Below are 45861 nucleotides of genomic sequence, written 5' to 3'. Positions count from 1 at the left end.
CAGCGGCTCGATCCGGTCCCACATCGCATCAGTGATCACTAACCGGACGGACACATCCGATCAACTGACCAACCGATCAAAGAGACACGCTCTAGCCGAGCAGCTGGTTCTGCAGCGTCACCGTCTGCTGGAACGGCACCGCGAGCGCCCCGCCCTTCCGCGTCTGCGTGACCAACGCGAGCGTGTCACCCGCCTGCACGTAGGCCCAGCGGACCTGCTCGGGGCCGTAGGGCTTCCTCTCCCAGAAGGCGTCGGCCTTCGTGTCCCGCACCTTGATGCCCTCGGTGAAGGAATCCATGACGAAGCCGTCGACCCCATCGGGCAGCGTCTTGAGGCCCACGGTGCCGTAGCCCCCGCGCAGGGTCTCGTCGTGGTACTGCTGCGCGTACGCCACCGAGGCGAACCGGAGCAGATGGACGCTGGTCCGCGTGCCGTCCGGGGTCGTCCAGGCCCGGGCCGCGATGTGCCGCAGGGTGGAGTCCGCCAGCGCCTGCTTCATCTCGGCGCGGTACTCCTTCCCGTAGAGGGAGAGGTACGCGTCCGTGGACACGAACCCGCCGTTCGTTTTCGGGTCGACGGTCGCCCCGACCGGCGCGGGCAGCAGCAGCTGCCGCACGTCGGCATGGTGGATCTCTCCCTCGTTGTCGTCGCCGAAGGGGCGCGGCCGGTCCACCGGAAGCGCCGGCAGCCGGAGCCGCGGGTACTCCCAGCGGCCGTCGCTCTCGGTCGCGAGGCCCGGCACGTCCTCCCGGTCGAGCGCCGTGATCCCCATGGCCGTGCCCGCGCCGACACCGCCGCACACGACGACCGCGGCCGTCCAGCGGGCGACGGCCCACAGGACACGGCGGGACCGCCGGGGAGCGGCGGGGGAGAGAGCGGGTTCTGCCACCGGCTCCGGGGCGGGCACCACGTCGGCGACCGTCATGGTCTGCTGCTCGGTCATACGTACTCCCCCGGGGAATCGATGTGCCCGAGCTGCTTCGCGAGCAGATCGGAGACGGCCTTCCCGTCCAGCGGCGCGGCGCCGTACGCCGCGAGGCTGACCAGGAACTCGCCGGTGTAGGCCGTGCACGTCATGCCCCGCAGCCGGGCCTCCTTCTCCTCCTTGTCGCCCCTGGTGGGCTCGGGGAGGAGGTGACAGGCGGCGTTGCGCTCGTGGTCCTCGACCTTCGGTCCCTTGCGGAGCTTCAGGTAGTCGGCCAGCTCCGTCCGCATGCCGTAGAAGTTCCGGACCGCCTTCTTGTCCTTCATGCGCATGACGAGCACCTCCACCTGGAGGTCGGCGGAGATCCCGGCGTACGAGCGCATGGCCATGCCCTGGAGCCCGAGTGCGTCGATCCGCTTCTCGTACTCGCGGCGCTTCTTGCCGTAGACGCCCTTGCCCGTCGCTTTGAGCAGCTCCGCGGCCTGTCGGGCCCCGAGCTCTCCGTCGTTGCCGTACCCCTCGATGTCCGATCCCAGCCGGTAGCCGACCGGCATGGGCAGGAGGAGCTTGCTCAGCGGAGTGGAGGCACGCCCCCTGGCGACACCCTCGGCCGGGTCGTCGGACTCCACCTTCGGGGTGGGCCCCCCCCCCCCCACGGTCGGCGCCGTCCGGTCGGCCCCGTCGGTGGTGACGGCGGTGTAGGCGACCCCGCCGCCGATGGCCCCCAGGACGAGGACGGAGACCAGTACGTTCTTCAGGATCCGGCGCCGGCGGCTCCCGGGCTTCTCGCTCACAGGCGCTCCAACTGCTTCTCGGCGAGCGAACGGATGTCCTTCTCGGCGATCTTCCGGGTGTCGAACATGAAAATCTCGATCGCGACGTCCCCACGCTGGGCGAACGCGCGGGCCTCGTAGACGTCGAGGAATCCCGCCTCGCGATGCACCGGGTAGACGAAGTAGCGGCCGTTCCCGGAGCCCTTCAGCTCCTCACCGGCCGTGTCGGAGTCGTCTCGCGCGTAGGAGAACTGGTCCTCCACGAACTCCAGGGCGCCGATCTGCTCGCCGGGCCGGTACTGAAGGAGGTTGACCGTGACCGTCCGGTACTCGCCCGATCGCCACGAGCGGCTCGCGATGCGCCGGATGTTCTGGCGGAGCTGGAACTTCAGCGCCTCGTTCGGCCAGGTGTAGTCGGAGACATAGGTCGAGAGCGAAACCCAGCCGTCCTCACCGTCGGCCTTCGCCCCCGCCGGGCGCGGTACCAGCAGCTTCCGCAGGTCGCCCTGCGCCTTCGACTGCAGGTCCTCCTTCGCCGACAGCGGCTCCGGCTCCTCGCCCTCGGGCAGCGGCTCGGCCGGGTAGGCGAGGCCGACCTGGTTGAGGGCGGGCAGCGGGGTGGGGTCGCGGTCGGCCTGGATGCGGTAGCCGACGGCGGTGCCGCCGACGAGACCGAGGACGGCGGCGACGGCGATCAGTCCGACCGTGCGGAGGGCCCGGCGGCGCGGGCGGGCGACGGGAGCCTCCGGGGTCCCGGCGTCCGGGCCGGCCTCCCCGGTGTCCCCTGCGGCGCCCGCGGCACCTTCGTCCTCAGGATTCACGACCGGAGCTGCTGCTTCCGGTTCGGTGTTCCGCTCTGGAGGTGGCGCTGTTCCCTGGTTTGGGATGGTTTCCTCGTTGCTCAAGAGTCCCCCCACGAGACCTGAAGGGCGGATTCCGTCATCCGCGCACCCAGCTGACACGCGAGGGGCGCATGGGGTTGCGTTGCCGCGCATTACAGTTCGGCACATGGCGAAGAAGCTCGTGATCAAGGTGACCGCAGGGGCCGACGCCCCCGAACGCTGCTCGCAGGCCTTCACGGTGGCCGCCGTCGCCGTCGCGAGCGGCGTCGAGGTCTCGCTGTGGCTGACCGGGGAGTCCTCGTGGTTCGCGCTGCCGGGCCGGGCGGCGGAGTTCGAGCTTCCGCACGCGGCGCCGCTGCCGGACCTCATCGAGTCGATCCTGGCGGCCGGCCGCGTCACGCTCTGCACCCAGTGCGCCGCCCGCCGCGAGATCACCGAGGCGGACGTCCTCGACGGCGTCCGCATCGCGGGCGCGCAGGTCTTCGTCCAGGAAGCGATGTCCGACGAGACCCAGGCCCTCGTCTACTGATCCCGGCGGGCTACTGGTCCCGGCGTCTGCTGATCCCGGCGGCTACTGGTCCCGGCGCTTCTTGCCGTCCAGCTCGTCCCACCACTCGTCGGACGTCGGGTCGCCCGAGGGGTCGTCCCACCAGCGGTCCTCGGGGCCGCGGCGGTTGGCGACCATGGCGGCGACGGGCGGGATGACCATGGCGACGACGCACATGCCGATGGCGACGGGCATGGAGAAGAGGCGCACGACGGCCCAGGCGCCCACGAAGAGGACCAGGCAGGCACCCATCATCCAGAAATAGACGTGCCGACGCCGTGCGTACACACCTTCAGGGTACGGCGGGGCGGGCTTCCCGGCGCGGGTGTCCCGGCGCGGAAAAGGGAAGACCGGAGGGCCGTGCCTCTCAGTCCTGGTGATGGCGTCCAACCCCCCAGGAGGCACGGCCCTCCGGCCGTTCGGTGCGCGGATCAGACCGCGATGGCGACCTCCGCGAGGCCACCCTTCTGCGCGACGACCTGGCGGTCGGCGGTGCCGCCGGGGACCAGGGCGCGGACGGTCCAGGTGCCCTCGGCCGCGTAGAAGCGGAACTGTCCGGTGGCGGAGGTCGGGACCTCGGCCGTGAACTCGCCGGTCGAGTCCAGGAGGCGGACGTAACCGGTGACGGGCTCGCCGTCCTTGGTCACGAAGCCCTGGATGGTGGTCTCACCGGGCTTGATCGTCGAGGCGTCGGGGCCGCCGGGCTGCGCTCCACACATGATGTTCTGTCCTTACGGTCGAGGGGTCCGGAGGGGAGGAGTCCGGGGACTTACTTGTTGGCGCCGAGCTCGATCGGCACGCCGACGAGGGAGCCGTACTCGGTCCACGAGCCGTCGTAGTTCTTGACGTTCGTGACCTCGAGCAGCTCGTGCAGGACGAACCAGGTCAGCGCGGAGCGCTCGCCGATGCGGCAGTAGGCGATGGTGTCCTTCGCCAGATCGACCTGCTCGGCCTCGTAGAGGGCCTTGAGCTCGTCGTCCGACTTGAAGGTGCCGTCGTCGTTGGCGTTCTTCGACCACGGGATGTTGCGGGCGCTCGGCACGTGGCCGGGGCGCTGCGACTGCTCCTGCGGGAGGTGCGCCGGGGCGAGCAGCTTGCCGGAGAACTCGTCGGGCGAGCGGACGTCGACCAGGTTCTGGGCGCCGATCGCGGCCACGACGTCGTCGCGGAAGGCGCGGATCGAGTTGTCCAGGGCCTTGGCCTTGTACTCGGTGGCCGGGCGGGCCGGGATGTCGGAGCCGTCGACCAGGTCGCGGGAGTCGAGCTCCCACTTCTTGCGGCCGCCGTCGAGGAGCTTCACGTCCTGGTGGCCGTACAGCTTGAAGTACCAGTAGGCGTAGGAGGCGAACCAGTTGTTGTTGCCGCCGTAGAGGACGACCGTGGTGTCGTTCGCGATGCCCTTGGCCGAGAGGAGCTTCTCGAAGCCCTCCTGGTCGATGAAGTCGCGGCGGACCGGGTCCTGGAGGTCCTGGGTCCAGTCGATCCGGATGGCGTTGCGGATGTGGTTCTTCTCGTAGGCCGAGGTGTCCTCGTCGACCTCGACGAGAGCGACCTGCGGGTTGTCGAGGTTGGCCTCGACCCAGTCCGCGTCGACCAGTACGTCGCTGCGAGCCATGCTGTTCTCCTCCGGGGCAGTGTGCGGCGGTGTGGTGCGGGTGGTGCGTGTGTGTGGTGCGGTACGCGTCGTCGCGTGGCGTACGGACGGCGGACGTGCGTACGGCGGTGCACAGGGCGGCCCTGACCACGGTGGGAGGGCCTGAGGAATACGGGAGTGGCGAGTCCCGCTCAGACGGAACGACAGAGCATGGCGGCGACGCGGCACAGGTCTACTGCCCGCCGCTTCGTGAGATCCGCCTGTCGCTTCATGCCCTCGATCGTAGGGACGGACAGGCGGCCGTGTCACCGGCGTGTCGTATTTTGAGACGCGATCGTCCGAGATGCGAGACGCGGTCACCGTGCGGAGGGGCTCCGGACGCCTCCGTACCCAGGCGTCCGGTTCACCATCTGCGGATCGGACACCAGTGTCTCACCATGTGACCAGCAGGGGTCATGGCGGTGCCCTGGAGGCGGCCCGAGGGGGCCCGGAGGATTTTCGGCGCCCGGGCGTCAGCCCGCCAGGACGACGTCCTTGCCGGTCACCATCACGGCGAGGCCGTCCGGACGGGGCTCGACCTTCTCGACCTTCATGCCGGCGATCATCCCGATCGGGCGCTCGAAGTCGGTGCGGGCGCGGACGAGTTCCTCGATGCCGGGGATGCCCTCGCCGGGCACCTCGTCGGCGCGGACCCGGATCGTGCCGCCGTCGACGACGGTCACCGTCGAGGTGACCGTACGCGTCAGGGTGCGGCCCATGATCTTCACGCCGCCGGTCACCTTGACCTTGCCGTTGCCGCCGTAGGCGACGGTGGCGTCCTGGTCGGCCGCGGCGGCGGTGAGGTCGGCGTACGAGATGAGGGCGGTGCCGGACGCCGAGCCGGCCTTCGCGCCCGCCCAGTCGCCGGTGACGGTCACGTCCCGCAGGACGGCGGTCAGTTCGCCGACCCGGATGCGCTTGCTGCCCGCCGTCGCCTGCACACCGGTCGCCTTCACGTCGACCTGGTCGAACCGCTTGTCCGCGACCTGGGTGAGGAAGGGGAAGCCCTTGATGTCGACGTCGATCGACTCGCTGGTGGCGGCCGAGAGCTTCACCCGGCTCGACGCCTCCGACTCGGCGTAGGCCACGGCCAGCCGGTCGATCCCGACGAGGATCCCGCCCAGCACGACAGCCAGGATCAGCAGAATCCGCAGTGCTCGCATGGGATGAGCGTCCCCCCGGTAGAAAGCTTCGGTGTGGAGAAGTCTTCGGCCCCCCGACACGAAGATCGACGTGTCGGGGGGCCGGTTGGTTCCCGGGGCCCGGGCGAGCCGGACGGGCGGGGCTCAGGCCAGGGCGCGGCCGAGCAGGTAGACGGCGGGTGCGGCGGCCGTCAGCGGCAGCGCCACGCCCGCGGTCATGTGGACGAAGCGGGACGGGTAGTCGTAGCTCGCCGCCCGCAGGCCGATCAGCGCGCAGACTCCGGCACCGAGGCCGAGGAGCGCCCCGGAGGTGCCCAGGTCCGTGAAGCCGCCCGCCGCGACCCCGGCGCCCGCCGCCGCGAGCAGCGAGGCGACCAGGGAGACCGGGCCGGGCAGCGGCAGCGCCCGGGCGAGGACGGCGGCGGCGACGGCGACCCCGCCGACGACCACCGCGTCGGGTGCGGCGCCGAGGTGGCCGGTGGCGACGACGGTCAGCGCGGCGGAGGCGATGGTCGCCATCAGGCCGTACATCCGCTCGTCCGGATCGGCGTGGCTGCGCAGCTGGAGGACGAGGCAGAGCAGCACCCAGACGCCGAGCGTGCCCAGGATCGCGGGGGCCGCGTGCTCGCGGCCGGTGGCGAGCAGCGCGGCGTCGGCGACGAGCCCGCCGGCGAAGGCGAGGGCGATGCCCTGCCGGGCCGGCCACATGCCGTTGAGCCGGAACCAGCCCGCGGCCGTCAGGGCCTGGAGCAGGACCAGCGGGACGAGGAGCCCGTACGAGCCGATGGCCGCGCCGCCGGCGAGCAGCAGGCCGAGGACGGCGGTCAGCGCGGCCGGCTGCATGCCGGGCTCGATGATCGGCGACCGGCCCTCCGCCCGGGCCCGCTGGGCGTCGGTGATCCGGGTGTTCCCGGACGTCGTCGGCGAGGAGTACGCGGGCGCCGCCTCGGCCTCGGACGCCTGGGCGGGCGAGGCGACCGGGGCCGGCGTCGCGGCCGGAGCCACGGCCGGAGCCACGGCCGGGGCCGGGGCCGGAGTCGCGCCCGCCGTCTGCCGCGGTTCGCCGTAGTACTCCGCCGAAGCCCCGTGCGACGACGGGTACTGCTCGTACGGCTGGGCGTGGGGCTGCTCGTACGGCTGCCCGTACGGCTGGGCGTAGGGCTGCTGCTCGTACGGCTGGGCCTGCGGCTGCTCGTACGCCTCCTGCGTCCCGTGGGCCGCGGGCGCCTGGGCCTGCGCGGCCCGGACCTGGTCGTACGAGACGGCGGGCTGGTACTGGGTGTCCCAGGTCTGGCCCTCCCACGTCTGCGTGACGTCGGCGGAGGCCTGCTGCCCGTTCTGCTGCCCGTCCGCGTACGGGTCGTACTGCTGCCCGCCGTAGTAGTGGTCGTTGCTCATGCTGTGGGGTTCACCCTCCTGCGAACGGGGGGAGCACCTCGACCGTGCCGCCCTCGGCAAGCCGTACCGTCTCATGGCTCCGGGTGCCGACGGGGTCGCCGTCGACCAGGAACGAGCACCTCAGGAGGACCTGCGACAGCTCGCCCGGGTGCTTCGCGCGGACCGCGTCGAGGGCCTCCGCCAGGTTCCCGGCGGTGTACGGCTCCTCCGCGACTCCGGCGGCGGCCTTGGCCGCGGCCCAGTAGCGGATGGTTCCCGCTGCCATAGCGGCGCTCCCTTCGTTCGTGTGCGCGCCGCCCCCCATGATGGGCTATGAGCGCGTGAGCCAGTCCCCGAGCCGGGCGAGCAGCTCGTCGTCCGCCGCGTTCTCCGCGTGCCCCATGCCGCGCTCCAGCCACAGTTCCGCGTCACCGGCGCCGGCCAGCATCCGCGGGTGGTCGAGCGGGAAGTACGCGTCCCGGTCGCCGTGCACGACGAGGAGCGGGGTCGGCGCGATCAGCGGCACCGCCTCCACCGGCGAGAGGGGCACCGGGTCCCAGGAGCGCCGGTCGATCCGGGTGCGGAGCCCGTAGCGGCCGACGAGGCGGCCCGCGGGCCGGGTGACCACCCAGTGGACGCGGCGCATCGGGGCCGTCCCCCGGTAGTACCAGCGGGCGGGCGAGGAGACGGAGGCGACGGCGTCCGCGCTCGCAGCCGTCCCCCGCTCCAGCGCCGCATGGCGCAGGACGACGGACCCGCCCATGGAGAAGCCGACCGTCGCCACGCGCGCGTGGCCGAGCTCACGCGCCCAGCGGACGGCGGCGGACAGGTCGAGGACCTCCCGGTCGCCGACCGTGGACAGGCCGCCGGAGCCGCCGTGGCCGCGGAAGGAGAAGGTCACGACGGACGCGCCGCGCTCCGCGAGGACGCGGGCGGCGCGGCGGACGGCGGGCCGGTCGGCCGAGCCGGTGAAGCCGTGGGCGACGACGACCGCCGTACCGGTGACCGCCGAATCGGTGACACTTGCCCCGGAGGGTTCGTAAACCGCCTCGATCCGGACACCGTCATCGGTACGCAGCATCGCGCGCCGTGACGTCCGGGGATGGACGGAAGTGAGCGAGGAAACATCCAGGATGTGAAATCGGCCCTCTGCCTCGGAACTCATGTGGGCTATTCTGCTTGCCAGAGGATCCGGGCAACGCAGCCCCCGGGTCCTTTTGTGTTTTCCGACCGTTGTTACGGACGGATGAACAAAAGCTCTCAGGGCGCGAGAGCCACACGTGAGCACACATAGACGTCCTCGCAGGGACCGAGGAGGAACCGACGTCATGGAAGAGCGAACGACGCACTACCGACCGACGACCCGGGTAGGTGGGGAGCGATGAGCTCACTGCTGCTCCTGACCAACGCCCTCCAGCCGTCGACCGAGGTGCTGCCCGCACTCGGCCTGCTGCTGCACAACGTCCGGGTCGCCCCGGCCGAGGGCCCGGCCCTCGTGGACACCCCCGGCGCGGACGTGATCCTCGTCGACGGCCGGCGCGACCTCCCGCAGGTGCGCTCGCTCTGCCAGCTGCTGCGCTCCACCGGGCCCGGCTGTCCGCTGATCCTCGTCGTCACGGAGGGCGGCCTCGCGGCCGTCACCGCCGACTGGGGCATCGACGACGTCCTCCTCGACACCGCGGGTCCCGCCGAGGTCGAGGCGCGGCTCCGGCTCGCGATGGGCCGCCAGCAGATCGTCTCCGACGACTCCCCGATGGAGATCCGCAACGGCGACCTGTCGGTCGACGAGGCGACGTACAGCGCGAAGCTCAAGGGCCGGGTCCTCGACCTGACCTTCAAGGAGTTCGAGCTCCTCAAGTACCTGGCGCAGCACCCGGGCCGGGTGTTCACGCGCGCCCAGCTCCTCCAGGAGGTGTGGGGGTACGACTACTTCGGCGGCACCCGAACGGTCGACGTCCACGTCCGGCGCCTGCGGGCCAAGCTCGGGCCGGAGCACGAGTCGCTGATCGGCACCGTCCGCAACGTCGGCTACCGCTTCGTCACCCCGGAGAAGGTGGAGCGGGCCGCCGACGAGGCCCGCGCCAAGGAGGGGGCCCGGGTGGGCTCCCTCGTCAAGGAGGCCACGGGGGATGCCACCCCCTTGGAGGACACGAACGTGGCGGATGCCACAGTGCGACCTGCCGGTAGGTAGGTCCCCCCGCGTAGACTTCCGCGCGTGGCCAAGGTGACGCGGGATGACGTAGCTCGACTGGCAGGTACTTCTACCGCGGTCGTGAGCTACGTCATCAACAACGGACCCCGGCCGGTCGCCCCGGCCACGCGCGAGCGTGTCCTCGCCGCCATCAAGGAGCTGGGCTACCGCCCGGACCGGGTGGCCCAGGCGATGGCGTCCCGGCGTACGGATCTCATAGGCATGATCGTCCCCGACGCGCGGCAGCCGTTCTTCGGCGAGATGGCGCACGCCGTCGAGCAGGCCGCCGCCGAGCGCGGGAAGATGGTCCTCGTCGGCAACTCCGACTACCGGACCGAGCGCGAGGTCCACTACCTGCGCGCCTTCCTCGGGATGCGGGTCTCCGGACTGATCCTGGTCAGCCAGGGCATGAGCGAGCAGGCCGCGAGCGAGATCGAGGCCTGGGACGCGCGCGTGGTGCTGCTGCACGAGCGGCCCGAGGCGATCGACGACGTCGCCGTCGTCACCGACGACATCGGCGGCGCCCAGCTCGCCACCCGGCACCTCCTGGAGCACGGTCACCCGTACGTGGCGTGCCTCGGCGGCGTTCCGAACACCCCGGCCGTCGGCGACCCGGTCGCCGACCACGTCGAGGGCTGGCGGCGCGCCATGCTGGAGGCCGGCCGCTCCACCGAGGGCCGCCTGTTCGAGGCCCCGTACAACCGCTACGACGCCTACCAGGTCGCCCTCAAGCTGCTCGCGGGCCCGGACCGGCCGCCGGCCATCTTCTGCTCCACCGACGACCAGGCCTTCGGCGTCCTGCGCGCCGCCCGCGAGCTCCGCATCGAGGTCCCCACCGAACTCGCCGTCGCCGGCTTCGACGACGTCAAGGAAGCCGCCCTCACCGACCCCCCGCTGACCACCATCTCCTCGGACCGCCCCGCCATGGCCCGTGCCGCCGTCGACCTCGTCCTCGACGACTCCCTCCGCGTCGCGGGCTCCCGCCGGGAGCGCGTGAAGCTCTTCCCGTCGGCCCTGGTGGTGCGCCGCTCCTGCGGCTGCCACGAGTAGCCGCTCCCGGTCCGCCCGCGGGTCTTTATATAGGGCATACAGGGTTCTGTCGGGCTTCTCAGCCGGTCCTCAGGCGGCTCTCATGAACAGCATCGAGAGTGATGGCCATGACGGACTTCCAGGAGCAGCAGCCGCAGCAGCCCTACTACCCACCGAGGCCGCCGTACGAGCCGACGCAGCCGATCACGACGGAACCGGGGACGACGATCTGGCCGTCCGGCGGGCACGTGCCGCCGCCGCCCGTGGAGCCGCCGGTGGCGGTCGCCGCGGCGGCGCCGGGGGCACGGCGGCGCGCCAAGCGCGGGGTCGGACTCATGGCGGCGGTGGCCATCGCGGCGGCCGCGATCGGCGGCGGCGCGGCGACGCTGGTCCAGCAGCTCACGTCCGACGCGCCCGCCACGGCGTCCTCGGCGGTGAACGGCACGAACGTGTCCGCGAGCAGCAAGGGCACGGTCGCCGGGGTCGCCGCGGCCGTCTCCCCCGCCATCGTGGAGATCTCGGCGTCGTCGAACGCGGGCAAGTCCACCGGCTCGGGCGTGATCATCACCTCCGACGGCGAGATCGTCACCAACAACCACGTGATCTCCGGCGCCTCCGCCGTCAGCGTGCAGCTCAGCGACGGGAAGACGTACGAGGCCACCGTCGTCGGCACGGACCCCGACAAGGACCTGGCGCTGATCAAGCTGAACGGCGCGTCGGGCCTGAAGACGGCGACGCTCGGCGACTCGTCCAAGATCAAGGTCGGCGAGGAGGTCGTGGCGATCGGCTCCCCCGAGGGCCTGACCGGGACCGTCACCAGCGGCATCGTCTCCGCCCTCGACCGGGACGTGACGGTCGCCAAGGACGACGGCGGCCAGGACCAGCAGCAGGGCGGGCAGCAGTACGACCCGCGGCAGGGCTGGCCGTTCGAGTTCGGCGGGCAGCAGTTCAACGGCGACACCGGTTCGTCGAAGACGACGTACAAGGCGATCCAGACCGACGCCTCGCTGAACCCGGGGAATTCCGGCGGCGCGCTGATCAATATGAACGGCGAGATCATCGGAATCAATTCGGCCATGTATTCGCCCAGTTCTTCGAGCGGTTCCACCGCCGGAAGCGTCGGCCTCGGATTCGCCATCCCGATCGACACCGTGAAGGCCGATCTCGACAGCCTGCGCGCGGGCGGCGACAACTGACCGGGGAACGGACGGCGTGCGACGCTGATCGCATGACGGGACAGCCCCTGACGGGCCAGCAGAACGAAGCCGAGCGCATCCTCATCGTCGACGACGAGCCCGCGGTGCGGGAGGCCCTGCGCCGCAGCCTCGCCTTCGAGGGGTACGGCACCCAGGTCGCCGTCGACGGCCTCGACGCGCTGGGCCTGATGGAGCCGTACGCCCCCGACCTCGTCGTCCTCGACGTCCAGATGCCCCGCATGGACGGGCTGACCGCGGCCCGCCGCATCAGGGCCGCCGGCTCGACCGTGCCGATCCTCATGCTCACCGCCCGCGACACCGTCGGCGACCGGGTCACCGGCCTCGACGCGGGCGCGGACGACTACCTGGTGAAGCCGTTCGAGCTGGACGAGCTGTTCGCCCGGATCCGGGCGCTGCTCCGGCGCAGCTCGTACGCCTCCGCCGCGTCGCCCGGCCCGTCCGACGCCGACGTGCTGGCCTTCGAGGACCTGCGGATGGACCTGTCGACGCGCGAGGTGACGCGGGGCGGGCGGACCGTGGAGCTGACCCGTACCGAGTTCACGCTCCTGGAGATGTTCCTGGCGCACCCGCGGCAGGTGCTGACCCGCGAGCAGATCCTCAAGGCCGTCTGGGGCTTCGACTTCGAACCCAGTTCCAACTCCCTGGACGTGTACGTGATGTACCTGCGGCGCAAGACCGAGGCCGGCGGCGAGCCGCGCCTCGTCCACACGGTGCGGGGCGTGGGCTACGCGCTGCGCGGAGGAGGCGGGGAGTGACGGATCACCCGACCCGGCGTCCGCGCGCGCTCCACCCCCTGGCGTGGTTCCGCTCGCGGCCCCTGCGGTCGCGCCTCGCGCTGCTGACCGCGCTCGCGGTGGCGCTCGCGGTGGCCGCGGTGTCGCTGGCCTGCTGGTTCGTGACGCGGGCGCAGCTGGAGGCGGAGATGGACTCGTCGCTGCGCAGCACCCGCCTGGACCCGAACGGGGTGCAGAGCCTGCTCGTGCTGTGCCGGCAGGGCACGACGCCGCCGCCGGTGGCGGGCTCGTACACGGTCCAGGTCATCCTCGCCAACGGCAGCGTCTGCACCTCGGGGAAGGCCGCGATCCCGGCCGGTCCCGGCGACCTCGGCGTGGCGCGGGGGCAGCTGGAGTACGCCCTGCACACGGTGCAGGACGACGCCGGGCGGGAGATGCGGGTCTACACCTACCCGCAGGAGGGCCCGATCGGGCTCGCGGTCTCGGTCGCCCGGCCGCTCGCCGAGATCGACAACTCGATGTCCACGCTGCGCTGGGTCCTGCTCCTGGTCTCCGGGATCGGGGTCGTCGGCGCGGGCGCGGCCGGCCTGTGGGTGGCGCGGACCGGTCTGGAGCCGGTGAACCGGCTGACCGAGGCGGTCGAGCACGTGGCCGCGACCGAGGACCTCACGGTCCGCATCCCGGTGGAGGGCGAGGACGAGATCGCCCGCCTGTCGCGCTCCTTCAACGCGATGACGGCGGCGCTCGCGACCTCCCGGGACCGGCAGGCGCAGCTGATCGCCGACGCGGGTCACGAGCTGCGGACGCCGCTGACCTCGCTCCGGACGAACGTCGAGCTCCTGGCGCGCAGCGAGGAGACCGGCCGGGCGATCCCGCCGGACGACCGGCGGGCCCTGATGGCCTCGGTGAAGGCGCAGATGACGGAGCTGGCCGCGCTGATCGGCGACCTCCAGGAGCTGTCCCGCCCCGACACGGTGCGGCCGGGCCCGCTGGAGGTCGTACCGCTGCACGGCATCCTGCGCTCGGCCCTGGACCGGGCGCGGCTGCGCGGTCCTGAGCTGTCGTTCGTCACGGACCTGGCGCCCTGGTACGTGCGGGCGGAGCCGGCGGCGCTCGAAAGGGCCCTGGTCAACGTCCTGGACAACGCGGTGAAGTTCTCGCCGCCGCGGGGCCGGGTCGAGGTGTCCCTGATGCGGGGCGAGCTCACGGTCCGCGACCACGGCCCCGGCATCTCCCCCGACGAGCTCCCGCACGTCTTCGACCGCTTCTGGCGTTCCCCGTCGGCCCGCAGCCTGCCGGGCTCGGGCCTGGGCCTGTCGATCGTGGCGCGGACGGTGCAGCAGGCCGGCGGCACGGTGTCGCTGTCCCCCGCGGAGGGCGGCGGCACCGTGGCGCGGCTGCGGCTCCCGGGGGCGCCGACGCCGCCGCCCGAGCTGTCAGTTGTGCCGGAGGAGGGCCTCGACGAGGCCTGAGCGGGTGTTCGGGAAGTCCATCGGGACGATCCCGAGCCCGGTCCGGCCGGCCATCTCGGCGCTGTCGAGGAAGCCGTGCACCCAGGGGTTGAGCCGGTCGGAGTTCCAGCGGGGCGGGAGGTAGGCGGAGGTGCTGACGAAGTTCACGTAGAGCGGGCCCGGCTGCGCGACGGCGGTGCGGAAGTGGGCCTGGATCTTCGGGTACTTGGCGTCGGGCAGCGCGTTCCAGTCGTCCTGCACGGCGAAGGCCGGGCCGCCCCACCTCAGCCCGGGCAGCCCGCCGTTGTCGGCGAGCAGCACGACCCGGCCGCGGGCCTCGCCGAGGAGGGGGAGCGCGTCCCCGATGCGGAAGAGGGAGCGCCAGCCTCGCCGGTCGAGGTAGTCGTCGAAGACGGCGCGGAAGGTGGCGTCGGACTCCTCCGAGTACTCCTGCTTGACCCGCATGAGGACGGTCTCGGAGGGGTACGCGGCGAGGAAGTCCCGGCAGGCGATGAGCACGTCGCCGAACATCATGTTCTGGTAGGACGCCCCGTGGTGGATCGCGAACGACCCGCCGGTCACCCGGCACCGCACGTCCAGGAAGCGGATGCCGCTGTCCAGTTGCTGGGCGATGGTGGTGTTCTGGCACTCGCTCCAGGCGCCGCCGAACCGGGCCCCCGAGTCGTGCGTCCCGGGGATGCTGAGCCGCCGCAGATCGGTTCCGTCCCCGTGCCCGCCCATCCACGCGCGCGTGTCCGCGGCCGCCGCGGGCGCCGCGCCGACCAGCAGTGCGGCGCCGGCTCCGGCCGCCCCCACGAGAAATCGTCGTCGGTCCATGGCACCGCACTATGACAGGTACGCATCAAAAAGCACAGGCCGGATCACGCCGGAGTACGGCAAGGGGGCGGCGGCCCGCCGAAACGGTCCGCCGCCCCCTCAGGGCCGATCAGGTGCTACGTCACTTCACTTCACTTCACGACCGTGATGCGGTCCGCGGCCGGAACCGGCAGCGGCGCGGCGGCCGAGGAGTTCTTCGCCAGGTAGGCGTTGAAGACGTCGAGGTCCGAGGCGCCGACCAGCTTGTTCGTGCCGGTGGCCAGGGCCGCGAAGCCGTCGCCGCCGCCCGCGAGGAACTCGTTCATCGCGACGCGGTACGTCTTCGACGGGTCGATCGCCTCGCCGTTCAGCTTGATCGTGCCGTCGACGACGCGGTCCGCGCCCGCCTTCGTCATGTCGAGCGTGTACGTGAGGCCCTTCGAGACCTGGAGGATCTTGATGCTGTTCAGGTTCGAGCCGCTGACCTGCTGCTTCAGCGCGGTGATCAGGTTCGCGCCGGACAGGTCGACCACGTTCATCATGTTGGTGAAGGGCTGCACGGTGAACGACTCGCCGTAGGTCACCACGCCGTCGCCCTCGGCGCCGGACGCCTTGAAGACCAGGTCCGAGCGGATGCCGCCCGGGTTCATCAGGGCCAGCTGCGCGCCGCCCTTGTCCGCCGGGGCCAGGCCCTCCAGCTGCGCGTCCGCGATCACGTCGCCGAGCGGCTTCTCGTACGCCGTGGAGCCGCGGCCGTTGATGTCGGCGGCGATGAAGCCCTGCGGGCGGTTCGCGACCGGCGCGGCGATCGTGCGCCAGTCCTCGATCAGCTCCGTGAGGTCCGCGGCCTTCGGCACGTCACGCGAGACGACGTGGTTGGCCGAGGCCACCGCCGTCCGCACGATGTCCTTGGTGGCGCGGTCGTACGTCAGCGTCGTGTCCGTGTACAGCTTGCCGAACGACGACGCCGAGGTCACCAGGCGCGGCTTGCCCGCCGGGTCCGGGATGGAGCACACGTACGCCTGGTGGGTGTGGCCGGTGACCAGCGCGTCGACCTGCGGCGAGACGTTCTTGGCGATGTCGACGATCGCGCCCGAGACGCCCTCGCCGTCACCGTCGCCGTCACCGTCGCAGTTGTAGTTGTACGAGGCCGAGGCCGGCATGCCGCCCTCGTGGACCAGGGCGACGATGGACTTGACGCCCTTGCGCTCCAGGACCTTCGTGTACTTGTTGATCGTCTCGACCTCGTCGCCGAACTTCAGGCCCTTGACGCCCTCCGCGGTGACGACGTTCGGGGTGCCCTCCAGGGTCACGCCGATGAAGCCGATCTTGACGCCGTCCTTCTCCCAGATGAAGTACGGGTCGAGCAGCGGCCGACCCGTCTTCTCCTTCGTCACGTTCGCCGCGAGGTAGGGGAAGTCGGCCCCCTCGAACTCCTCGCCCTCGACGAAGCAGCCGGCGGTCGGGTGACAGCCGCCGTTCTGCATGCGGGTCAGCTCGGCCGCGCCCTCGTCGAACTCGTGGTTGCCCACCGAGGTGACGTCCAGGCCCAGCTCGTTCAGCGCACCGATCGTCGGCTCGTCGTGGAAGAGCCCCGACAGCAGCGGCGACGCGCCGATCATGTCACCGGCCGCCGCCGTGATGGAGTAACGGTTCCCCTCACGGGCCTGGCGCAGGTGCGTCGCCAGGTACTCCACACCGCCCGCGTCGATCTTCTCGGTCGTCCCGTCCGCCTTCGTCCGGGTCACCTGACCCGACGAACCGGCCGGCGGCTCCAGGTTGCCGTGCAGGTCGTTGAAGGACAGCAGCTGGACGTCGACCATCCGGCCCCATCCCTTGCCGTTCGTCCCCTGACCGGTGGCGTACGCGTCCCCCGCCGCCCCGGCCGACGGCATCGCGGCGACGAGCGCCCCGACCGTCGCAAGACCCGCCCCTGCGACCAGAATGCGCCGCGCGGTCCTGTTCTTCCTCGGTGTCGCTGCCATCTCTCCCCTTGTCCCCTTGCCCCGATTCGCGGCCTTGATCTACACCCCGTTGCGCGTGCAGCCTAGAGTCAACGCGCGTAGCGCAACAGGGGGTGGCTGGTTACAAGACAGTTGCCTCTTGCCGACGAGCTGTCGCCGTAGGCTCGGGTCCATGACTTCCGACACGGCGCCGGCCCTCGAACCCGGACGGCAGATCCACACGTATGACGAGCTCACGCCGGAGCAGGTCCAGGACGTTCTGGACCTGCTGGAGGCGGCCGACCACGCCGACGGGCTGCACGCCGTGTCCGAGCAGGGGCGGCTCTATCTGCGCCACGGCAGGCGCGAGGGCGTGACGCACTTCCTGCTCACCGTCGGCTCGCAGCTGTACGGATACGCCCAACTGGAGGAGACCGACCCGATCGAGGCGCCGGCCGCCGAGCTGGTCGTCCACCCGGCGAACCGTGGCCGCGGCCACGGCAGGGCGCTGGGCACGGCGCTGCTCGGCGCCTCCGGCAAGCGGCTGCGCGTCTGGGCGCACGGCGGCAAGTCGGCGGCCCGGCACCTGGCGCAGGTCCTCGGGCTGACGCTCTTCCGGGAGCTGCGCCAGCTGCGGCGGCCGCTGGTGCCGCTCGACATCCCGGAGCCGGTGCTGCCCGAGGGCGTCACCGTCCGCACCTTCACGCCCGGCCGGGACGACGCCGCCTGGCTCGCCGTCAACGCCGCCGCGTTCGCGCACCACCCCGAGCAGGGTTCGCTCACCCAGCGGGACCTGGACGACCGGACGGCCGAGCCGTGGTTCGACCCGAAGGGCTTCTTCCTCGCGGAGAAGGACGGGCAGCTGATCGGCTTCCACTGGACGAAGACCCACGCCGAGGAGCAGCTCGGCGAGGTGTACGTGGTCGGCATCCTGCCGGAGGCGCAGGGCGGTGGCCTCGGCAAGGCGCTCACCGCGATCGGCCTGCGGCATCTGGCGGCCCAGGGGCTGCCCACGGCGATGCTGTACGTGGACGCGGACAACACGGCGGCGGTGCGGGTCTACGAGGGGATCGGCTTCGCCACGCACGAGGTGGACCTGATGTACCGCACGGAGTCGTGAGCGGCCCGTACCGCACGGAGTCGTAAGTCCCTCCGGGAAGGGGGCGGTTGACACCGCCCCCTTCTTTCCACCACCCTTTCACTACTTGATTAGTGAAAGGGTGGTGGAAAGGAACGTGGTCGAGTACCGCATCGACCGGCGCAGTGGCGTCGCCACCTACCTCCAGATCGTCCAGCAGACGAAACAGGCCCTCCGGATGGGCCTCCTGGAACCGGGCGACCGACTGCCCACCGCACGCGAGGTCGTCGAAGCGACGGCCATCAACCCCAACACGGTCCTCAAGGCCTACCGCGAACTCGAACGCGAAGGCCTCGTCGAGGCCCGCCGCGGCCTCGGCACCTTCGTCCGCGCCACCCTCGGCACCGGCCCCGCCGACTCGCCCCTGCGCGGCGAACTCGCCGACTGGGCCCGCCGGGCACGCGCGGCGGGACTGGAACGGGACGACGTGGCCGCGCTCTTCACATCCGTACTGAAGGAACATTTCGAGGGGGACGACGAACGATGACGAAGGACACCGCCCTGGAGGCCGACCTCCTGGGCAAGCGGTACGGGGGGAGAGCGCGCGGCTGGGCCCTGCGGGAGTGCGACTTCGCCCTCCCCGCCGGCCGGATCTGCGCCCTCGTCGGCCCCAACGGCGCCGGCAAGTCCACCCTCCTCGCCCTCGCCGCCGGGCTCCTCCGCCCCACCGAGGGCACGATCAAGGCCCCCGCCCGCGAGGACGTGGCGTACGTCGCCCAGGACAAGCCGCTCCACCCCCGGCTCACCGTCGCCGACACCCTGCGCATGGGCCGCGAGCTCAACCCCGGCCGCTGGGACGAGGCCGCCGCCGGACGGGTGATCGCCGGCGAACTCGACCCGCACGCCCCCGTGCGCGACCTCTCCGGCGGCCAGCGCACCCGCGTCGCCCTCGCCCTCGCCCTCGGCAAGCGCGCCGAACTGCTGCTCCTGGACGAGCCGATGGCCGACCTCGACCCGCTCGCCCGCCACCAGCTGATGGGCCTGCTCATGGCCGACGCCGCCGAACACGGCACCACCGTCGTCATGTCGTCGCACATCCTCACCGAGCTCGAAGGCTCCTGCGACCACCTGATCCTCCTCCACGGCGGCAAGGTCCGCCTCGAAGGAGCCGTCGACGACCTCCTCGCCGCCCACACCCTGCTCACCGGCCCGGTCGCCGACCTCGCCCCGCACACGGTCGTCGAGTCCCGCACCACGGGCCGTCAGCTCACCGCCCTGATCCGCCGCCAAGGCCCCGTCGAAGGCCCCTGGGACACCAGCGAACCCTCCCTCGAAGACCTCCTCCTCGCCCACCTCCGCGCCCCCGAAGGAGCCTCCGCATGAGCACCCTCTCCCTCAAGGGCCCCTACTGGGTGACGGTCCGCCAGTACCGCCGCACCCTGTGGCTCGCCGCCGCCGCGGTCGTCGTGTCGCTGGCGGTGATCGGCGGCCTGCGGCTGTGGGACGCGCAGACCCCCGACCGCTGGGTGCAGGACGGCTACTGGGTGCCCGCCGACGAGAACCGCGGCTACGAGACGCTCCGCCTGGCCGTCGAGCACGCCGGCACGTACCTGCTCCTCCTGCCGCTGCTCGCCGGAGCCTTCGTCGCCGGCCCGCTCGTCGCCCGCGAATTCGAGTCGGGGACGTACAAGCTCTCCCTCACCCAGTCGATCAGCCCGGCGGCCTGGCTCCGCGCCAAGCTCGTCACCGCGACCACCGTCGCCTTCCTCACCCTGCTCGCCCTCCTGGGCGTCTTCCACATCGGCTGGAACCGCGTCTCCGGCAGCTACGGCCTCACCTGGTCCGACCGCGGCCAGTACGAGGCCTCCGGCATCGTCCTCTTCGCGTACGTCCTCGCGGCCGTCGCCGTCGGCGCCCTCATCGGCCAGCTCGTCCGCCGCACCCTCGTCGCCATGGCGGCCACCGGCCTGGTCATGGGCGTCGTCCTCGCCGTCCTGAGCTCGTTGCGCTGGTCCTTCCTCTCCGTGACGACGGTCACCGGCCCGGCCGGCCCCGCCCTCCTGGTCCCGGCGGACGCCTACGTGACGGGATCGGGGCTGCTCACCGCCTCCGGCGCCCGCTTCAACGAGCTGATCTGCTGGGAGGAGGTGGCGGCCACGCCCGGCGCGGACTCCGCCGCCGGCATGTGGGGCAAGCTGGAAGCCCAGTGCCAGGCCCGGCACGGCGTCACCAGCCAGTTCGTCGAGTTCCACCCCTCGTCCCACTTCTGGCCCACCCAGCTCATCGAGGCCGGCATCCTCCTCGCCCTCGCCGCCCTCACCCTCTACGCCGCCTTCCGCGTCCTGCGCGCCCGGCACGCGTAGCGGACACGCGTAGACATCCCGGGGGCGGGGCCCGCACAAGGCCCCGCCCCCGATTCCCGTACGACATGTCGTCGTTACCGGCCATTCAGACGCGCTTGCGACGCTCACGCAATGAAGCGCTCCGTGTCCAGCCTCCCCAAAGGGAGGCTTCCCGGCCCCACGGCCCGCTCCGACGCGCCCGACCACCCCTTTGCGCGGAAGAATGGGCCCATGAGCCAGCAGCCCGCCGAGGTCCCGGTCCAGCCCTCCGCCAAGCAGTCCGCCCCGCCGTCGCTCGGTCCCATAGCCGCGCACCGCCCGCTCGTGGTCAACGCGAGCGCCGTGGAAGAGCTGGACCACGGCCTGGACGCCGATCCCGACACGTACGAGGACGACGGCAGCCTGGGGGACGCGCTCCCCCAGGGACGCTTCCTCGACCGGGAGCGCAGCTGGCTCGCGTTCAACGAGCGGGTGCTCGAACTCGCCGAGGACCCGACGACGCCCCTCCTCGAACGGGCGAACTTCCTGGCGATCTTCGCGTCGAACCTCGACGAGTTCTTCATGGTCCGCGTCGCCGGCCTGAAGCGCCGCATCGCCACCGGCGTCGCCACCCGTTCGGCCTCCGGCCTCCAGCCCCGCGAAGTCCTCGACCTGATCTGGACGCGCTCGCGCGAACTCATGGCCCGGCACGCGGCCTGCTACCAGCAGGACGTGGCCCCGGCCCTGGCCGACGAGGGCATCCACCTGATCCGCTGGCCCGAACTCACCGAGAAGGAGCAGGCACGGCTCTTCACCCTGTTCCGGCAGCAGATCTTCCCCGTGCTCACCCCGCTGGCCGTGGACCCGGCGCACCCCTTCCCGTACATCTCGGGCCTGAGCCTCAACCTCGCCGTGGTCGTCCGCAACCCGGTCAGCGGCCACCGCCACTTCGCGCGCGTGAAGGTGCCGCCGCTGCTGTCCCGCTTCCTGGAGGCCTCGCCGCAGCGGTACGTGCCCCTGGAGGACGTCATCGCGGCGCACCTGGAGGAGCTGTTCCCCGGCATGGAGGTGCTCGCGCACCACATGTTCCGGGTGACGCGGAACGAGGACCTGGAGGTCGAGGAGGACGACGCCGAGAACCTGCTCCAGGCGCTGGAGAAGGAGCTCATGCGGCGCCGCTTCGGGCCGCCGGTGCGCCTGGAGGTCGAGGAGTCCATCGACCCGTACGTCCTCGACCTGCTCGTCCGCGAGCTGAAGATCTCCGACGCCGAGGTCTACCCGCTGCCCGGCCCGCTCGACCTCACCGGACTCTTCGGGATCGCCGGCCAGGACCGGCCCGAGCTCAAGTACCCGAAGTTCGTCGCCGGCACCCACCGGGACCTCGCCGAGGTCGAATCCGCCTCCGCGCCCGACATCTTCGCGGCGCTGCGCGAGCGGGACGTGCTCCTGCACCACCCGTACGACAGCTTCTCCACCTCCGTCCAGGCCTTCCTGGAGCAGGCGGCCGCCGACCCGGACGTCCTCGCGATCAAGCAGACGCTGTACCGCACCTCCGGCGACTCCCCGATAGTCGACGCCCTGATCGACGCCGCCGAGTCCGGCAAGCAGGTCCTCGTCCTCGTCGAGATCAAGGCCCGCTTCGACGAGCAGGCCAACATCAAGTGGGCGCGCAAGCTGGAGGAGGCCGGCTGCCACGTCGTGTACGGCCTCGTCGGCCTGAAGACCCACTGCAAGCTGTCGCTCGTCGTACGCCAGGAAGGCGAACTCCTCCGCCGGTACTCGCACGTCGGCACCGGCAACTACCACCCCAAGACCGCCCGCCTGTACGAGGACCTCGGCCTGCTCACCGCCGACCCGCAGGTCGGCGCGGACCTGTCCGACCTGTTCAACCGGCTCTCCGGCTACTCCCGCCGCGAGACCTACCGGCGCCTCCTCACCGCCCCCAAGTCGCTGCGGGACGGCCTGGTCTCCCGCATCACCAAGGAGATCGCCCACCACCGCGCCGGCCGGCCCGCGTACGTGCGGATCAAGGTCAACTCGATGGTCGACGAGGCCGTCATCGACGCCTGCTACCAGGCCTCCCGGGCCGGCGTCCCCGTCGACATCTGGGTCCGCGGCATCTGCGCCGTACGGCCCGGCGTCACGGGCCTCTCGGAGAACATCCGGGTCCGCTCGATCCTCGGCCGCTTCCTGGAGCACTCCCGGGTCTTCGCCTTCGGCAACGGCGGCGAACCCGAGGTCTGGTTCGGCAGCGCCGACATGATGCACCGCAACCTGGACCGCCGCATCGAGGCGCTCGTCCGGGTCACCGACCCGGCCCACCGGGCCGCACTCACCCGGCTCCTGGAGACCGGGATGTCCGACACCACCTCCTCCTGGCACCTCGGCCCCGACGGGAACTGGACGCGCCACGCGACCGACCCCGAGGGCCGCCCCCTGCGGCACGTCCAGGAGATGCTCATCGACGCGCGGAGGCGCCGGCGTGCACAACCCTGACCACTCGGCGGACATCACGGCGGGCGAGGTCCTCGCTCCCTACCTGCACGCGCGGGCCGCGGACTTCCTCCGCGGCCTGCGCCTGCACCACGAGAGCGGCTCCGACACCGCCGGAGCAGAGGAGGCGGCCCGCACCCTCCGCGGTGCCGCCCGCCGCATCAGCGGCACCCTCCACACCTTCCGTCCCCTCCTCGACCCCACCTGGGCCGATCAGCTCCGCACCGAACTCGCCTGGCTCTCCGGCACCCTCGCCCTCGAACACGCCTGCACCTCCCGCCTCGTCCGCCTCGTCGACGCCCTCTCCCGCCTGTCGAACGGAACGGGCGGCGGGGGGCACGGAACGGCCCCGACGACCAGGACGGGCCCGGGCGGTACGGCTTCGGGCGCGGCCGGCACGGGGAACTCCGCCGGTACGGCCACGGGCGACGCGCCCGGCACCCGAGTCGGCGCATCCGGCACCGAGAGCGGCACGCCCGGCACCCAGCCCGACGCGTCCGGCTCCCAGGTCGGCGCGCCCGGCAGCCAGAACGGCGCGTCCGGCTCCCCGGGTGGCCGGTCGGCCGTGCCCGCCGCCCGCGGGAGCGAGGCGCACGGGCTCTCCGTGGGTGCCGCCCGCGCCGGCGCCCTGCTGGACCGGCAGCTGACCCTGGCCCGTACGCGCGCCCACTCGGCCGCCCTGCAGGCGCTGGGCTCCGCACGGTTCCACGCCGTCGCCGACGCCCTCGCGCTGCTCGCCTCCGAGGTGCCCCTCGGACCGTTGGGCGCGGCACCCGCCGTCGAGATCCTGGACGGCCCCGCCGAGGTCGCGGAACGGCGCCTCTTCGACGCGGTGGCGGCGCTGCCCCTGACCCGGGCGGCCCACCCGTACAACGCCGAGGCGCTCGGTCTCGGCGCCGGGGAGACGCAGGACGCGCCCTGGCACCAGACCCGGCTCCTGCTGCGCCTGCACCGGTACGCCACCGAGGCCCTGCACACCGGCGGCGAACCCGACTCCGCCCTGTACGAGGCCGCCCGCGCCCTCGACCGGCACCGCGACGCCGCCGAAGCGGCCACCGCCGCCGCCACGGCGGCCCGCACCCCCCGGATCGCTCCGGCCACCGCGTACGCCCTCGGCGTCCTCCACGCCGACCAGCGCCACGAGGTCGAAGCCGCCCGCTTCGCCTTCCAGCACGCCTGGCGCCGCACCACCGCACCCGTCCCATGACCACCGCCCCCGACCCCCCGCCCGTCCTCGCCGCGGGCTGCGTCCTCTGGCGCCCGGCCCCATCCGGCCACGGCATCGAGATCGCCCTCGTCCACCGGCCCAAGTACGACGACTGGTCCCACCCGAAGGGCAAGCGCAAGCGCGGCGAATCGGCGCGGGCCTGCGCCCTCCGCGAGGTCCTCGAGGAGACCGGCCGGCACTGCGAGCTCGGCCCCCGCCTCCCCACGGCCCACTACACGGTCGCCGGCCGCCCCAAGCACGTCATCTACTGGTCCGCCCGCGCCCTCTCCGGCACCTTCACCCCCAACCCCGAGGTCGACGTCCTCCTCTGGCTCCCCCCGCCCGCCGCCCGCCTCCGCCTCACCCAACCCCGCGACCGCGCCCTCCTGGACGCCGCCCTCACCACCCCCCACCCCTGACGGGCCGCGCGAGCCCGTGGCGCCGCCGCCCGGTCGAGGGCCCCGCACCCGGGCTTACGGCACGGTTCACTTCCCGTTCACTCTCCCCCGTCGACCGCTTCACCTGTTCTGCCTAATTTCGGGCTTACACGGTGCACGAAGCAGTACGCCGCACCGATCAACCGACACACGCCGCCGTAGAACGTTCGGGACACACGGTCCGCGACAGGGCGGCTTCTGGAAGGAACACCCGAAAGTGAAGCTTTCGCGCAAGAACGGGCTTCGCGCCTCCGCGATCGGTGCCCTCGTCGTCTCCGGTGCGCTCGTCCTCTCGGCGTGTGGTTCGGACAACAACTCGGACGCGCCCACGAAGGACGGCTCCTCCAAGACCACCGCGGCCGCGTCGAACATCGCCTGTGACGGCGCCAAGGGCCAGCTCCTGGCCGCCGGATCCAGCGCGCAGAAGAACGCCATGGACCTGTGGGTCAAGAACTTCCAGGCCGCGTGCTCGGGCGTCGAGGTCAACTACCAGGCGATCGGTTCCGGCGGCGGCATCACCAAGTTCAACCAGGGCCAGGTCACCTTCGCGGGTTCCGACTCCGCCCTGAAGGACGAAGAGGTCGCCGAGTCGCAGAAGATCTGCAAGGGCGGCAAGGGCATCAACCTTCCGATGGTCGGCGGCCCCATCGCCATCGGCTACAAGCTGGAAGGCGTGGACAACCTCGTCCTGGACGCCCCCACCCTCGCCAAGATCTTCGACACGAAGATCACCAAGTGGAACGACCCGGCGATCGCCAAGCTGAACCCGGGCGCGAAGCTTCCCGACACCACCATCCAGGCCTTCCACCGCTCGGACGAGTCGGGCACCACCCAGAACCTGGGCAAGTACCTGTCGGCCACCGCGAAGGCGGACTGGAAGTACGACCCGAAGACCAAGTCGTGGCCCGCCCCGGGTGGCCAGGCCGCCAACGGCTCCTCCGGTGTCGCCACCGCGGTCAAGGACGCCGAGGGCTCCATCGGCTACTTCGAGCTCTCGTACGCCACGGCGAACAAGATCTCCACGGTCAGCATCAACACGGGTGCCGCCGCTCCGGTCGCCGCGACCACGGAGAACGCCTCGAAGGCCATCGCCGCCGCCAAGGTCAAGGGCACCGGCAGCGACCTGGCCCTCTCCCTCGACTACACGACCAAGGCCGACGGCGCGTACCCGCTCACCCTGGTCACGTACGAGATCGCCTGCGACAAGGGCAACAAGCCGGAGACCCTGGCGACCCTGAAGGCGTTCCTCACCTACACGTCCGGCGAGGAGGGCCAGAAGGTCCTCTCCGAGGCCGGCTACGCCCCGCTCCCGGCCGAGATCGCGGCCAAGGTCCGCGCGATCGTCCCCACCCTGTCCTGACCCCCGGCCGGGTCCGGCCCCCCTCGTCCCGAAGGCTCACGCCCGAAGGACCGGAGCGGGGGGCCGGCCCGGCATCCGGTGCACCGCCGCCAGGAGCCCGCACAAGCCGTACGGGCGCCGCAGACCGGAGAAGCAGATGGCTACCAGCACACCAGACATACAGAGGAGCCGACGCGCCAAGAACGCGTCCCGCCCCGGGGACCGCATCTTCAGCGGCCTGTCCCGAGGTTCCGGCATCACCCTCCTCGTGATCATGGCCGCGATCGCGGTCTTCCTCACCTACCGCGCCGTCCTCGCCATCTCGAAGGACAGCACGAACTTCTTCACCACCTTCGAGTGGAACCCGGCCGCGAACCCGCCGGTCTTCGGCATCGCCGTCCTCGCGTTCGGCACGGTCGTCTCGTCGGTCATCGCGATGCTCATCGCCGTGCCCGTCGCGATCGGGATCGCCCTCTTCATCTCGCACTACGCCCCGCGCAAGCTGGCCAAGCCGCTCGCGTACGTCGTCGACCTGCTCGCCGCCGTGCCCAGCATCATCTACGGCCTGTGGGGCGCGATCTTCCTGGTCCCGTACCTGGACGGCCTGAACCAGTGGCTCGACCAGTACATGGGCTGGACGTACATCTTCGACAAGTCCAGTGACGGCGTCGCCCGCAACCTCTTCACCGTGGGCATCCTGCTGGCGATCATGATCCTTCCGATCATCACCAACGTCACCCGCGAGGTCTTCCTCCAGGTCCCCCGGATGCACGAGGAAGCCGCCCTCGCCCTCGGCGCCACGCGCTGGGAGGTCATCCGCATGTCGGTGCTGCCCTTCGGCCGCTCCGGCATCATCTCCGCCTCCATGCTGGGCCTCGGCCGCGCGCTCGGCGAGACCATGGCCGTCGCCGTGGTCCTCTCCCCCAGCTTCCTCATCTCGGGCCACCTGCTCGACCCGGGCGGCGGCACGTTCGCGCAGAACATCGCCGCCAAGTTCAACGAGGCCAACGAGTTCGGCCGGGACGCCCTCATCGCGTCCGGTCTCGTCCTCTTCGCCATCACCCTGCTGGTCAACGGCGCCGCCCGCTGGATCATCGGCCGCCGCAAGGAGTACTCGGGGGCCGCGGCATGAGCCACGCCATACAGGAACGTCCGGTCCAGGCGGCCCCGCGCCGGCCTCTCTCCCACGCCCGGCTCCCCCGCTGGACCCCGGCCGCCATCGCCGTCGGCTCGATCGCCGGAGGCATCGGCATCGGCCTCGGCGCCGGCTGGCACAGCAAGGTCCAGTGGGGCCTGATCGCCGCGCTGCTCTTCGTCCTCCTCACCTTCGGCGTGACCACCAAGGTCGAGGGCAGCCGCCAGGCCAAGGACCGTGTCGCCACCAGCCTGATCTGGGTCTCGTTCGTCCTCGCCGTCGTCCCGCTGCTCTCCCTCGCGTGGGTCACGATCAGCAAGGGCATGGACGTCCTCGACGGCTACTTCCTGAGCCACTCGATGAACGGCGTCCTCGACGCCGAGGCCGGCGGCGGCGTCTACCACGCGCTGCTCGGCACCATCGAGCAGGTCGGCATCGCGACCCTGATCGCCGCGCCGATCGGCCTGCTGACCGCGGTCTACCTCGTCGAGTACGGGGGCGGGAAGCTCGCCCAGGCCGTCACCTTCTTCGTCGACGTCATGACGGGCATCCCGTCGATCGTCGCCGGCCTCTTCATCCTGGCCACCTGGAACCTGATGCTGGGATTCGGTCCCTCCGGTTTCGCCGGCGCGATGGCCCTCGCCATCCTGATGATGCCGGTCGTGGTCCGCTCCACCGAGGAGATGCTCAAGCTCGTCCCGAACGAGCTCCGCGAGGCCTCCCTCGCCCTCGGCATCCCCAAGTGGCGCACCATCCTGAAGGTGGTCCTGCCCACCGCGATCGGCGGCATCACCACGGGCGTCATGCTCGCGGTCGCCCGCATCACCGGTGAGACGGCTCCGATCCTGCTCCTCGTGTTCGGTACGAAGCTCATCAACCCGAACCCCTTCGAAGGCGCCCAGTCCTCCCTGCCGCTCTACGTGTACGAGCAGTACGCGGTCGGCACCGACGCCGCCGTGGCCCGCGCCTGGGCCGCCGCGCTCGTCCTGATCGCCTTCGTCATGATCCTCAACCTGGTGGCCCGCGGCATCGCCCGCTGGAAGGCCCCGAAGACCGGCCGCTGACCGCGGCAATAGGAAGTGATTCACATGGCCAAGCGCATCGACGTCAGCGGCCTCTCCGCCTACTACGGCGCCCACAAGGCGATCGACGACATCTCGATGACCGTCGAGCCCCGCTCCGTGACGGCCTTCATCGGCCCGTCCGGCTGCGGCAAGTCCACCTTCCTGCGCACCCTGAACCGCATGCACGAGGTCACCCCCGGTGGCCGCGTCGAGGGCAAGGTGATGCTGGACGACGAGAACCTGTACGGGACGAACGTCGACCCGGTCGCCGTCCGCCGCACGGTCGGCATGGTCTTCCAGCGCCCCAACCCCTTCCCCACCATGTCGATCTTCGACAACGTGGCGGCGGGCCTGCGGCTCAACGGCAGCTACAAGAAGTCCCAGCTGAACGACATCGTCGAGCGGTCCCTCAAGGGCGCCAACCTCTGGAACGAGGTGAAGGACCGCCTGAACAAGCCGGGCTCCGGCCTCTCCGGCGGTCAGCAGCAGCGTCTGTGCATCGCCCGCGCCATCGCCGTCGAGCCGGACGTCCTGCTCATGGACGAGCCCTGCTCCGCCCTCGACCCGATCTCCACCCTCGCCATCGAGGACCTGATCGGCGAGCTGAAGGAGCGCTTCACGATCGTCATCGTGACGCACAACATGCAGCAGGCCGCCCGCGTCTCGGACCGCACCGCCTTCTTCAACCTGGCGGCGGTCGGCCAGCCCGGCAAGCTGATCGAGCTGGACGACACCGAGCGCATCTTCTCCAACCCGAGCGTCCAGGCGACCGAGGACTACATCTCCGGCCGCTTCGGATAAACACGTCTGCGGTGCTGCATGGCGGTGCCACCGCATGACGAAGGGCCCGGCTCCCCACAAGGGAAGCCGGGCCCGACCATTTCCCGCACCCTGCCGTCAGCCGAAGAACAGCCGCACCACGTAGTAGCTCGCCGCGGCGACCAGCGCCGCGGCCGGCATGGTGATGAACCAGCCCAGGATGATGTTCTTGGCGACGCCCCAGCGCACCGCGTTGACGCGCTTCGTGGCGCCGACGCCCATGATCGCGGAGGTGATGACGTGGGTCGTCGAGATCGGCGCGTGGAAGAGGAACGCCGAGCCGAACATGATCGACGCGCCGGTGGTCTCCGCCGCGAAGCCCTGCGGCGGGTCCAGCTCGATGATCTTGCGGCCGAGCGTCCGCATGATGCGCCAGCCACCCGCGTACGTACCGAGCGAGAGCATCACGGCACAGGCGATCTTCACCCACACCGGGATGTCGTCGCCGGCCTGCTGCACATCGGCGATGACCAGCGCCATCACCACGATGCCCATGGTCTTCTGCGCGTCCTGCAGACCGTGGCCGAGGGCCATGCCGGCCGCCGACACCGTCTGCGCGATGCGGAAGCCGCGCTTGGCCTTGTGCGGGTTGGACTTGCGGAACATCCACAGGATCACGCACATGACCAGGTAACCGACGACGAGGCCGACCACCGGGGAGATGAACATCGGGATGACGACCTTGTCGAGGACGCCTCCCCAGATCACCTCGGTGCCACCGGCCAGCGCCGCGCCCACCATGCCGCCGAAGAGGGCGTGCGAGGAGGAGGACGGCAGGCCGAAGTACCAGGTGACGAGGTTCCAGATGATCGCGCCGACGAGCGCGGCGAAGAGGATGCCCATCCCCTTGTCGCCGGTCGGGGTCTCGATGAGCCCCTCGCTGACGGTCTTGGCGACCCCGCTGCCCATGAAGGCACCGGCGAGGTTCATGACCGCCGCCATCGCGAGCGCGGCCCGGGGGGTCAGCGCCCGGGTCGACACCGAGGTGGCGATGGCGTTGGCGGAGTCGTGGAAGCCGTTCGTATACGTGAAGCCGAGCGCGACACCGATGGTCACGATCAGGGCGAAGGTGTCCACGAAGCTCAGGACTCCTTGACCGCGATGGTCTCCACCGTGTTGGCCACGTGCTCGAACGCGTCGGCCGCCTCTTCCAGCACGTCGACGACCTGCTTCAGCTTCAGCACCTCGATGGCGTCGTACTTGCCGTTGAAGAGGTGGGCGAGCAGCTTGCGGTGGATCTGGTCGGCCTGGTTCTCCAGCCGGTTGACCTCGATCCAGTACTCCGTGAGGTTGTCCATCGTCCGCAGGTTCGGCATCGCCTCGGCGGTCAGCTCGGCCGCGCGGGCCAGGACCTCGATCTGCTGCTCGACACCCTTGGGGAGCTCTTCGATGTTGTAGAGGACGACCAGGTCGACGGCCTCTTCCATGAAGTCCATGATGTCGTCGAGGGACGACGCGAGGGAGTAGATGTCCTCACGGTCGAACGGCGTGATGAAAGAGGAGTTCAGCTGGTGGAAGATCGCGTGGGTGGCGTCGTCGCCGGCGTGCTCCGCTGCCCGCATCCGCTCCGCGATCTCGGCCCGGGCGGAAGGCTCCGCTCCGAGCAGTTCCATCAGGAGCTTGGAGCCCGTGACGATGTTGTCCGCGGACGCGGCGAACATGTCGTAGAAGCTCGTCTCCCTGGGGGTCAGACGAAATCGCACGTGAGGTCCTCGGGGTGCTGGGTTTCGGTCAGGCTGATGCTAGGCGCATCATCCGGCCACGGCTAACCGGCGTCCTCTCAGTGTCGCCCATCAGGCACAGTGAACTGCACGTGCCCCCGCCCGGAACGGCGGGGATCGGTACCATATACCCACGAGGGGTATACACCCCCTTTCTGGACAACGGGAGGACGCGATGACGACCACCGAGACGGACCAGGTCACCCCCGACACCGTCGAGACGGTCGAACCGGCCGACCACGGGCACGGCGTGCACGGATACCACAAGCAGAAGGACGAGCACCTCAAGCGGCTCCGCCGGATCGAGGGCCAGATCCGCGGCCTCCAGCGGATGGTCGACGAGGACGTCTACTGCATCGACATACTCACGCAGGTGTCGGCGTCGACGAAGGCGCTCCAGTCCTTCGCGCTCCAGCTCCTCGAGGAGCACCTGCGGCACTGCGTCGCGGACGCGGCGGCCTCCGGCTCGGGCATCGACGAGAAGGTCGAGGAGGCCACGAAGGCCATCGCCCGCATGCTCCGCACCTGACCCGGCCGGCGCACGGGCCGCAATCGGCCCGGCCGGCGCGGGTGCCGCAGCCGACCCGGTCGCCCCGAGGGCCGCACCCGCCCTGGTCGCCCCGAGGGCCGCACCCGCTCCGACCGGCGCAGGTGCCATGCCCGACCCGACCGGCCCGGGTGCCGTGCCCACCCCGACCGGCGCGGGCACCGCGGGGCCGTACCCCAGGGGGATCCCGTACGGCCCGGCCGCCGGATTCCCTCTGTACGGCCCGGTCGTCACAGGTCCCGCGCGGCCCGCTCGGCCGCCACGCGCAGGACCTCGTCGATCCGGTCGGCGCTGAGCCGCTCCCCGTCGGCGGCGGCCGACGCCGCGATGATCAGGTCGCCGCACAGTTCGATCTCGGCGAGGGCGACGCAGTCCGGGTCTGCGGGCACGGTTGCTGTACCGGGCGGGGCCACGCGCATCCACCTCTTCCTGCCGGCGTCGGTCTCCCAGCGGTCTCCCAGCGTAGGGACGGGGCGACGCACCGCGCATGACACGTCCGGACCATTTGCCGATGGTCCGCACCATCACCCGGCCAGGTCAGGCCTCGATCTTCCCGGCGTAGATGTGCCGCCGGTCCGGCAGCGTCACTTCGACGGGCGCCCCGAACCCGTACAGCAGCGTCGTCGACGCGACGGCGACCGTGCGGCCCTGGTTGCTGAAGCTGAACTGGTGGCGCACCTTCCGCAACCGCCCCTCCCGGTCCAGGTAGGCGTCGAACGGCACCGTGTCCTTGGCGAACCCTTTCGCCGCCGCGGCGAGCGCCCCGCGCAGCTGCGGCGAGGCCGCCCGGGCCGCGTGGGCGATGTCGGCGACGCCCCGATAGTGGCCGACTTTCACCCCCGCCAGTTCGACCTCGCCGAGGTACGTGACCTCCAGGGCGCCCCGCAGCAGCTCGGCCGCCGCGCCGGGGTCGGTGGCGCCGCCGGTGACGAGGTTCCCGTCGTCGAGGGTGGTGGTGTCGACGCGGACCCACTTGTCGGCGGGCACGCCGGCGCCCCGGTTCTTCATGTAGAGCGCGCCGGGGGTGAGGAGCTCGGTGATCGGCCGGTGCTCGCTCGCGCCGGCCGCGTCCTTCGGCAGCACCACCTGGAGCCGGCCGGTGCGGCGCCGGAAGTCGTAGCCGCCCTCGCCCCGGATGGTGACCCGGGTGCCGCCGGACGCCATCTCCATCGAGGTGCTCGCCTTCGAGGTGCCGGCCCGCACCAGCCCGTCGGCCGCGTTCCGCACGGTGAGGACGGGGTCGCCCACGGGCTTGGGGTCCTCGGGGGCCGTGCACCCGGAGACCGCCGCGGCTCCGGTGAGGGAGCCGACCAGGACGGCGGTGACGGCGAACGCCCCGCTCCTCCGGCCCCGCGGACTCCCGTACGGCTGCACCACCATGTCCTGCCAACCCCCAACGCCTCACCGCTGTTTGCCCGGGACCCGCCCGCCCCCGGCCCCGCGGGCCAGGGGGACACCCGATCCCCATAACGACGGTCGGGGCGTGCCGTCACGCGCAGTACGGTGGAGGTGTGCACGCGCAGGCATCGGCCCACACCACCACGACGACGGAGCGCGGCTCGTTCGCGCTGGCACGCTGCAGCTGCGGCTGGACGGGCCCGGCCCGCAGATCTCGGGACCGCGCCCGCACCGACGCCGCGGAACACGCCCGTACGAACGACTAGAGCCCGGCCCGGACGCGTCCGGATCGGGCTCTCGTGGGGGGCTCAGGCCGCGAGGTCGTTCTGGTCGGTGCCGCCGGCGGCCGGGCCGCCGAGCCGGGGCTCGGGGATGCCGAACGTCTCGGGGCGGCGCGCGCCGCCGGCCCGCCGGGATCGGACGAGCCGGGCGCCGGTGGCGGAGCGGGCGACCGCGGAGACGACCGGGGTCAGCAGGGCCAGCGCCGGCGGGGCGAGGAGCAGGGCCACGGCCGTGCCGAGGGCGAAGCCGCCGATGACGTCGGTCGGGTAGTGGACGCCCATGTAGACCCGGGCGAAGCCCTCGGCGAGGGCGAGGGCGATGGCGGCGAGGCCGAAGCCCCGGTGGGCGACGAAGAGGCCGACGGCGAGGGCCATCGCCAGGGTGGCGTGGTCGCTGACGAACGAGAAGTCCGTCTTCCCGTCCACCAGGACCTCCAGGCCCTGGTGGTCCTTGAAGGGTCTGGGGCGCTCGACGAAGCCGCGGATGGGGATGTTGACGAGGAGGGCGACGCCGGCGGCCAGCGGGGCCCAGACCAGCGCGGTGACGGCCGCGACGGAGTCGGTGGGGGTGCCGCGCCGGCGGACGCTCCACCAGCACCACAGCACCACGAGGACCATCCCGAGCACGATCCCGTACTCGCCGACGAATTCCATGACGCGGTCGAACCACGGCGGAGCGGCCTTGGCCAGTCCGTTGATGTCGTAGAGCAGGCTGACATCGGGGTTCGAACCGTCCGATGCGAGTACAGCCATCTGCTGCGGCCCCTTGCTCTCGTGTCTGTCGTCCAACCCCCGTGGTCAGAGTGGTCGGATCGGGGAACGAACCGCCTGAGGCGTACGTTCCGCTCGCTCCGGTGGATCATGAGGACGTTACCTAAGAGAGACGGTTCTCCGCAGCTCAGGGCCAGTGCATGACGGAGAGTTCCGGCCATGCCCCATACGCCCGAAGGAGCCCGGAAGCCGCCCGGCGGCCCCTCTGACCCCGTTACGTCTGGGGAAGATGGGTCGGCAGCGCCGCCGCGCCCTCCGCGGTGACCCGGGTGGCGCCGAAGTAGTCCGGGGTGTCGATCCGGTCGAAGCGGATCACCGCCCCGGTGCGCGGCGCGTCGATCATGTACCCGCCGCCGACGTAGATGCCGACGTGCCGGATGGCCCGCGAGTTGGTCAGGTCGTCCGAGAAGAAGACCAGGTCCCCCGGGAGCAGTTCCTCCCGCGAGGGGTGCGGACCGGCGTTGTACTGGTCGTTGGCGACGCGCGGCAGCCGGATCCCGACGCTCTCGTACGCGGCCTGGGTGAGCCCGGAGCAGTCGAACCGCCCGTTCTGCGCGGCCGTGCCCGTACCGCCCCACAGGTACGGCGTGCCGAGCTTCCCCTGCGCGTAGTGGATCGCCCCCGCGGCCAGCCGGGACGGATCGACCCGCCCGACGGGCCGGGCGAAGCTCTTCTCCAGGGACCGGATGATCCGCACGTAGTTCCGGGTCTCGCTGATCGGCGGCACCCCGCCGTGCTTGATGACCCGGTACGCGCCCGCGTTGTACGCGGCCAGCATGTTGTTCGCCGGGTCCCCCGGCACGTCCTTCACGTAGCCGGCGAGTTCGCAGTCGTACGAGGCCGCCGACGGGATCGCGTCCTTCGGGTCCCAGATGTCCCGGTCCCCGTCCCCGTCCCCGTCGACGCCGTGGCCGGCCCAGGTGCCGGGGATGAACTGCGCGATGCCCCGGGCGTCGGCGGAGGACACGGCCCGCGGGTTCCAGCCGCTCTCCTGGTAGAGCTGCGCGGCGAGCAGGGCCGGGTTGATGGCCGGGCAGAGATTGCCCCAGCGCTGCACGAGCCCCTGGTAGAGCGCGGGCACGGACCCCTTGGCCAGCGCCACGGTGCCGTTCGCCGAACTGCCCGCCCCACCGGCGATGCCTGCCGCCGCCGAGTACGTACCGACGACGAGCAGTACGAGGAAACCGAGGCAGACGCCGAGGCTCCCGCCGGCGACCAGCCACGCCTTGCCAGCCCTACGCACCGTCAACCACCCCTCGGTTCATGGCAGTACGCCCCGGCAGCCCAGTCTAGGCGGCGAGGGCCCTCCTGGGGACGTTGCGCGACACCCCGGTCACGCGCCGAACGCGTTCGACCGCCGCGGCCCACTGGAACGAACGCTCTAACCACCTCGCCGCGGCACGACCTACCCTCGCCCCCATGCAGACCAGCAGCACCCGCGACCGCATCGTCGTCGCCGCCTCGCGCCTGATCCGGCGTCAGGGCTACACCGGCACCGGCGTCAAGCAGATCGCGAAGGAGGCGGACGCCACCCTCGGCTCCGTCTACCACTTCTTCCCCGGCGGGAAGGAAGCCGTCGCCGTCGCGGCCCTCGCCCACGGCCGCGAGTCCTTCGCCGCCCTCCTGCGCTCGGCCCTCGACGGCGAGGACGACCCCGCCGCCGCCGTCGACGCCTGCGCCCGCCTGCTGGCCCGCGAACTCCGCGCCTCCGACTGGACCGACGGCTGCCCCGTCACCGCCGCCGCCCTGGAGACCCTCGGCTCCGTCAACCCCATCCAACGGGCCTGCGCCGACGCCCTCTACTCCTGGCGCAACCTCGTCGCCGACAAACTCCTCGACTGCGGACTCCCCGACCCCGAGGCCCGCGACCTCGCCGCCACCGTCGTCCACACCCTCGAAGGCGCCCAGGCCACCGCCCAGGCCACCCGCACCGAGGAACCCCTGCTCCTGGCGGGCCGTCACCTCTCCCGGCTGGTCGCCTCCTACACCTGACGCCGCCCCAAGAGTGCAACAACGACAATCATTGCCCGGAGTCACCCTCCGTGATACACAGAGTGACCATACGCTTCTTCGCATGAGAAACCGGCCACACCACCGCAGGTCAAGACGGTCAGATCGGTCAAGTGTGCGGGGATCGGGTAAAGAGAGCCGCCAAGCCGTCACACGTGAGCGGTTTCATCAGCGAAGATAGGGCGATGACCCATGCCGTCCGGCAGGGGCAGATAACTACCCAACAGGGGCGGTGAGTTACATGTACCTGGCGGCCGAAAAGGGCGACATCACCACCATCATCGGTGGAATCGCCCCGAACTGGGGACCTTTCGGGAGCCTGGGCAACGAGGCCAAGGTGATGATCGAGGTCGTGATGGCCGTGGCCATCCTGCTCTGCCTCGGCATCGCCATCTGGGGAGCGGCCAAGCAGCGCATCGGCGCGACCGCACTCCGCGACACGTTCAGCGCGGAACAGGGCAAGGGCCTCATCGTCGCCGGCCTCACCGGCGTCTTCATCATCGGATCACTCGGCACGCTGTTCACCATCGTGTACGGGATGGCCGTCTGATCTCCCGTCGGACCCCATCCATCCGAGGCCACCTGATGTCGCGTTCCCCGATGCCCAGTCATGTTGCAGCACTGCCGTACCCGCGAACGAACGAGGGGGCGTACCCGGCATGAGTCCCGGCGACGAGCACGACAGCTTCGGCGGCGTGGGCGGCTCGGGCCAGACCCGGACCCGCCTGCCCGAGGGCAACAGCGGCGACGTCTACGGCGGCGCCCGCCGCCCCGTCCGCAGCTCCCGCTCCCTCATCACGGTCGTGGGCGTGGTGGTCGTCCTCGTCGCCGCCATCGCCTTCGCCAACCGCGGCGGCGGCGCCCCCGCCGACGCCGCCGACCCCCGCTCCCACACCCCCGCCGACACCGCCCCCACCTCCGCCACCGGCACCCGCCCCGTCACCGGCCGAACCGGCCCCATCCCCACCGGCTACGCCCACGACGACCAGGGCGCCCAAAGCGCGGCGACGAACTACGCGGTGGCGCTGGGGTCGGTCGAGATGTTCCAGGACGGCCCGCGCGAGGACATCGTGCGCGCCATCCACGACCCCGCCGTCGTCGACGACCTGCTGAAGCGCCTCGACGCCTCCTACTCGTCCAGCCTCATGACCGGCATCGGACTCGACGAGAACGGCACCGCCCCCTCCGGCATGACCTTCGTGTCCCGCACCATCCCGGTCGGCGCCAAGGTCCTCGACTACAAGGAGACCTCGGCGACGGTCGAGGTCTGGTGCATCGGACTGGGCGGACTGGCCGGCGCGGGCTCGACCAAGCCCGTCACCTCCACCTGGTTCACCATCACGGAAAAGCTCAAATGGGTCGGGGGAGACTGGCGCGTGGAGTCCACGAGCCAGCGCGAGGGACCCACACCGGTCAACGGTGACAACCGGGCCTCGACCGCCGACGAGATCGCCAAGGCAGTCGAGGGATACGGAGGGTTCACCTATGCCCGTTAGCCGAAGTCTGGCAGCGCGCAAGTCGACCGCGGCCATCGCCGCCTTCCTCGGTGCGCCCTTCCTGTTCGCCCCGACCGCCCAGGCGGCCCCCACGCCCACCCCGTCGCCGAGCACCGGCACGGGCAACCCGGACTGCGCCCTCCTGACGGGACAGGCCAGACAGCTCTGCGAGATGAGCCAGTCCGGCGGCGGAACCGGCTCCTCCCCCGTGACCGACCCCACCACTGCGGTCGACCCGCTCTCCTCGCTCGCCCGCGGCTGCGCCGAAGCCGCTGTCGCCACCATCGACTTCCTCTCGAAGGCGGTGAAGGAAACCGCCGACGTCGACTTCACCAACATGCAGTTCCTCGGCCGCTACGCCATCGTCTTCGCCGCCGCGACCTTCCTCACACTGCTCCTGTGGCTGCTCGCCGTGGCGAAGCGGGCCGTGCGGGGCGTGCCGCTGACCGTCGCGCTGTCGGAGGCGATCGGGTTCCTGTGGCTGACGGTCCTCGCCTCGGCGTTCACCCCGCTGATCCTGTACACGGTGGTGAACGCCACCGACGCGGTCACGGAGGTCATCGCGTCCGGCACGGGCCAGCAGACCGACGTGTTCTTCGGCAGCTTCAAGCAGGCCCTGCAGAAGGGCGACAGCATCGGCGGCGGCCCGATCATGCTGATCATCGTGTCGCTGGTGACCGTCCTCGCCGCCGGCGTGCTGTACCTGGAGCTGTTCCTCCGCGCCGTGATGCTGTACGTCGGCGCGCTCCTCGGCGTCGTCGTGTACTCGGGCCTCGTCGACAAGAACATGTGGGGCCACGTCCGCCGCTGGGCGGGCATCATGATCGCGGTGATCCTGGTCAAGCCGATCATCGTGATCGTCCTCGGTCTGGCCGGGGCGCTCTCCTCCGGCACCGGCCCCGACTCGTTCTCCGCCGTCGTCTCCGGCCTGGCGATCATCCTGCTCGCCATCTTCGCCTCCGCGATGATCTACCGTTTCGTCCCCGGTTTCGGCGACGAGATCGCCGCGTCCCGCAACAACCGCCTCCACCGCGCGGGCGAGAACGCGGCCGCCGCCGTCATCTCCTCCCCCGCCTCCCTCGTCTCCCAGGGCATCAAGACGCACAGCACCCGCGACAGCGGCGGCGGCCAGGGCGGCTCCCAGGCGGCCCGCCCCGCCAATCCGGTGTCGGGCGGCATGGCGGCCCACAGCAGCCGCGGCGGGAGCGGCGGCGCGACACCACCGCCGGCACCCCGTAGCAGCAGTCCCACCGCGGGTACCCCGCACAGCAACCGCAAGAACTCTGGAGGTGCAGGGCGTTGACGACCCAGTCCCAGCCGGTCGCGCCCCGCCGCACGTATCTCGTCGGCCGTGCCCGGCCGAACGCGATCGTCGGCAAGAACCGCGAGACCGGCGAGATCGCCCTGATCATCGTCGGCGCCTTCCTCGGCATGATGAGCGGACTCCTCGTCCCCCTCCTCCCCCTCCGCATCGCGCTGCTCGCCGGCCTGCCGATGATCGCGATCGCCGCCGTGTACCTCCCGTACAAGCACCGCACGTTCTACAAGTGGTTCGAGATCAACCGCAGTTACAAGCGGATGCTGAAGCGCGGCACGGCCTACCGCTCCGTCGTCGTCGAGGCCGGCACCCGCCTGGACGGCCGCGAGGTCGAGGTCGGCCCGCCGCCCGGCATCGGCCGGGTCGGCTGGCTCGCGGCCCCCTTCGGCCCGGACGAGATCGCCGTCCTGCTGCACGCCGACCGCCGTACGGTCACGGCCGCCATCGAGATCGAGGGCCCGGGCGTCGGCCTGCGCGACAGCGAGGACCAGGAGGCCCTGGTCGACCGGTTCGGCACCCTCCTGAAGCACGTGGCCAACGGCGACGGCTTCGTGACCCGGCTGCAGATGCTGGCCCGCACCCTGCCCGCCGACCCCGACGCGCACGCCAAGGACGTCGGCCAGCGCGGCGACCCGCACGCGCCCGCGTGGCTGATGGAGTCGTACGAGCAGCTCCAGTCGATGGTCTCCACCTCCAGCGAGCAGCACCGCGCCTACCTCGTCGCCTGCATGCACTACACGCGCGAACTCGCCGCCGAGGCCAACGCCATGGCCCGCGCCGCCCGGCACGCCTCCGGCGCCCGCAAGCTGGACCGCGACGCCGGCCTCGCCGTCGTCATGGCCCGCGAGCTCACCGACATCTGCGCCCGCCTCGCCGAGGCCGACATCCGCGTGCGCCAGCCCCTCGGCCAGTCCCGGCTCGCGTCCCTGGTGCACTCCATGTACGACCCGGACCACCCGATCGACCACATCCAGGCCATGACGAAACGAAACGCTTGGCCGGCCGAACTCGACGCGATGGAACCGACGTACCTCCAGGCCAAGACCCGCGAGTCCTCCACCCGCGCCCCCTGGTGCCACGCCACGGCCTGGGTGAAGGAGTGGCCGATGACCCCGGTCGGCGTCAACTTCCTCGCCCCGCTCCTCGTCCACACCCCGGACGTCATCCGCACGGTCGCCGTGACCATGGACCTGGAGCCCACCGAGGTCGCCATCGAGCGCATGCTCACCGAGAAGACCAACGACGAGGCGGACGCCAGCCGCGCCGCGAAGATGAACCGCACGGTCGACCCGCGCGACATCGCCGCCCACGGCCGACTCGACCAGCGGGGTGAAGATCTCGCCAGCGGCGCTGCGGGAGTGAACCTGGTCGGGTACATCACGGTGTCGTCGCGTTCGCCCGAGGCCCTCGCCCGGGACAAGCGCACGATCAGGGCCTCCGCCGGCAAGTCGTACCTGAAGCTGGAGTGGTGCGACCGCGAGCACCACCGGGCCTTTGTGAACACCTTGCCGTTCGCGACCGGCATCCGCCGCTAGGGCCGAAGGGGCACAGACCCATGCGAGATCCGCTGTCCGTCCTCACCGACGCCTTCACCTCCTTCGTCTTCGGCAAGGTGGAGACGACCCGCCTGCCCGTCCGCACCTCCACCGGGCAGGCCCAGGCCGTCTACCTGCCGACGGCCGCCCCCGGCCTCGGCGACTCCGGCGTCATCATCGGCCGCGAGGTGTACAGCGGGAAGGGCTACATCTACGACCCGTTCCAGCTGTACGGGCAGCAGCTCCCCGCCCCGCACTGGCTGGTCCTCGGCGAGTCCGGCAACGGCAAGTCGGCCCTGGAGAAGACGTACGTGCTCCGCCAGCTCCGCTTCAGGGACCGGCAGGTCGTCGTGCTCGACGCCCAGGGCGAGGACGGCGTCGGCGAATGGAACCTCATCGCGCAGGAGCTGGGGATAACTCCCATCCGGCTCGACCCGATGGTCGCCAACGACTCCGGCATCCGCCTCAACCCCCTCGACCCGTCCATCACCACGACCGGCCAGCTCGCCCTGCTCCGGACGATCATCGAGGTGGCGATGGGCCACGGCCTCGACGAGCGCTCCGGCTTCGCGCTCAAGGTCGCCCACGCCTACGTCACCGAGCACAAGACCGACCGGCAGCCGATCCTCACCGACATCGTCGAGCAGCTCCGCCACCCCAAGGCCGAATCGGCCGAGGCGATGAACGTCGACATAGACGACGTACGGGCCTGGGGCCTGGACGTCGCCCTCGTCCTCGACCGCCTCGTCGACGGCGACCTCCGCGGCATGTTCGACGGCCCGACGACCGTCGGCATCGACCTCGACGCGCCGCTGATCGTCTTCGACCTGTCCCACATCGACCGCAACTCCATCGCCATGCCGATCCTCATGGCGATCGTCGGCGTCTGGCTGGAGCACACCTGGATCCGGCCCGACCGGAAGAAGCGCATCTTCCTCGTCGAGGAGGCCTGGCACATCATCAACAGCCCCTTCGTGGCCCAGCTGTTCCAGCGCCTCCTGAAGTTCGGCCGCCGTCTCGGCCTGTCCTTCGTCGCCGTCGTCCACCACCTCTCCGACGTCGTCGACGGAGCGGCCGCCAAGGAGGCAGCGGCGATCCTCAAGATGGCCTCCACCCGGACCATCTACGCCCAGAAGGCCGACGAGGCACGCAACACGGGACGGGTCCTCGGCCTGCCCCGCTGGGCGGTGGAGATCATCCCGACCCTCACCCCCGGCATCGCCGTCTGGGACGTCAACGGCAACGTGCAGGTGGTCAAACACCTCGTCACCGAGCGGGAACGCCCCCTCGTCTACACCGACCGCGCCATGACCGAGGCCTCGGACCCGGTCGCCGACCCGGAACTGGAGTGGGAGACGGAGCAGCGCGCCGTCCTCGTCGAGCAGCAGATGAACGGCTCCTCGCAGTCGACGGTGGCGTAGATGGACACGGCGCGGAAGGGCGGAGGAGTCTCCGACGGGCTGCTGCTCAGCCTCTTCGGTCTCCTCCTCTGCCTCACCGTCCTGGTGTGGACGGCGACCGGCCTCTCCGGCCTCTTCGCGCACGGCGCCTGGCCGCAGGGGGTCGCCTTCACCGGCACCCCCTCGGCCCTCCGCTCCCTCGCGACCGCCCCCACCGACCTCCCCGCGGCCTGGCCCGCCACCCCACCGGGCCAGCTCTCGGGGTACGGCCTCTTCTGGGGCCTCCTCATCGGCGAGGCCATGATCCTCCTGGTCCTCGCCGTCTTCGCCCTCGGCACCCTCACCCGCTGGCGCGCCGTCCGCGCCCACCGCAAGGCGGGCACGTACGACCGCCCCGCCCCCCGCAAGCCCGCACACGAAACCCCGGAGCCCGTGCAGCCCCCGGCCCCCCGCCGCCCGGCGGAGGAGGCCCCCAGGGAGCCGGCGGCCCTCCCGGCACCACTGCCCCCGACCCCGGTGCCGCCGCAGGCACCGTCACAGGCCCAGACGCAGCCCCCAAGCCCCGCCCCGGCTCCCACGGCGCTCACGGCGCTCACGGAGCTCACGAAACTCACGGCCCCCGCCACTCCCACGGGCACCCCCCGCACCGTCTACGGCCCCCCGGAGGCCCGCCGTCCCGCCGCCGTCCAAGCGATCAGGGACGCCGAGGGCCCGGTGCTCGTCGTCACCTCGGATCCCGAGGTCTGGGCGGCGACGAAGGACGCACGCGGGAAGCTCGGGCCGGTGCTGGTGCACGACACGGGCCATGTGTGCGACACGCCGGCGAGGCTCCACTGGTCGCCGTCCGAGCGGTGCGAGGACCCGGCGGTCGCCCAGGAGCGGGCCGTCGCCCTGCTGGCGCCCGTACGCCCGCACTCCCGCCTGGACGCGGCCACCGCCGACACCGCCGAAACGCTCCTGCGGTGCTGGCTGCACGCCGCGGCCGTCGACGGCCGCCCGTTCCGGCAGGTCCTGCGCTGGGCCCAGGGCGCGGGCGCCCACGAGCCGGTACGGATCCTGCGCAGCCACCCCAAGGCCGCGTCCGGGCACGCGGGCCTGCTGGAGTCCGCGCTCACCGCCCACCCGGAAAGCCGGCGCCTGGCACAGGAACTGACGGCCCGTGCGCTGGCGGCGCTCTCCGCGGTCCACATCCGGGAGGCCTGCACACCGAATCGAACGGATTCGCTGGCGCTCGCATCTTTCGTCGCCGAAGGGGGCACCCTCTACGTGGTGGGAGAGGCGATCGAGGACCCCCGCACCCACCCCGGCGCGATGCCGCTCCTCACGGCACTCGCCGCAAGCGTGGTCGAGCACGGCCGCCGCATGGCCGCACGGTCATCCGACGGTCGGCTCGACCCACCAATGACCCTCGTCCTCGACGACGTCGCCGCCGTGGCCCCGCTCCCCCGCCTCCCGGAGCTCCTCGCCATCGGGCACACCCAGGGCCTCCCGACCCTGGCCCTGATGCGCTCCCCCGAACAGGCCAGGTCCCGCTGGCCGGAGGACTCCCTCAGCCGCTGAGACCGACCGGCCCACTGCCCGGCCCACCGGCCGACCTGCTGACCGGCCCGCTGCCCGGACCAAGCCCCCCCCCCGCCGCAGCAGGGGCCTACTCCGCCGGACGCAGCAGCTCGTACTCCAGCTCGTGCGCGTCCTCCGCGCCGTGCAGCGCGACCCGGACGCCGGTGTCCGCGAACCCGAGCCGCCGGTACGCCGCCTGGGCCCGGACGTTCTCCCCGTGGACGTACAGCCGCACCCGCCCGGTCCGCTGCTCCAGCGACCAGGACCACTCCGCCGCCGCCTCGAACAGCGCGTCGATCACCCCGGAGCCGCGCGCCTCGTCCCGAACGAACACGCCGACGACATGGGTCTGCTCGATCTCCGGGACGTCACCGAAGAACGTCTCCTTGCCGGCCCGCTCCACGAGCACCGACACCGTGCCCAGCCACCGCCCGTCCGGCGCCTCCGCGACGAACTGGCGCACACCACCGGGCCCGTCCTCCGACGCGCCCTCCGTCCGCTCCTGCCAGAAGGAGTCGGGCCGCGCGACGGCGTCCTCGTAGGTGTCGAGGAACGCGAGGTGCGCGATCGGGTCCCGCAACGCCGAGAGCCGCAGCTCCCGGGCCTTCTCCCACTCGTCGGAACGGATCACACGTATCGAAAAGTCCATGCGGAGCATCCTCGCCTGTCCCCACCCGACCGACAAGGAATTTCCTGGTCAGGGCCCCGCGTCGTACCCCGGTACTACACCCGCGCCCCGGCTCGCGCCCCCGGTCGGACGAAGGCGCCCCGCCCGCTCCCTACCGTCGGAAGCATGATCCGAGCAGAGAACCTCACGAAGCGGTACGGGAACACCACCGTCGTACGGGACCCCAGCTTCACAGTCCGCCCCGGCGACCGTCGTCCTCGACGAACCGGTCGACGGCCTCGACCCCGAGGGCGTGCTGTGGATCCGCAACCTCCTCAAGTCCCTGGCAGCCGAAGGCCGTACTTGCTCCTGTGGGCCGCCGCCGCACTCGCCGTGCCCGCGCTGTTGCCCAAGCGCCGGGACGTATGAGGATGATGACCGGGTGATCACGGAGGAGACACCGCAGCCGGCCGGCGCGACGGGTCCGAGCAGGCACGCTCAGCGTCTGGTCGCCCGGACCCGGGCCTTCGACACACGGCACCCCTGGCTCTGGGACGCGACGCTCACCACCTCGTGGACGGTGGCCGCGCTCGTCGACGCCGCCGGCGGCTGGCGGAACACCGCACGCGACCCGAACGTCCCGGTCTGGCTCGTGGTCACCCTGAGCCTGGCCCTCTCCGTGCCGCTCTACTGGCGCCGGCGCCACCCCATGGCCGTCCTGGCCGTGATGGCCTGCGCGGCACTCGTCAGCGACGCCACCGGGGCCTTCCTCCAGGCCACGTACCTCCAGATGCTCCCGCTGTTCCACATCGCACTGAGCCGCCCGCCCCGCGCCCTCCTCTGGTCCCTCGCCCTGGTCCTGCCCCCGCTCGTCACCGGCGCGGTCCGCTTCCCCTCCGAGACCTGGGAGCAGCGCGTCGTCCCCACCCTGTGGGCGTACGCGCTGGTCGCCCTCCTCGGCATCGCGGTCCGCTCCCGCAAGGACTACACCGCCGGCCTCGTCGACCGCGCCCGCCGCCTGGAGATCGAACGCGACCAGGAGGTCCGGCTCGCGGCGGCCGCCGAACGCACCCGCATCGCCCGCGAGATGCACGACATCATCGGCCACAACCTCTCGGTCATCACCGGCCTCGCGGACGGCGGCCGCTACTCCGTGGCGAAGAGCCCCGAACGCGCCGCCCAGGCCCTCGAAGCCATCGGTACGACCAGCCGCGAGGCCCTCGCCGAACTCCGCCGCCTCCTCGGCGTCCTCCGCGACGACGAGCAGGAAGCGGTCCGCGACCCCCAGCCGACCCTCGCCGACCTCGACGCCCTCGTCACCGGCGTACGCAAGGCAGGCCTCCCGGTCCTCCTGGACCTCCCCGACGCACCACCCGCCCGACCGCTCTCCCCCGGCGCCCAGCTCACGGTCTACCGGGTCGTCCAGGAAGCCCTCACCAACACCCTCAAACACGCCGGCGCGGGCGCGAAGGCGACGGTGACCCTCACGTACACCCCCGAGGAAGTACGCGCCGACGTCACCGACACCGGAACGGCCGCCGCGTCCGTCCCGGGCCAGGGCCAGGGCCTCGCCGGAATGCGCGAGCGCGCCGCCCTCTACGGCGGCACACTCGCCAGCGGCCCCCTGCCCACCGGCGGCTGGGCCGTCCGACTCCGACTCCCCCAGAAGGACTCCTCCTCGTGACGACCGTTCTCATCGCGGACGACCAGCCGATGCAGCGCTTCGGATTCCGCATGCTGCTGGAGAGCCAGGACGACATGACCGTCGTCGGCGAGGCCTCGAACGGCACCGAGGCCGTCCGCCTGGTCGACCGCCACCACCCCGACGTCGTCCTGATGGACATCCGCATGCCCGGGCTCGACGGCATCGAGGCCACCCGCCGCATCATCGCCACGGGCGCCCGCACCCGCATCCTGATCGTCACCACCTTCGACCTCGACGAGTACGCCTACGACGGCCTCCGCGCCGGCGCCAGCGGCTTCCTGGTCAAGGACGCCCAACCCGAGGAGCTCCTCGCCGGCGTCCGCGCGGTCGCGGTCGGCGACGCCGTCGTCGCCCCGAGCCTCACCCGCCGCCTCCTGGACGCCTACATCCACCACCTCCCGCCGTCCCCCACGGCAACCGGCACTCCCCGCCCCGAGGACCCCCGCCTCGCCACCCTCACCGACCGCGAACGCGAGATCCTCACCGTCATCGGCCAGGGCTGGACCAACACCGAGATCGCCGAGCGCCTCCACCTCGCCGAATCCACCGTCAAAACCCACGTCGGCCGCATCCTCGCCAAAACCGGCACCCGCGACCGCGTCCAAGCGGTGATCCTCGCCTACGACACCCAACTCGTCTCGCCGGCCTGAAAAAGCCCGAGCCCTGCACAGAAAGGCCCTCGGGCCCTTCCTGTCCATAAACGCAGAAAAGCCCCGCACCATGAGGTGCGGGGCTTTCCCACAATGATTGTTCGGCGGCGTCCTACTCTCCCACAGGGTCCCCCCTGCAGTACCATCGGCGCTGAAAGGCTTAGCTTCCGGGTTCGGAATGTAACCGGGCGTTTCCCTAACGCTATGACCACCGAAACTCTATGAAGTTGAACTCGACCGGCAAAGGGAGTTCATTGCTTCAGAACTAACACAGTGGACGCGAGCAACTGAGGACAAGCCCTCGGCCTATTAGTACCGGTCAGCTCCACCCATTACTGGGCTTCCACAT

Annotated in this window: 48 protein-coding genes and 1 rRNA gene; 28 read left to right on the top strand and 21 right to left on the bottom strand. The window is 71.5% G+C overall.

The genetic code is table 11. The features are described from left to right. Positions 1-91 precede the first annotated feature (91 nt). The 3 genes from ACFCY7_RS21845 to ACFCY7_RS21835 are packed head-to-tail and all read right to left on the bottom strand — an operon-like array spanning position 92 to position 2519. Positions 92-943: a hypothetical protein gene (locus ACFCY7_RS21845; protein ID WP_376487498.1), complete on the bottom strand. Its 852-nt coding sequence runs from the start codon at positions 941-943 to the stop codon at positions 92-94. Then, a complete protein-coding gene (locus ACFCY7_RS21840; protein ID WP_376487497.1) occupies positions 940-1719 on the bottom strand; it encodes a hypothetical protein in 780 nt (259 codons plus the stop codon). The genes ACFCY7_RS21845 and ACFCY7_RS21840 overlap by 4 nt, the downstream gene beginning before the upstream one ends. Beyond that, entirely contained in the window at positions 1716-2519 is an 804-nt protein-coding gene (locus tag ACFCY7_RS21835) for a hypothetical protein (protein ID WP_376487495.1), read from the bottom strand. The genes ACFCY7_RS21840 and ACFCY7_RS21835 overlap by 4 nt, the downstream gene beginning before the upstream one ends. A gap of 187 nt (positions 2520-2706) precedes the next feature. Here ACFCY7_RS21835 and ACFCY7_RS21830 point away from each other — a divergent pair, with 187 nt between their 5' ends. Beyond that, the gene (locus ACFCY7_RS21830; protein WP_376487494.1) at positions 2707-3069 is read left to right on the top strand and encodes a DsrE family protein; all 363 of its coding nucleotides are present in this window, start codon (positions 2707-2709) and stop codon (positions 3067-3069) included. A 42-nt stretch (positions 3070-3111) separates the two neighbouring features. Here the strand turns inward: ACFCY7_RS21830 and ACFCY7_RS21825 are convergent, their stop codons facing one another. The 8 genes from ACFCY7_RS21825 to ACFCY7_RS21790 form a co-directional block, all read right to left on the bottom strand. Next, positions 3112-3375: a DUF3099 domain-containing protein gene (locus ACFCY7_RS21825; RefSeq protein ID WP_376487493.1), complete on the bottom strand. Its 264-nt coding sequence runs from the start codon at positions 3373-3375 to the stop codon at positions 3112-3114. A 143-nt stretch (positions 3376-3518) separates the two neighbouring features. After that, positions 3519-3806, bottom strand: coding sequence for a DUF1416 domain-containing protein (locus tag ACFCY7_RS21820; protein ID WP_017242395.1), 288 nt, complete (start codon positions 3804-3806; stop codon positions 3519-3521). Positions 3807-3856: 50 nt separating this feature from the next. After that, positions 3857-4702: a sulfurtransferase gene (locus ACFCY7_RS21815; protein WP_376487491.1), complete on the bottom strand. Its 846-nt coding sequence runs from the start codon at positions 4700-4702 to the stop codon at positions 3857-3859. Positions 4703-4872: 170 nt separating this feature from the next. Then, positions 4873-4953 carry a putative leader peptide gene (locus ACFCY7_RS21810; RefSeq protein WP_350497993.1) on the bottom strand — a complete coding sequence of 27 codons (81 nt, stop codon included), beginning with the start codon at positions 4951-4953 and terminating at the stop codon, positions 4873-4875. Positions 4954-5193: 240 nt separating this feature from the next. Beyond that, positions 5194-5883, bottom strand: coding sequence for a DUF2993 domain-containing protein (locus ACFCY7_RS21805; RefSeq protein ID WP_376487489.1), 690 nt, complete (start codon positions 5881-5883; stop codon positions 5194-5196). A gap of 123 nt (positions 5884-6006) precedes the next feature. Next, a complete protein-coding gene (locus ACFCY7_RS21800) occupies positions 6007-7260 on the bottom strand; it encodes a hypothetical protein (RefSeq protein ID WP_376487487.1) in 1254 nt (417 codons plus the stop codon). Between the two features lie 10 nt (positions 7261-7270). After that, positions 7271-7525: a MoaD/ThiS family protein gene (locus ACFCY7_RS21795; RefSeq protein WP_376487485.1), complete on the bottom strand. Its 255-nt coding sequence runs from the start codon at positions 7523-7525 to the stop codon at positions 7271-7273. A 45-nt stretch (positions 7526-7570) separates the two neighbouring features. Then, on the bottom strand, positions 7571-8404 hold the full coding sequence (locus tag ACFCY7_RS21790) for an alpha/beta hydrolase (RefSeq protein ID WP_376487483.1): 834 nt from the start codon (positions 8402-8404) through the stop codon (positions 7571-7573). Positions 8405-8620: 216 nt separating this feature from the next. On the opposite strand from ACFCY7_RS21790, the gene ACFCY7_RS21785 reads away from it, so the two are divergent. From ACFCY7_RS21785 to ACFCY7_RS21765, 5 genes are all read left to right on the top strand, one after another. Beyond that, positions 8621-9430, top strand: a complete 810-nt coding sequence (locus tag ACFCY7_RS21785; protein WP_376487481.1) for a response regulator transcription factor — start codon at positions 8621-8623, stop codon at positions 9428-9430. A gap of 24 nt (positions 9431-9454) precedes the next feature. Continuing rightward, on the top strand, positions 9455-10480 hold the full coding sequence (locus tag ACFCY7_RS21780) for a LacI family DNA-binding transcriptional regulator (protein ID WP_367824662.1): 1026 nt from the start codon (positions 9455-9457) through the stop codon (positions 10478-10480). 107 nt (positions 10481-10587) lie between these two features. Further along, positions 10588-11655, top strand: coding sequence for a S1C family serine protease (locus tag ACFCY7_RS21775; RefSeq protein WP_376487479.1), 1068 nt, complete (start codon positions 10588-10590; stop codon positions 11653-11655). A 32-nt stretch (positions 11656-11687) separates the two neighbouring features. Further along, positions 11688-12431, top strand: a complete 744-nt coding sequence (locus ACFCY7_RS21770; RefSeq protein WP_376487477.1) for a response regulator transcription factor — start codon at positions 11688-11690, stop codon at positions 12429-12431. Further along, on the top strand, positions 12428-13882 hold the full coding sequence (locus tag ACFCY7_RS21765; protein WP_376487476.1) for a sensor histidine kinase: 1455 nt from the start codon (positions 12428-12430) through the stop codon (positions 13880-13882). Before ACFCY7_RS21770 ends, ACFCY7_RS21765 begins: the two co-directional genes overlap by 4 nt. On the opposite strand, the gene ACFCY7_RS21760 is transcribed toward ACFCY7_RS21765, so the two are convergent. Continuing rightward, positions 13847-14698, bottom strand: a complete 852-nt coding sequence (locus tag ACFCY7_RS21760; RefSeq protein ID WP_376487475.1) for a phosphatidylinositol-specific phospholipase C — start codon at positions 14696-14698, stop codon at positions 13847-13849. The two genes, ACFCY7_RS21765 and ACFCY7_RS21760, sit on opposite strands and share 36 nt — an antisense overlap. A 131-nt stretch (positions 14699-14829) precedes the next feature. Next, positions 14830-16662, bottom strand: coding sequence for a bifunctional metallophosphatase/5'-nucleotidase (locus ACFCY7_RS21755; RefSeq protein ID WP_376487473.1), 1833 nt, complete (start codon positions 16660-16662; stop codon positions 14830-14832). A gap of 151 nt (positions 16663-16813) precedes the next feature. On the opposite strand from ACFCY7_RS21755, the gene mshD reads away from it, so the two are divergent. The 11 genes from mshD (at position 16814) to pstB (ending at position 28495) form a co-directional block, all read left to right on the top strand. Continuing rightward, positions 16814-17740, top strand: a complete 927-nt coding sequence (gene mshD / locus ACFCY7_RS21750) for a mycothiol synthase (RefSeq protein WP_376487471.1) — start codon at positions 16814-16816, stop codon at positions 17738-17740. A 115-nt stretch (positions 17741-17855) separates the two neighbouring features. Further along, on the top strand, positions 17856-18245 hold the full coding sequence (locus tag ACFCY7_RS21745) for a GntR family transcriptional regulator (RefSeq protein WP_376487502.1): 390 nt from the start codon (positions 17856-17858) through the stop codon (positions 18243-18245). Beyond that, on the top strand, positions 18242-19081 hold the full coding sequence (locus ACFCY7_RS21740; RefSeq protein ID WP_376487469.1) for an ABC transporter ATP-binding protein: 840 nt from the start codon (positions 18242-18244) through the stop codon (positions 19079-19081). Before ACFCY7_RS21745 ends, ACFCY7_RS21740 begins: the two co-directional genes overlap by 4 nt. Then, the gene (locus ACFCY7_RS21735) at positions 19078-20061 is read left to right on the top strand and encodes an ABC transporter permease (protein ID WP_376487467.1); all 984 of its coding nucleotides are present in this window, start codon (positions 19078-19080) and stop codon (positions 20059-20061) included. Before ACFCY7_RS21740 ends, ACFCY7_RS21735 begins: the two co-directional genes overlap by 4 nt. A 210-nt stretch (positions 20062-20271) precedes the next feature. Beyond that, entirely contained in the window at positions 20272-22515 is a 2244-nt protein-coding gene (locus ACFCY7_RS21730; protein ID WP_376487465.1) for an RNA degradosome polyphosphate kinase, read from the top strand. Further along, on the top strand, positions 22502-23719 hold the full coding sequence (locus ACFCY7_RS21725) for a CHAD domain-containing protein (RefSeq protein ID WP_376487464.1): 1218 nt from the start codon (positions 22502-22504) through the stop codon (positions 23717-23719). Before ACFCY7_RS21730 ends, ACFCY7_RS21725 begins: the two co-directional genes overlap by 14 nt. After that, on the top strand, positions 23716-24138 hold the full coding sequence (locus ACFCY7_RS21720; RefSeq protein WP_376487462.1) for an NUDIX hydrolase: 423 nt from the start codon (positions 23716-23718) through the stop codon (positions 24136-24138). Before ACFCY7_RS21725 ends, ACFCY7_RS21720 begins: the two co-directional genes overlap by 4 nt. A gap of 235 nt (positions 24139-24373) precedes the next feature. Then, positions 24374-25516 carry a phosphate ABC transporter substrate-binding protein PstS gene (gene pstS, locus ACFCY7_RS21715; RefSeq protein WP_376487461.1) on the top strand — a complete coding sequence of 381 codons (1143 nt, stop codon included), beginning with the start codon at positions 24374-24376 and terminating at the stop codon, positions 25514-25516. A gap of 136 nt (positions 25517-25652) precedes the next feature. Next, entirely contained in the window at positions 25653-26627 is a 975-nt protein-coding gene (gene pstC / locus ACFCY7_RS21710; protein ID WP_376487459.1) for a phosphate ABC transporter permease subunit PstC, read from the top strand. Then, positions 26624-27694, top strand: coding sequence for a phosphate ABC transporter permease PstA (pstA, locus tag ACFCY7_RS21705; protein ID WP_376487456.1), 1071 nt, complete (start codon positions 26624-26626; stop codon positions 27692-27694). The genes pstC and pstA overlap by 4 nt, the downstream gene beginning before the upstream one ends. A gap of 24 nt (positions 27695-27718) precedes the next feature. Further along, complete coding sequence (pstB, locus tag ACFCY7_RS21700; RefSeq protein WP_376487454.1) at positions 27719-28495, top strand: phosphate ABC transporter ATP-binding protein PstB; 777 nt, start codon at positions 27719-27721, stop codon at positions 28493-28495. Positions 28496-28591: 96 nt separating this feature from the next. Here pstB and ACFCY7_RS21695 read toward each other — a convergent pair whose 3' ends face one another. Beyond that, positions 28592-29590 (bottom strand): anion permease, encoded by a 999-nt coding sequence (locus ACFCY7_RS21695; protein WP_376487451.1) that lies wholly within the window; start codon positions 29588-29590, stop codon positions 28592-28594. Between the two features lie 5 nt (positions 29591-29595). Continuing rightward, entirely contained in the window at positions 29596-30216 is a 621-nt protein-coding gene (locus ACFCY7_RS21690; RefSeq protein WP_030495503.1) for a DUF47 domain-containing protein, read from the bottom strand. Positions 30217-30409: 193 nt separating this feature from the next. Here ACFCY7_RS21690 and ACFCY7_RS21685 point away from each other — a divergent pair, with 193 nt between their 5' ends. Next, positions 30410-30763, top strand: coding sequence for a metal-sensitive transcriptional regulator (locus ACFCY7_RS21685; RefSeq protein ID WP_376487449.1), 354 nt, complete (start codon positions 30410-30412; stop codon positions 30761-30763). A gap of 248 nt (positions 30764-31011) precedes the next feature. Here the strand turns inward: ACFCY7_RS21685 and ACFCY7_RS21680 are convergent, their stop codons facing one another. Together ACFCY7_RS21680 and ACFCY7_RS21675 are read right to left on the bottom strand one after the other, a co-directional pair. After that, entirely contained in the window at positions 31012-31200 is a 189-nt protein-coding gene (locus tag ACFCY7_RS21680) for a hypothetical protein (RefSeq protein WP_376487447.1), read from the bottom strand. A 118-nt stretch (positions 31201-31318) separates the two neighbouring features. After that, positions 31319-32161 (bottom strand): hypothetical protein, encoded by an 843-nt coding sequence (locus tag ACFCY7_RS21675; RefSeq protein WP_376487446.1) that lies wholly within the window; start codon positions 32159-32161, stop codon positions 31319-31321. Between the two features lie 131 nt (positions 32162-32292). On the opposite strand from ACFCY7_RS21675, the gene ACFCY7_RS21670 reads away from it, so the two are divergent. Beyond that, positions 32293-32445, top strand: coding sequence for a hypothetical protein (locus tag ACFCY7_RS21670; protein WP_376487445.1), 153 nt, complete (start codon positions 32293-32295; stop codon positions 32443-32445). Between the two features lie 42 nt (positions 32446-32487). Here ACFCY7_RS21670 and ACFCY7_RS21665 read toward each other — a convergent pair whose 3' ends face one another. Together ACFCY7_RS21665 and ACFCY7_RS21660 are read right to left on the bottom strand one after the other, a co-directional pair. Continuing rightward, complete coding sequence (locus ACFCY7_RS21665; protein ID WP_376487444.1) at positions 32488-33213, bottom strand: phosphatase PAP2 family protein; 726 nt, start codon at positions 33211-33213, stop codon at positions 32488-32490. A 232-nt stretch (positions 33214-33445) separates the two neighbouring features. Then, the gene (locus ACFCY7_RS21660; protein ID WP_376487443.1) at positions 33446-34474 is read right to left on the bottom strand and encodes an NlpC/P60 family protein; all 1029 of its coding nucleotides are present in this window, start codon (positions 34472-34474) and stop codon (positions 33446-33448) included. A gap of 176 nt (positions 34475-34650) precedes the next feature. Here ACFCY7_RS21660 and ACFCY7_RS21655 point away from each other — a divergent pair, with 176 nt between their 5' ends. From ACFCY7_RS21655 to ACFCY7_RS21625, 7 genes are all read left to right on the top strand, one after another. Beyond that, positions 34651-35223, top strand: coding sequence for a TetR/AcrR family transcriptional regulator (locus ACFCY7_RS21655; RefSeq protein ID WP_376487442.1), 573 nt, complete (start codon positions 34651-34653; stop codon positions 35221-35223). Positions 35224-35482: 259 nt separating this feature from the next. Continuing rightward, positions 35483-35791, top strand: coding sequence for a hypothetical protein (locus tag ACFCY7_RS21650; protein ID WP_024757447.1), 309 nt, complete (start codon positions 35483-35485; stop codon positions 35789-35791). 109 nt (positions 35792-35900) lie between these two features. Then, on the top strand, positions 35901-36737 hold the full coding sequence (locus ACFCY7_RS21645) for a hypothetical protein (RefSeq protein WP_376487441.1): 837 nt from the start codon (positions 35901-35903) through the stop codon (positions 36735-36737). Continuing rightward, on the top strand, positions 36727-38040 hold the full coding sequence (locus ACFCY7_RS21640; protein ID WP_376487440.1) for a hypothetical protein: 1314 nt from the start codon (positions 36727-36729) through the stop codon (positions 38038-38040). Before ACFCY7_RS21645 ends, ACFCY7_RS21640 begins: the two co-directional genes overlap by 11 nt. Further along, entirely contained in the window at positions 38037-39590 is a 1554-nt protein-coding gene (locus ACFCY7_RS21635; RefSeq protein ID WP_376487439.1) for an SCO6880 family protein, read from the top strand. Before ACFCY7_RS21640 ends, ACFCY7_RS21635 begins: the two co-directional genes overlap by 4 nt. A gap of 20 nt (positions 39591-39610) precedes the next feature. Continuing rightward, positions 39611-41011, top strand: coding sequence for an ATP-binding protein (locus ACFCY7_RS21630; protein WP_376487438.1), 1401 nt, complete (start codon positions 39611-39613; stop codon positions 41009-41011). Beyond that, positions 41012-42550 (top strand): type VI secretion protein, encoded by a 1539-nt coding sequence (locus ACFCY7_RS21625; protein WP_376487437.1) that lies wholly within the window; start codon positions 41012-41014, stop codon positions 42548-42550. 88 nt (positions 42551-42638) lie between these two features. Here ACFCY7_RS21625 and ACFCY7_RS21620 read toward each other — a convergent pair whose 3' ends face one another. After that, positions 42639-43199 (bottom strand): GNAT family N-acetyltransferase, encoded by a 561-nt coding sequence (locus tag ACFCY7_RS21620; RefSeq protein ID WP_376487436.1) that lies wholly within the window; start codon positions 43197-43199, stop codon positions 42639-42641. A gap of 403 nt (positions 43200-43602) precedes the next feature. Between ACFCY7_RS21620 and ACFCY7_RS21615 the strand changes: the two genes are divergently transcribed. Next, complete coding sequence (locus ACFCY7_RS21615; protein ID WP_376487500.1) at positions 43603-44841, top strand: sensor histidine kinase; 1239 nt, start codon at positions 43603-43605, stop codon at positions 44839-44841. After that, the gene (locus ACFCY7_RS21610) at positions 44838-45512 is read left to right on the top strand and encodes a response regulator (RefSeq protein ID WP_376487435.1); all 675 of its coding nucleotides are present in this window, start codon (positions 44838-44840) and stop codon (positions 45510-45512) included. The genes ACFCY7_RS21615 and ACFCY7_RS21610 overlap by 4 nt, the downstream gene beginning before the upstream one ends. Before the next feature lie 99 nt (positions 45513-45611). Here ACFCY7_RS21610 and rrf read toward each other — a convergent pair. Beyond that, a 5S ribosomal RNA gene (rrf, locus tag ACFCY7_RS21605) occupies positions 45612-45728 on the bottom strand. Positions 45729-45861 lie beyond the last annotated feature (133 nt).

This window comes from Streptomyces sp. NPDC056361, from assembly GCF_042262805.1.
Classification (GTDB): Bacteria; Actinomycetota; Actinomycetes; order Streptomycetales; family Streptomycetaceae; genus Streptomyces.
The sequence above is the reverse complement of the archived record's forward strand: the minus strand, read 5'-3'. Positions and strand labels throughout refer to the sequence as shown.

What these genes read in the sequence shown, in the direction of transcription:
- ACFCY7_RS21845 (WP_376487498.1), bottom strand. Translation starts at nt 943, where the DNA reads ATGACCGAGCAGCAGACCATGACGGTCGCCGACGTGGTGCCCGCCCCG.
- ACFCY7_RS21830 (WP_376487494.1), top strand. Translation starts at nt 2,707, where the DNA reads ATGGCGAAGAAGCTCGTGATCAAGGTGACCGCAGGGGCCGACGCCCCC.
- ACFCY7_RS21820 (WP_017242395.1), bottom strand. Translation starts at nt 3,806, where the DNA reads ATGTGTGGAGCGCAGCCCGGCGGCCCCGACGCCTCGACGATCAAGCCC.
- ACFCY7_RS21815 (WP_376487491.1), bottom strand. Translation starts at nt 4,702, where the DNA reads ATGGCTCGCAGCGACGTACTGGTCGACGCGGACTGGGTCGAGGCCAAC.
- ACFCY7_RS21810 (WP_350497993.1), bottom strand. Translation starts at nt 4,953, where the DNA reads ATGAAGCGACAGGCGGATCTCACGAAGCGGCGGGCAGTAGACCTGTGC.
- ACFCY7_RS21805 (WP_376487489.1), bottom strand. Translation starts at nt 5,883, where the DNA reads ATGCGAGCACTGCGGATTCTGCTGATCCTGGCTGTCGTGCTGGGCGGG.
- ACFCY7_RS21800 (WP_376487487.1), bottom strand. Translation starts at nt 7,260, where the DNA reads ATGAGCAACGACCACTACTACGGCGGGCAGCAGTACGACCCGTACGCG.
- ACFCY7_RS21795 (WP_376487485.1), bottom strand. Translation starts at nt 7,525, where the DNA reads ATGGCAGCGGGAACCATCCGCTACTGGGCCGCGGCCAAGGCCGCCGCC.
- ACFCY7_RS21790 (WP_376487483.1), bottom strand. Translation starts at nt 8,404, where the DNA reads ATGAGTTCCGAGGCAGAGGGCCGATTTCACATCCTGGATGTTTCCTCG.
- ACFCY7_RS21785 (WP_376487481.1), top strand. Translation starts at nt 8,621, where the DNA reads ATGAGCTCACTGCTGCTCCTGACCAACGCCCTCCAGCCGTCGACCGAG.
- ACFCY7_RS21775 (WP_376487479.1), top strand. Translation starts at nt 10,588, where the DNA reads ATGACGGACTTCCAGGAGCAGCAGCCGCAGCAGCCCTACTACCCACCG.
- ACFCY7_RS21770 (WP_376487477.1), top strand. Translation starts at nt 11,688, where the DNA reads ATGACGGGACAGCCCCTGACGGGCCAGCAGAACGAAGCCGAGCGCATC.
- ACFCY7_RS21760 (WP_376487475.1), bottom strand. Translation starts at nt 14,698, where the DNA reads ATGGACCGACGACGATTTCTCGTGGGGGCGGCCGGAGCCGGCGCCGCA.
- ACFCY7_RS21755 (WP_376487473.1), bottom strand. Translation starts at nt 16,662, where the DNA reads ATGGCAGCGACACCGAGGAAGAACAGGACCGCGCGGCGCATTCTGGTC.
- mshD (WP_376487471.1), top strand. Translation starts at nt 16,814, where the DNA reads ATGACTTCCGACACGGCGCCGGCCCTCGAACCCGGACGGCAGATCCAC.
- ACFCY7_RS21740 (WP_376487469.1), top strand. Translation starts at nt 18,242, where the DNA reads ATGACGAAGGACACCGCCCTGGAGGCCGACCTCCTGGGCAAGCGGTAC.
- ACFCY7_RS21735 (WP_376487467.1), top strand. Translation starts at nt 19,078, where the DNA reads ATGAGCACCCTCTCCCTCAAGGGCCCCTACTGGGTGACGGTCCGCCAG.
- ACFCY7_RS21730 (WP_376487465.1), top strand. Translation starts at nt 20,272, where the DNA reads ATGAGCCAGCAGCCCGCCGAGGTCCCGGTCCAGCCCTCCGCCAAGCAG.
- ACFCY7_RS21720 (WP_376487462.1), top strand. Translation starts at nt 23,716, where the DNA reads ATGACCACCGCCCCCGACCCCCCGCCCGTCCTCGCCGCGGGCTGCGTC.
- pstC (WP_376487459.1), top strand. Translation starts at nt 25,653, where the DNA reads ATGGCTACCAGCACACCAGACATACAGAGGAGCCGACGCGCCAAGAAC.
- pstA (WP_376487456.1), top strand. Translation starts at nt 26,624, where the DNA reads ATGAGCCACGCCATACAGGAACGTCCGGTCCAGGCGGCCCCGCGCCGG.
- pstB (WP_376487454.1), top strand. Translation starts at nt 27,719, where the DNA reads ATGGCCAAGCGCATCGACGTCAGCGGCCTCTCCGCCTACTACGGCGCC.
- ACFCY7_RS21685 (WP_376487449.1), top strand. Translation starts at nt 30,410, where the DNA reads ATGACGACCACCGAGACGGACCAGGTCACCCCCGACACCGTCGAGACG.
- ACFCY7_RS21680 (WP_376487447.1), bottom strand. Translation starts at nt 31,200, where the DNA reads ATGCGCGTGGCCCCGCCCGGTACAGCAACCGTGCCCGCAGACCCGGAC.
- ACFCY7_RS21675 (WP_376487446.1), bottom strand. Translation starts at nt 32,161, where the DNA reads ATGGTGGTGCAGCCGTACGGGAGTCCGCGGGGCCGGAGGAGCGGGGCG.
- ACFCY7_RS21665 (WP_376487444.1), bottom strand. Translation starts at nt 33,213, where the DNA reads ATGGCTGTACTCGCATCGGACGGTTCGAACCCCGATGTCAGCCTGCTC.
- ACFCY7_RS21655 (WP_376487442.1), top strand. Translation starts at nt 34,651, where the DNA reads ATGCAGACCAGCAGCACCCGCGACCGCATCGTCGTCGCCGCCTCGCGC.
- ACFCY7_RS21650 (WP_024757447.1), top strand. Translation starts at nt 35,483, where the DNA reads ATGTACCTGGCGGCCGAAAAGGGCGACATCACCACCATCATCGGTGGA.
- ACFCY7_RS21645 (WP_376487441.1), top strand. Translation starts at nt 35,901, where the DNA reads ATGAGTCCCGGCGACGAGCACGACAGCTTCGGCGGCGTGGGCGGCTCG.
- ACFCY7_RS21640 (WP_376487440.1), top strand. Translation starts at nt 36,727, where the DNA reads ATGCCCGTTAGCCGAAGTCTGGCAGCGCGCAAGTCGACCGCGGCCATC.
- ACFCY7_RS21630 (WP_376487438.1), top strand. Translation starts at nt 39,611, where the DNA reads ATGCGAGATCCGCTGTCCGTCCTCACCGACGCCTTCACCTCCTTCGTC.
- ACFCY7_RS21625 (WP_376487437.1), top strand. Translation starts at nt 41,012, where the DNA reads ATGGACACGGCGCGGAAGGGCGGAGGAGTCTCCGACGGGCTGCTGCTC.
- ACFCY7_RS21620 (WP_376487436.1), bottom strand. Translation starts at nt 43,199, where the DNA reads ATGGACTTTTCGATACGTGTGATCCGTTCCGACGAGTGGGAGAAGGCC.